We start from the raw sequence: 56,895 nt of genomic DNA, 5'->3' as shown, positions 1-56,895 counted from the left end.
CTGTGGGACAAGGCGGGCGAACGCATCATGGCGGAGGCGGCCGAGCGGGCCGCGCAGCTGCCCGGCGCCCAGCCGATCCACCTCTACAAGAACAACACCGACAACAAGGGCGCCTCGTACGGCACGCACGAGAACTACCTGATGAAGCGGGAGACCCCCTTCTCGGACATCGTGCGCCACCTGACGCCGTTCTTCGTGTCCCGGCAGGTCATCACCGGCGCCGGCCGCGTCGGCATCGGCCAGGACGGCCACGAGCACGGCTTCCAGCTCAGTCAGCGCGCCGACTACTTCGAGGTCGAGGTGGGCCTGGAGACCACCCTCAAGCGGCCCATCATCAACACCCGGGACGAGCCGCACTCCGACGCCGAGAAGTACCGCCGCCTGCACGTCATCATCGGCGACGCGAACCTCTCCGAGATCTCGACGTATCTGAAGCTGGGCACCACGTCCCTGGTCCTCGCCATGATCGAGGACGGCTTCATCGCGGTGGACCTCGCGATCGACCAGCCCGTGCGCACCCTGCACCAGGTCTCGCACGACCCGACGCTCAAGCGCCTGATCACGCTCCGCAGCGGCCGCACACTCACCGCTGTCCAGCTCCAGATGGAGTACTTCGAGCTGGCCCGCAAGTACGTGGAGGAGCGGTACGGCTCCGACGCGGACGAACAGACCAAGGACGTCCTGGCCCGCTGGGAGGACGTACTGGGCCGTCTGGAGAGCGATCCGATGAGCCTCTCCGGAGAGCTCGACTGGGTCGCCAAGCGGGAACTCATGGAGGGCTACCGCCGCCGTGACAGCCTCGACTGGGACGCGGCGCGGCTGCACCTGGTCGACCTCCAGTACGCGGACGTACGGCCCGACAAGGGCCTCTACAACCGTCTGGTGGCACGCGGCAAGATGAAGCGCCTTCTGGAGGAGCCACAGGTCGAGCGCGCCCAGACCAAGCCCCCGGAGGACACGCGCGCGTACTTCCGCGGCCGCTGCCTCGAGCAGTACGCGGACGACGTGGCCGCGGCCTCGTGGGATTCGGTCATCTTCGACCTTCCGGGCCGTGACTCGCTCCAGCGGGTGCCCACACTGGAGCCCCTGCGCGGGACGCGGAACCACGTCAAGGAGCTCCTGGACCGCTGCCGTACGGCGGAGGACCTGGTTCGGGTGCTCTCCGGAGGCTGAAAGACCCGGCGTGTGGGAATCATCGAGGTGGTGCCCGGACGTTGCAGTAACTACGGGGCCGATGTCAGACCTGGCTTATAGGGTCTGATCAAGTGCATCGAACCGAACGAGCGGGGTGAGGTAGATGGCGACCAAGGACACCGGCGGCGGACAGCAGAAGGCGACGCGTTCCACCGAGGAGGTCGAGGAGCAGACAGAGGAAGCGCAGGGCTCCGAAGACCTCAAGGAGCGCCAGGAGAAGTTGAGCGACGACGTGGACTCCGTCCTCGACGAGATCGACGACGTCCTGGAGGAGAACGCGGAGGACTTTGTGCGCTCCTTCGTTCAAAAGGGCGGCGAGTAGTTCCGCCTCTGTTCTCAAGGTTGAAGTGAGGGTTGCTGGGTTGGTCGAAGCCCGGCGGGGGAGAACCCGCCGTGCTTCGGATGACCTGGCGACGCTCTCGATCGGACCCGAACCGATCTCCGTGAACGCTCCAGCCGTTCATGTGGATCACCGCCACGAGGCGGGTAGGGTCCCTGGCGTACGGTGCTTCAACTGCAATTCGGCCGTCGGCAAGTTGGGAGACGATCCCGACACTCCGCGTCGGGCCGTCACTTATCCGGAAGGAAACGCGTGGAAGCCAACACTCGTAGCACCGGGCGTCTGCCGGCTGCCTTCCTGACGCCTGGTTCCTCGTCCTTCATGGACTTTCTGTCCGAGCACCAGCCCGACATCCTGCCGGGCAATCGGCAGCTGCCGCCCACCCAGGGTGTGATCGAGGCGCCGCACGGCACGACGATCGTGGCGACGACGTTCCCCGGTGGCGTGGTGCTCGCCGGTGACCGCCGGGCGACCATGGGCAACGTCATCGCGCAGCGCGACATCGAGAAGGTGTTCCCCGCCGACGAGTACTCGGCCGTGGGCATCGCGGGCACCGCCGGTCTCGCCGTGGAGATGGTCAAGCTCTTCCAGCTGGAGCTCGAGCACTTCGAGAAGGTCGAGGGTGCCACGCTCTCCTTGGAGGGCAAGGCCAATCGCCTGTCGACGATGATCCGGTCGAATCTGGCAATGGCCATGCAGGGCCTCGCCGTTGTCCCGCTCTTCGCGGGGTACGACGTGGACCGCGAGAAGGGCCGCATCTTCTCGTACGACGTCACGGGCGGCCGTTCCGAGGAGCACGGCTTCGCGGCCACCGGCTCGGGTTCGGTCTTCGCGCGCGGCGCGATGAAGAAGCTTTACCGCAACGACCTGTCGGAGCAGGAAGCGACGACGCTCGTCGTGCAGGCGTTGTACGACGCGGCGGACGACGACTCGGCGACAGGTGGTCCGGATGTCGCCCGCAGGATCTACCCGATCGTCACCGTGATCTCCGACGAGGGATTCCGGCGGTTGGGGGACGAGGAGTCTTCCGAGATCGCCCGCTCGATCCTTGAGCGGCGCATGGAGCAGCCCGACGGCCCGCGGGCCTCGCTGCTCTGATCGATCCGTATTCGCCACTGACTGAGTCACTGACAGAAAGGGACGGATAGCCGGTGTCGACGCCGTTCTATGTCTCACCCCAGCAGGCCATGGCCGACCGGGCGGAATACGCCCGCAAGGGCATCGCCCGTGGTCGCAGCCTTGTTGTGCTGCAGTTCGCCGATGGCATCGTGTTCGTCGGCGAGAACCCGTCCCGTGCGCTGCACAAGTTCAGCGAGATCTATGACCGGATCGGCTTCGCGGCCGCCGGCAAGTACAACGAATACGAGAACCTGCGGATCGGTGGCGTGCGCTACGCCGATCTCCGTGGATACACCTACGACCGTGACGATGTGACGGCCCGTGGGCTCGCGAACGTCTACGCCCAGACGCTGGGCACGATCTTCTCGAGCCAGGCGGAGAAGCCGTACGAGGTCGAGCTGGTCGTCGCGGAGGTCGGGGCCACGGCTGACAGCGATCAGATCTACCGGCTGCCGCACGACGGTTCGATCGTGGACGAGCACGGTTCGGTCGCGGTCGGCGGCAATGCCGAGCAGATCAGCACGTATCTCGATCAGCGGCATCGTGACGGGATGACGCTCGCCGAGGCGCTGAAGCTGGCCGTGCAGTCGCTGTCCCGCGACACGAACGGCAGCGAGCGGGAGATCCCCGCGGAGCGGCTCGAAGTGGCGGTCCTCGACCGTACGAGGCCGCAGCAGCGGAAGTTCAAGCGGATCGTCGGACGCCAGCTCGCGCGACTGCTGGAGGGCGGTGCGTCGGCCCCCACGGACGCAGATTCCGACAACGAGGAGCCGGACACGGAGTCCGGTTCCGCCTCCGACCCGGGATCCACCGAGAAGTAGTTCGGTTCGACGTACGCCCCGTGTTCCGGCCACCAGGCCGCAGCACGGGGCGTACATGCGCGTGGCGGCTAAGCCCGACGGGCGGCGGTGGCCGTCGAGCCGCGGATCACCAGCTCGACGGGGAGGGTGTCGGGCCGCGGCGCGTGCCCGTCGAGGACGGCGAGCAGGGACGTCATGCCGCGTTCGCCGAACTGCTCCGCCGGCAGCCGCACGGTGGTGAGTTCGGGTTCCACGGCGGTCGCCAGGGTGAGGTCGTCGAAGCCGGTCACCGAGAGGTCCTCCGGGACGCGCAGACCCAGGCGGCGGGCCGCCTTGCAGGCGCCCGCGGCGAGGATGTCGTCGTCGCAGACGAGCGCCGTGGGGCGGGGCCCCGGCGCGCTGAGGGCGGCCTCGGTGGCCGTACGGGCGTCGTCGACGGTGAGGAGTGCCCGGACGGTGCGTACGGCCGCGCTGGTGCCCCTCAGCGCCGCCGCGAGGGCGTCCGAGCGTACGTCGAAGGTCCAGGACTCGACGTCGGCGGCCAGATGCAGGAAGTCGCGGTGGCCCAGGGCCAGCAGATGCCCGGCCGCCTGGCGCATGCCGTCGCCGATGTCGAGGTTCACGGTGGCCGCGCCGAGGCTGCCCGCCGGGTCGCTGTCGAGCATGACCAGGGGGAGCGCGTCGCCCTGGATGGTGGCGAGGGCGTCGGACGCGATGGAGGAGGCGAGGATGCCGTCGAGGGCGGCGCGGCTGGAGTCGAAGGGGTCGCGGGCGGGGCCCATGCCGTCGGGGGAGGGGTAGAGGACGACTCCGAAGCCGTGTTCGGCGGCGACGCGGGCGGCTCCGGTGTAGACGCGGGCGAAGAACTCGTTGGTGAGGGCGGGCACGACGAGGAGGGCCGTCCTGGTGCGGCCCAGGCGGAGGTTGCGGGCCGCGAGATTCGGCCGGTAGCCCAGGTCGCGTGCCGTGTCGCGGACGCGCTCGGCGGTGCGTTCGGCGACCCGGCCGCGCCACTTCTCGCCGAACACGAGGGAGACGGTGGCCTGGGACACCCCGGCGGCCCGTGCGACGTCGCGGCTCGTGGGGCGCGGCCCTGCGGCCTCCTGCTGTGGCCCGGCCACTTCTGGTACCTCCCAGGTCGGTGCCGCGGGGCTGCGATCGGGTGGACCCGCGGTGAGCGCTCATGGTACGTATGACGCTCGAAGTTATACGTAAAACCTCGGTGCGACGGCACCGCGGAAGGGGCGGGAAGCATGGCTGCCGGATACGCGGAGATCCTCCGGACGAGATACGCCGGGCGGCTGCTCGCCGGCACCCTGGTGGGCCGGCTGCCGAACGCGACCGCCGCGATCGCCATCGTGCTCTTCATCCGCGCCGAGGGCGGCACGTACAGCCTCGCCGGTGGTCTCGCCGCGGTGTATGGCGTGGCCAACGCGGTGGGCCAGCCGCTGCTCGGCCGCCTGGTGGACCTCCACGGGCAGCCGCGCGTCCAGCTCCCCGCGGCGCTCCTCTCCGCCCTCGGCATGGCGGGCTTCGCCTTCACCGGGCCCGACTCGCTCGGCCTCGCGTACGTCGCGGTGGGCGCGGCCGGTCTCTTCACCCCGCCCCTGGAGGGCGGCCTGCGCGCACTGTGGCCGAACGTCCTGGGCAAGGAGGAGCAGGTGCACACGGCGTACGCCATGGACGCCATCGCCCAGGAAGTCATGTTCACCGTCGGACCGTTGCTCGTCACGGGCTGCGTCGCGCTCTGGTCGGAGCAGGCCGCGCTGCTCGTCGTGAACGTCATCGGCGTGCTCGGCGCCCTCTCCGTGGTGATGTCGAAGCCCTCGCGCGCGTGGCGCTCGGCGCCCCGGGAGGCGCACTGGCTGGGCGCGCTGCGCTCACCCGGGCTCATCGCACTGCTCGGCGCCTTCCTCTTCATCGGCATGGCGCTCGGCTCCATCACCGTCGCCGGTGTGTCGTACGCCGACGGGCACGGCGGCGACGCGGTCTACGGCTGGATGCTGGCGGCGCTGGGCCTCGGCGCCCTCGTCGGAGGATCGGTCTACGGGGCGCGGCAGTGGGCCGGCGTACCGGAGAAGCGGCTCACCGTCCTGGTGGCCCTGCTCGCCCTCTGCTACTGGCCGTTGACGCTGACGCCGGACGCCGTCGCCATGACGGTGCTCGCGGCCGTCGCGGGAGTCTTCCTGGCGCCCGCGCTCGCGTGCGCGTTCATCATCGTCGACCGCCACGCCCCGCGCGGCACCGTCACCGAGGCGTTCTCCTGGCTCGTGACGACGTTCACGGTCGGCGCGTCGCTGGGGACGGCCGCGGCGGGTCCTGTCGTCGAGTGGGGCGGGACCCGGTGGGGCTTCGCCGTCCCGGGACTCGCGGGAGTCGCCGCGCTGCTTGTCCTGCTGGCCACGGCACGGGCGCTCGCGCTGCCCGCAGATTCGGCGGTTGTTGCGGGTTCATCGGAAAATGATCGAAACGGTGCCGTCGAACCCGGTTTCAGGGCAGGGCATCAGGCGTAATGTTCAGTCATGGACCGCCGCATTTTCGGGCTGGAGAATGAGTACGGCGTCACGTGCACGTTTAGGGGACAGCGCCGTCTGTCGCCTGACGAGGTGGCGCGCTACCTCTTCCGCCGTGTTGTCTCATGGGGCCGCAGCAGCAACGTCTTTCTGCGGAACGGCGCCCGCCTCTATCTTGACGTCGGGTCACATCCGGAATACGCAACACCGGAATGTGACAACGTGACCGAGCTGGTCACGCACGACAAGGCGGGCGAGCGCATTCTGGAAGGCCTGCTCGTCGACGCCGAACGCCGCCTGCACGAGGAGGGAATCGCGGGCGACGTCTATCTCTTCAAGAACAACACCGACTCGGCGGGAAACTCCTACGGCTGCCACGAGAACTATCTGGTGGCCCGGCACGGGGAGTTCTCGCGGCTCGCGGACATCCTCATTCCCTTCCTCGTCACGCGACAGCTGCTCTGCGGCGCGGGCAAGGTGCTGCAGACTCCGCGCGGCGCCGTGTACTGCGTCTCCCAGCGTGCCGAGCACATCTGGGAAGGGGTCTCCTCCGCGACCACCCGCTCCCGGCCGATCATCAACACCCGCGACGAACCGCACGCGGACGCCGAGCGCTACCGCAGGCTGCACGTCATCGTCGGTGACTCGAACATGTCCGAGACGACCATGCTCCTGAAGGTCGGCGCCACCGACCTCGTCCTGCGCATGATCGAAGCGGGCACGGTGATGCGGGACCTGACCCTGGAGAACCCGATCCGGGCGATCCGCGAGGTCAGTCACGACATCACGGGCCGCCGCAAGGTGCGCCTGGCCAGCGGCCGCGAGGCCTCGGCCCTGGACGTGCAGCGCGAGTACTACGAGAAGGCCGTGGACTTCGTGGACCGCCGCGGCATCCGCACGGGCACGGTCGAGCAGGTCCTGGAGCTGTGGGGCCGCACCCTCGACGCGATCGAGGCCGAGGACCTCGACCGCATCGGCACCGAGATCGACTGGGTCATGAAGTACAAGCTCATCGAGCGGTACCGAGCGAAGAACAACATGACCATGTCGCATCCCCGGGTCGCGCAGATAGACCTCGCGTATCACGACATCCACCGCCGTCGCGGGCTGTACTACCTCCTGGAGAGGAAGGGCCAAGCCGCCCGCATCTGCAACGACTTGAAGATCTTCGAGGGCAAGTCGGTGCCGCCGCAGACCACCCGCGCGCGGCTGCGCGGCGACTTCATCCGCAGGGCCCAGGAGCAGCGCCGCGACTTCACCGTCGACTGGGTGCACCTGAAGCTCAACGACCAGGCACAGCGCACGGTGTTGTGCAAGGACCCCTTCCGGTCGGTGGACGACCGGGTGGAGAAACTGATCGCCGGTATGTAAACCCTGATACAGGAGATGCGTTGCGGGAACGCAACGCGGGGCGCCGTACGTTCCTCGTACGGCGCCCTTCTCCATGCGTAGAGTTGCGCGCACGCCAACCGACAAGATCGACCGATACGAGGCCCCCACCGTGCGCCGACGCTCACTTCTCCTTGCTGTTCCGGCCGGCCTGCTCACGCTGGCCGGGTGTGGTGACGACAAAAAGGCCGACAAGGCCAAGTCAAGCGACACCCCGTCCCCCTCCAACTCGTCCTCGGCCGCGCCGACGGCGAAGATCGTGGACGGGCCGCTGCCCGAGATCACGAAGGGGACGAAGTTCGGCCAGAAGCCGACCGTCGCGAAGGGGTCCGGCAAGCCGTCCTCCGACCTCGCGGTCAAGACGCTCGTCGAGGGCAAGGGCACCGAGGTCAAGAAGGGCGACTACCTCCAGGCCAACTACCTCGGCCAGATCTGGGCCACGGCGAAGGTCTTCGACAACTCGTACGACCGCGGCAACCCCACGGTCTTCCCGATCGGCACCGGACAGGTCATCCCCGGCTGGGACCAGGCCCTGGTCGGCAAGAAGCTCGACAGCCGCGTGCAGCTCGCGATCCCGCCGAAGATGGGTTACGGCACCGAGGGCAACAAGCAGGCGGGCATCAAGGGCAGCGACACGCTGGTCTTCGTCGTCGACCTGGTGGGCACCTTCAGCGCCAAGAGCTCGGCCAACGGCAAGAAGGTCGCACAGTCCAACATCGACCTCCCCAAGGTCGGCACGAACACGGACGGCAAGGCCCCCTCGGTCGACGTCCCGAAGAAGGACGCCCCGACCAAGCTCGTCGCGACCTACGTGCTCGAGGGCGACGGCGAGGAGATCAAGGAGACCGACAGCCTCCTGTGCCAGTACAAGGGCGTGCTGTGGGCCGACGGCAAGGAGTTCGACTCCTCGTACAAGAGCGGTCAGCTCGCCTCGTTCCAGCTCGCGCAGGTCGTCAAGGGCTGGGCGCAGGGCCTGACCGGCAAGAAGGTCGGCAGCCGCGTCCTGATCGTCGTTCCCCCGAAGCTCGGTTACGGCGACCAGCCGCCGCAGGGCAGCACCATCAAGAAGGACTCCACGCTGGTCTTCACCGTGGACATCCTGGCAAAGATGTAACACTGTCCCGGCTGGCCATTCGTATCAAAGCAGGAGCATGTGACGTGAGCATCGAGAAGCCCGAGATCGACTTCCCCGACGGTCCGGCCCCCAGTGAACTCGAGATCGTGGAGATCTGGGAGGGTGACGGCCCGGAGGCCAAGCTGGGCGCCACCGTCAAGGTTCACTACGTGGGCGTGGCCTTCTCCACCGGTGAAGAGTTCGACGCCTCCTGGAACCGCGGCACGCCGCTCCAGTTCCAGCTGGGCGCCGGTCAGGTCATCGCAGGCTGGGACCAGGGCGTCCAGGGCATGAAGGTCGGCGGACGCCGCCGGCTGACCATCCCCGCCCACCTGGCGTACGGCGACCGCGGTGCCGGTGGCGGCGCCATCGAGCCCGGCGAGACGCTGATCTTCGTCTGCGACCTCATGGGCGTCTGAGCGACGACTGGGTCCAGGGTCTGATCAGACCTGCCCACCGAGGGTCCATGCCTGTTCCGGCATGGGCCCTCGGCTTTTCCCACGACACCCCGGGGCGGTACGGTCGGCGGTCGGAAGCACTGTTGAGAAAGGGCGTCGATGGCCATTGCCAAGGCCGAGCGGCTGATGAACCTGGCGCTGTGTCTGCTGGGGACGCGGCGTCCGCTCAGCAAGCGCGAGCTGCGCGAGTCCATCGAGGCCTATCTGGAGGCGGGGTCCGACGACTCCTTCAACCGGATGTTCGAGCGCGACAAGGACGATCTGCGCGAACTCGGCCTGGTCATCGAGACGGTGGAGAACCTCGACGGCGAGGTGGGTTATCTCGCGCGCCGCGACAGCAACCGCCTCCCGCCCATCACCATCGACGCCGAGGAAGCCGCCGCGCTCGGCCTCGCGGCCAAGGTCTGGCAGCAGGCACGCCTCGCCGGAGCCGCCAGCGGCGCCCTGCAGAAGCTGCGCGCCGCGGGCCTGCCGGAGGACCTCGACCCGTACGGCACGCACAGCGCGCTCGAACCGCGCATCCCCGTGCACGAGGCGTCCTTCGAACCGCTGATGCTCGCCTGCCGCGACCGCCGCCCCGTCGTCTTCGACTACCGCAAGGCGACCGCGGCCCGCCCCGAGCAGCGCCACGTCGAGCCGTGGGCGCTGGAGTGCTGGCGCGGCCACTGGTACCTCGCGGGCTGGGACCGCGACCGCGGCGCCGAGCGCGTCTTTCGGCTCTCCCGCATCACCGGGAAGGTCCGTGCCCGCGCCGGCAAGTTCACCGCCGAGATCCCCGATGTGGTCACGGTGCGCGAGACCGTCGCGAGCTGGGCGGGGGAGAGCGCCGACCGCTCCGCGCTGATCAGACTGCGCAAGGGCGCGGGCTACCCGCTGCGCGCCAAGGCCGCCCAGATACGTGAAGTGGGCGAGGGGTGGGACGAGTTGGAGATTCCGTACGGGCACGGGCTCGACGCCTGGCTGGTGGAGTTCGGACCCGATGTGGTGGTCCTGGAGCCCGCGGAGCTGCGGGCCGACGTGGTGGACCGGCTGCGCGCCGTGGCCAAGGGCTGAGGGGACGTACAGACCATGGCCTCGAACGCCATCGACCAGACCCGGCGGATGCTCTCCCTGGTGACGTATCTGCGTGAGCGCCCCGGCGCCCACGTACATGACGTCGCCCGTGCCTTCGGGATCACCGAGGACGAGCTGATCTCCGACCTGGACGTGCTGCCGCTGTGCGGGACCAGCTTCCGCGGCGGCGACCTCCTGGACATCGACACCGACGGCGACCGCATCTGGTGGCACAACCCGGACGACGTGGCGGCCCCCCTGCGGCTCGCCGCCGACGAGGCCACCGCGCTCCTGGTGGCCGCCCGCGCGGTCTCCACGCTGCCGGGGCTGCGCGAGAGCGACCGGCAGGCGCTGGTGCGCGCCACCGCGAAGCTGGAGACGGCAGCTGGGGAGAACGCGGGCGCCAGTGCGCGCCTCTCGGTGACCTTCGAGTCCGAGGGCGGCGTCTTCGCCGACGTCGACCGCGCCATCTCCGAGCGGCGCAGGCTCTGGCTGCGCTACTACTCACCCGCACGCGACGAGCTCACCGAGCGCGAGGTCGACCCGATCAGGCTCTTCGCCGTCGGGCACACGTACATGGAGGGGTGGTGCTACCTCTCCGAGGCGCGCCGCACCTTCCGCCTCGACCGGGTGGCCGAGATCAAGATCCTGGACGAGCCGTCGTCGCCGCCCGAGGTCGAACTGCGCGACCTCTCCGAGGGGCTCGTGCAGCCCGCCGCCGAGGACCCCGAAGTGGTCATCGAGGTCGGCCCCGGCGGCCGCTGGGTCGCCGAGTACTACCCCCACGACAGCGCCGAGGAGCTCCCCGACGGGGGCCTGCGGATCACGCTGCGCACCCCGGACCCCACCTCGCTGCGCAGGCTCGCGCTGCGGCTCGGCGGGGACGGGCACATCGTCTCCCCGGTGGATCTCGCGGACAGCGCACGGCTGGCGGCCCGAGAGGCGCTCGCGGCCTACGACAGAGGCCCCGACGGGTCGTACGACAGGCAGGAGCAAGGGCGTTGAACACCAGCATCATGTCCGAGATTCCCGGAATGTCGAGAATCGCTCCTGTGCTCTTCAAGGCCGCCTGCCCCGACTGCCGCGCCCGCTTCGAACTCTCCGCGGGCTCCCTGCGGCTGGCCATCGGCGCCTCCGCCCGCACCACCTTCTACTCGTTCACCTGCCCCGAGTGCGACACCGCGGTGCGCAAGCCCGCGGGCGAGCGCATCGTCGAACTGCTCACCGGCGGCGGGGTGCGGACGCTGCGTCTGCACTCGACCGTCTAGGCTCGGCGCATGTTCTGGGCGATGCTGGCGATTGCCGCGGGGTTCTGTGGCCTCGCCGTGCTCGGCGTACTGGCGATCAGGGTCTTCATCGAGGCGCAGCGCCTCAGTGTCCAAGTGACGGAGACCACACAGCGGATCAACCGCGCGGCGGAGGATCTCGAAGCGGCGGCGACGGGTGTGGCCCGTGCGGGCCGAGATGTCCTTTAAATCCTGTGAAACCCGCTGGTGCCACGGAGACGCGCATCGACACCGCGGCCTGTCAACTTCCCTTGTCCGGCAGGTACGCTGCTGAAGTGGCCCGGAGTTGCGAGGCGCGGGCCGCAACTGGGAGTACGCACAGGGATTGCCCTGCGTTCACCCCTGAGCGTTACGATCGCTGCCAGCACGGTGGCCGGACAGCAAGTCCGGCCTGTCCGGCAGCCCCGCCCCTGCCGCCTCGGTGAGAAGGTAAAGACCTATGTTCGGAAAGATCGGCGCCCCCGAGATCATTCTCATTCTCGTCGTCATCGTTCTGCTGTTCGGCGCGAAGAAGCTTCCCGACATGGCCCGGTCGCTCGGCAAGTCCGCGCGGATCCTCAAGAGCGAGGCGAAGGCGATGAAGACGGACGGCAAGAAGGACGAAGCCGCCCCGGCCGACCCGCCCGGTGACCCTTCCGCCGCCCAGCCGCGCACGATCCAGGCCGCGCCCGGCGACGTGACGAGCTCCCGCCCGGTCACCGAGCCCACCGACAGCACGACTAAGCGCTGATCCAAGGCCGGCGACGGCCGGCCTGCCGCACGAGATGAGGACGTGGGTTGCTCAAGTCTGCCCGCAAGAAGGAACAGGATCCCGAGGGGCGGATGCCGCTTGCGGAGCACTTGCGCGAGCTCCGCAACCGGCTCGCGAAGGCCGTGCTGGCCATCATCGTCGTCGCGATCGTCGCTGCCTTCTTCTACAAGGACATCATCGAGTTCTTCACGAACCCGATCCTGAGCTCCGTGGGCTGCGATTCCAGCTTCGCCGAGCTGGCGGACAAGGGCGGCGAGGAGACCTGCGCGCGCATTGTGCTGAACGGTCTGATCACGCCGTTCACGCTCGCCCTGAAGATCTCCCTGATGGCCGGTGTGGTGCTCGCGTCGCCGGTCTGGCTCTACCAGCTGTGGGCGTTCGTCGCCCCCGGCCTGCACAAGAGCGAGAAGAAGTACGCCTACGGCTTCGTGGGCGCCGGCTTCCCGCTGTTCCTCGGCGGCGGGTACTTCGCGTACAAGACGCTGCCGACGATGGCGCGCGTGCTGCTCGACTTCTCGCCCGTCGGGGTCGACAACCAGCTGCCGCTCGACGAACTGATCGACCTGGTCACCCGCATGGTGATCGTCTTCGGCCTCTCCTTCGAGCTGCCGCTCCTGCTGGTGATGCTGAACCTCACCGGGGTGCTCACCGGCAAGCGGATGCTCGGCTGGTGGCGCGGGATGATCATGGGCATCACGGTCTTCGCGGCCGTGGCGACGCCCAGCACGGACCCGCTGACCATGATGATGCTCGCCGGACCGATCTGGGTGCTCTACTTCGCGGCCACCGCCTTCTCGCTCGCCAACGACCGGCGCAAGGCCAAGATCGAGGCGAGTGGGCCCGATGACGACGAGGCGTCCGACCTCGACCTCACCCCCGAGGACGTCGGCGAGATCGAGCCCGTGTCCGCGAACCGTGCGCTGCCCGAGCAGGCGAGCGGCGACGGCGCGAACCGAGATCGGGTAAACGGTTTCGACGACGTGACCTGACCTTGTATGGTCCGGCCGTGACCAGCGAGATCACCCTCTTCGTCAATCCCACCGCGGGACGCGGCCGGGGCGCCCACGCGGCGCAGCCGGCCGCTTCCGCGTTGCGGGCCGCAGGATTCTCCGTGCGCACGGTCATCGGCGAGGACTCCGCCGACGCGCTGCGCCGGGCCCGTGACGCCGTCTCCGCCGGTACGCGCGCGCTGATAGCCGTCGGCGGTGACGGCATGGCCAGCCTCGCGCTGCAGGCCGTCGCGCAGACCTCGACGCCCCTGGGGGTGATCGCCGTGGGCACCGGCAACGACTTCGCGCGTGCGCTCGGGCTTCCGGTGCGCGACCCGGCCGCGGCGGGGGCGGTCGTCGCCGACGCGCTCCTCGCGGGGCGCACCCGCGACGTCGACCTGGGACGGGTGGGCAAGACGTGGTTCGGCACCGTGCTCGCCTCCGGCTTCGACTCGCGGGTCAACGACCGGGGCAACCGGATGCGCTGGCCCACCGGGCGCTTCAAGTACGACCTCGCGATGGCCGCCGAGCTGGCCGCCTTCAAGCCCGTCCCGTACCGCATCATGCTGGACGGCGGCCGGGTCCACGAGGTCCGCGCGACGCTCGTCGCCGTCGGGAACGGATCGTCGTACGGCGGTGGCATGAAGATCTGCGCGCGGGCCGACATGAGCGACGGTCTCTTCGACGTCACGGTCGTCGGCGACTGCAGCCGCACCACGCTCCTGAAGGTCTTCCCGCGGGTCTACAAGGGCACGCACCTGGACCACCCCAAGGTCACCGTGTTCCGGGCCGCGAAGGTGGAGCTCGCGGCCCCGGACGTCACCGGGTACGCGGACGGGGAGCAGCTCGGGCTGCTCCCGCTGACGGCGGAGTGTGTGCCGGGGGCCGTGCGGGTACTGGTCCCCGAAGGGCCGCTAGCGCCGTAAGCCCGTAAGCGTCGTAAGGCAGATAATGATCGTCCGTTGTCAGTGGTGGCCGGTAGTCTCGAAAGCACGATGACAGAGGACCTCTCACCGGCCGAGCGGTACGCGGCGGCGCGCGAGCGCGCTGTCGAGCAGGCCACCGCACTCGCTGGCTTCCGCGAGATGTACGAATTCGGCCTCGACCCCTTCCAGATCGAGGCCTGTCAGGCGCTCGAGGCGGGCAAGGGTGTGCTCGTCGCCGCCCCCACGGGCTCGGGCAAGACGATCGTCGGCGAGTTCGCCGTGCACCTGGCCCTGATGCAGGGCAAGAAATGCTTCTACACGACGCCCATCAAGGCGCTCTCCAACCAGAAGTACGCCGACCTCTCCAAGAGATACGGCGCGGACAAGGTCGGTCTGCTGACCGGCGACAACAGCGTCAACTCCGATGCGCCCGTGGTCGTCATGACCACCGAGGTCCTGCGGAACATGCTGTATTCGGGCTCGCAGTCGCTGCTGAACCTCGGCTATGTGGTGATGGACGAGGTGCACTACCTCTCCGACCGCTTCCGTGGCGCCGTCTGGGAAGAGGTGATTATCCACCTCCAGGAGTCGGTGACGCTGGTCTCCCTGTCGGCGACCGTCTCGAACGCCGAGGAGTTCGGCGACTGGCTGGACACCGTGCGCGGCGACACGCAGGTGATCGTCTCGGAGCACCGGCCCGTGCCGCTGTTCCAGCACGTCCTGGCCGGGCGCCGGATGTACGACCTCTTCGAGGAGGGCGAGGGCCAGCGCAAGGCCGTCAACCCCGACCTCACGCGCATGGCGCGGATGGAGGCCAGCCGTTCGTACAACCCGCGCGAGCGCCGCAAGGGCAAGATGGTCCGCGAGGCCGACCGCGAGCGTGAGCGCAGACAGCGGTCGCGGATCTGGACCCCGGGCCGCCCCGAGGTCATCGACCGGCTCGACTCCGAGGGCCTCCTACCCGCGATCACCTTCATCTTCAGCCGCGCGGCCTGCGAGGCCGCCGTGCAGCAGTGCCTGCACGCGGGACTGCGGCTGAACGACGAGGACGCGCGGATGCAGGTGCGCGAGATCGTCGAGGAGCGCACGGCCGCCATCCCGGACGAGGACCTGCACGTCCTTGGCTACTACGAATGGCTGGAAGGCCTGGAGCGTGGCATCGCCGCGCACCACGCGGGCATGCTGCCGACCTTCAAGGAGGTCGTCGAGGAGCTCTTCGTGCGCGGCCTCGTGCGCGCGGTCTTCGCCACCGAGACACTCGCCCTGGGCATCAACATGCCCGCGCGCAGTGTGGTGTTGGAGAAGCTCGTCAAGTGGAACGGCGAGCAGCACGCGGACATCACCCCCGGCGAGTACACGCAGCTGACCGGCCGTGCCGGGCGGCGCGGCATCGACGTCGAGGGCCACGCGGTCGTCCTGTGGCAGCGCGCCATGAGCCCGGAGCACCTCGCGGGACTCGCCGGCACGCGCACCTATCCGCTGCGGTCCAGCTTCAAGCCGTCGTACAACATGGCGGTGAACCTGGTCGACCAGTTCGGGCGCCACCGTTCGCGTGAGCTCCTGGAGACGTCCTTCGCGCAGTTCCAGGCCGACAAGTCGGTCGTCGGGATCTCGCGCCAGGTGCAGAAGAACGAAGAGGGCCTCGAGGGCTACAAAGCCTCGATGACCTGCCACCTGGGCAACTTCGACGAGTACGCGCGCCTGCGCCGCGAGCTGAAGGACCGGGAGACCGAGCTCGCCAAGCAGGGCGCCAGCCAGCGCAGGGTGGCCGCGGCCGCCGCCCTGGAGAAGCTCAAGCCCGGTGACATCATCCACGTGCCGGCCGGGAAGTACGCGGGCCTCGCGCTCGTCCTGGATCCGGGGATTCCCGCGGGACGGGTCAACGGCCACCGGGGCTTCGAGCACCAGGACGGCCCGAGGCCGCTGGTCCTCACCGCCGAGCGGCAGGTCAAGCGGCTGGCCTCGATGGACTTCCCGGTGCCGGTCGAGGCGCTGGAGCGGATGCGCATCCCGAAGTCGTTCAACGCGCGCTCGCCGCAGTCGCGCCGGGACCTGGCGTCCGCGCTGCGCACCAAGGCCGGGCACATCGTTCCGGAGCGGCACCGCAAGGGCCGCGCCGTCGCGGCCGACGACCAGGAGATCGCCCGGCTCCGTACGGAACTGCGGGCGCACCCCTGCCACGGGTGCGACGAGCGCGAGGACCACGCGCGGTGGGCCGAGCGCTACTACCGCCTGCGGCGGGACACCGTGCAGTTGGAGCGGCGGATCGAGGGGCGCACGAACACCATCGCGCGGACCTTCGACCGGATCGTCGCGCTGCTGACCGAGATGGACTATCTGCGGGGCGACGAGGTCACCGAGCACGGCAAGCGGCTGGCCCGGCTCTATGGAGAGCTGGACCTCCTCGCGAGCGAATGCCTGCGCGAAGGCGTGTGGGAGGGGCTCAGCCCCGCCGAACTGGCCGCGTGCGTCTCGGCGTTGGTGTTCGAGGCCCGGATGGCGGACGACGCACTCGCCCCCAAGCTGCCCTCCGGGAAGGTGAAGGCCTCCCTCGGCGAGATGGTGCGGATCTGGGGGCGGCTCGATGCCCTGGAGGAAGAGTTCAAGATCAACCAGGCGGAAGGGGTCGGGCAGCGCGAGCCCGACCTCGGGTTCGCCTGGGCGGCGTACATGTGGGCTTCCGACAAGGGCCTCGACGAGGTGCTCCGCGAGGTCGAGATGCCCGCGGGGGACTTCGTGCGGTGGTGCAAGCAGGTGATCGACGTCCTCGGACAGATCTCGGCCGCCGCTCCGCGTGAGGGGTCGACCGTGGCGAAGAACGCCCGCAAGGCCGTGGACCAGTTGCTGCGGGGTGTGGTGGCGTACAGCTCGGTCGGCTGACGGAAAGTGGGGGGCGGGCCCGGGGGAGAGTCCGACCCCCGGGCCCGCCCTTTTGCCTACGCCGCCGTGCTCGCCCGGGAGGCGTCCCGCTTCGCCACCTCGTCCCGCACGATCGGGATCACGTGCCGCCCGAAGTCGATCGCGTCGTCCAGAAGGTCGTAGCCCCGGGCGGAGAGGATTTCCACGCCCAGGTCGTAGTAGTCGAGGAGGGCCTGGGCGACCGTCTCCGGAGTGCCCACCAGGGCGGTCGAATTGCCCGCGCCGCCGGTCTCCGCGGCCGTCGGGGTCCAGAGCGCGCGGTCGTGGCGCTCACCCGAGGCCGCCGCCGCGAGCAGGCGCCGGGAGCCCGAGTTCTCAGGATTCGTCAGCGGATGGCGGCGGGACAGGGGCGCTCCCGCCTTGCGGGCCTTGATGCGGGCCAGGGTCGCGTGTGCCTTCTCCCAGGCCAGTTCCTCGGTCGGCGCGATGATCGGGCGGAAGGCCACCTGGATCTTCGGGACGTCCGTGCGCCCGGCCGCCTTCGCCGCCGCCCTCACCGACTCGATCTGCTCCGCGGTCTGCGCGAGCGGCTCGCCCCACAGGCAGTAGATGTCCGCCTCGGCGCCCCCGGCCTCGTACGCGGCGGGCGACGAGCCCCCGAACGAGACGCGCGGATGCGGCTGCTGGACCGGGAAGGTGTCGCTGACGAAGTCGTTGAAGCGGTAGTGCGCGCCCTCGTGGTCGAACGGCTCGTGCGAGGTCCACGCCTTCTTGATGATCTGGATGGCTTCGCGGGTGCGCGCGTACCGCTCGTCCTTGGCGTGGAAGTCGCCCTCGCGCTGCTGCTCGTGGTCGTTGCCGCCCGTGATGAAGTGCACCGCCAGGCGGCCGTCACTGATGTGGTCCAGGGTCGCGAAGGTCTTCGCGGCGAAGGTGGGGTACGAGACGTTCGGGCGGTGCGCCACCAGGATCTGGAGCTTGTCCGTGCGGGCCGCTATGTAGGCGGCGGCGGGGGAGGGGTCGGGGGATCCCGATCCGTAGGCGAACAGGACACGGTCCCAGCCGTGGTCCTCGTGGGCACGGGCGAGCCGGAGCGTGTAGTCCTTGTCGAAGGACACGCCCGAGCGCGCGGTGACTTCGGAGCCTTCGTTGGTCGCGGCGATGCCGAGGAACTCGACGGGCATGGCGGGGTCTCATCTCAACTGGTCGTGGTGTGCGCTGACTTGGAAGCAGTCAGAAGCAACACGACGCGGACCACACGCGACCGAAGTCGATGTGGTCGCGCGTGACGAGACGCAGCTGAGGGCGCATGCGCCCAAGGGAACAGCCCTTCATGCAGAGCGTCAACCACGGCTGTGCCGTGCCCATTCCCCGGCTTGTTCCCGAACGTACGACGAGGCGAACGGGGGTCGTCCGGAGCCGTGTTCCCGCCTGTTCGACCCCGTCACTCCACGTGTTCGAATGATCGCCACGCGTGTAAATGGAGCCGAGTGTATGCCTGTCGGCAAGGCGGCTGCAGAGGGTTGCTGAATATGACTCGACGATGATTCCGGCGGACTAAGCTCGCCCGGAGCGCGGCGAGTTGAAACGAGTTGCGATAGATTCGCGCGCTTGTTCCCAATTCTTTCCATAGTTCGCATACGTCTACCGTGCTCAACTCCCCGTAAACTCCCCACATTTCATGGCTTCAACCCCCATTCCTCCCCCAAGACAACTGTTCAGAGGGCATACATGGTGAGTGTTCAATCGCCTCCCGGTGGCCGAGAAATCCCTTACGCACGTGTGCTGTTGCTGCCCGCCATGCTGATGGCCGCGGCGACCGGAGCCGCCGTCGCCGCGGTACCGGAACCCGCCCGCATCGCGGTGGGCTGGTGCGGCGCGATCGCGACCCTCGTGGTCGTCGCGGTCGGCGCCGAAGCAGCGCGCCGCGGCCGGACCATCCGGGAGTTGCACACGCAGTACGCGCGGCGGCTCGCGTTCCTGGAGCAGCGCATCGCGTCCCATGACGACGAGACCGTCCGCCTGGGCAGGGAGATCATCCCCGAGGCCGTCTTCCGGCTGCGGCAGGGCGAAGCCCCCTCGGAAGTGATCCGCAATCTCGTCGACGGCGACGAGTCCTTCTCCCAACTCCCGCAGTCCCAGCGCAAGATGCTCCGCAACGTCCTGGACACCCTGGACACCGGAGAGGCGATGCGCGAGTCCTCGCAGCGCGCCTTCGTCAACATCGCCCGGCGCGTCCAGGTCATCGTCCATCAGCAGTCCGCGGAACTGCGCGAGATGGAGGAGTTCCACGGCCGCAACCCCGAGGTCTTCGACGACCTGCTCCGCATCGACCACGGCACGGCCCTGATCGGCCGCCTCGCCGACTCGATCACCGTGCTCGGCGGCGCCCGACCGGGACGCCAATGGCCCAAGCCCGTACCGCTGTTCAGCGTGCTCCGCGGCGCGATGTCCCGGATCCTGGAGTACCAGCGCGTCGACCTGCACTCGATCGCCAAGGTCGCCATCCGCGGCACGTCCGTGGAACCGCTCATCCACGCCTGCGCCGAGCTGCTCGACAACGCCACGCGCTACTCGCCGCCGCAGACCCGCGTGCACGTCACCGCGGTCGAGGTGCAGACCGGCATCGCCATCGAGATCGAGGACGGCGGCGTCAGCCTCAGCGAGGAGGCGCGGGCACGGGCCGAGCGCATGCTCGCCCAGGCCCAGGCCGGCATCGACCTGAACGACCTCGGTGAGACCCCCCGCCTCGGCATGGCCGTCGTGGGCCGGCTGTCGCAGATGTACAACCTCCAGGTCTCGCTGCGCCAGTCCGCGTACGGCGGCGTCCGCGCGGTCCTCATCGTCCCGCGCGAGATGATCACCACGGGACCCGCACCCGGCCTCGCGCACGGCATCGGCGCGTCCGCGGTGCCCCGGGTCAACTCCGACGGCAGGCCCATCGAGGAGACCCAGGGCATCCGCCGCAAGAAGCCCCGCGTGATGACGGCGGGACCGCCGCTCTCCAAGTCGCTCGCCGCGGCCATGGAGGACGACATCCCCGAGGTCACCGAGTGGACGTCAAACGGACTGCCGCAGCGCCGCAGCCGCGTCCGCACCCCGCTCGCCGAGCGGCTCGCCCAGGAGGCCGCGGACGAGAAGTACGCCAAGCAGCGCGCCCAGTACGCCCCGCAGGGCACCGCACCGGTGGCACCCGAACCGGCGAAGAAGGAGGAGAAGGAGCCGGGCCTCTGGATCGAGGCCTTCATGAAGGGCGTCAACGGCGACGATTCCGTGGACGACGACCCGTTGTTCCCCAAGGGCCACAGCGAGAACGACCACGGCACCCCCGACGGTGCCGACAACGCCGACGAGGGGGGCTGGAAGTGATCCAGCAACGGGCCAATTTCGACTGGATGCTCAAGGAACTCGCCGACGGCGTGCCGCAGACCCGGCAGATCGTGGTGCTCTCCGCGGACGGCCTGCGCATCGCACGCTACGGCGGCGACCCCGACGCCGCCGACCGGATCGCCGCCGCCTGCGCCGGACTCCAGTCCCTGGCCGCCGCGGTCGCCACCGAGATCCCGCACGCCGACGGCGGGATGCGCATGGTGATCATCGAGGTCGGCGGCGGCTACTTCTATCTGATGGCCGCCGGAGCGGGGGCCTACCTCGCCGTGCTCGCCGACGAGACCGTCGACGCGGGTCTCATCGGCAACCGCATGCGGGACCTGGTCGTCCGGATCGGCGCCCACCTGACGAGCCCGCCCCGGCGAGACGGGCAGGCCGTATGAATCCTCCGCACGGCGAGAACCCCTCCCACCGGGACGACCCTCCCCGGGACGACCCACCCCAACGGGAACGGCGCAGCCCGGAGAATCCCGAGCGGCTCTACATCCTGACCGGCGAGGACACGGAGAGGGCGCCGCTCGACCTCGTCACGCTGATCGTCGCGCACGGCGAGGCGGCGCCCACGGCCCAGCCGGAACACTCCGTCGTCCTGCGCCTGTGCACGACGCCGCTGTCCGTCGCCGAGCTGTCCGCCTATCTCGCGCTGCCGTTCAGCGTGGTGACCATCCTGCTGACGAACATGCTCGGCGCGGACCTGGTACAGGCACGCGCGCCGATCGTCCGCTCCACGCTCCCCGATCGTTCCCTTCTCGAAGCGGTGATGCATGGACTTCAAAAACTCTGACACGATCACCGGCCCCAGCAGCGAGGACGTACTGCCGCACACGGCCACGGCCGCCGTGAAGGTCGTGATCGTGGGCGGGTTCGGGGTCGGCAAGACGACGATGGTCGGCTCGGTCAGCGAGATCCGTCCGCTGACCACCGAAGAGACCATGACCCAGGCCGGCATCGGTGTCGACGACAACTACGGCTCCGAGACCAAGACGGCCACCACCGTCGCGATGGACTTCGGCCGGATCAGCATCTCCGAAGAGCTGGTGCTCTATCTGTTCGGCACCCCCGGCCAGGAGCGCTTCTGGTTCCTGTGGAACGGCCTCTTCGAAGGGGCGCTCGGCGCGGTCGTCCTCCTGGACACCCGACGCCTCGAAGTCAGCTTCGACGTGATCGGCCGCCTGGAGGAGCGCGGTGTGCCCTTCGTCGTCGCCGTCAACGACTTCCCCGACGCGCCCCGCCACCCGATGGACGCGCTGCGCCACGCCCTCGACCTGGACGAGGCGGTCCCGATGGTGAAGTGCGACGCCCGGCAGCGCGCATCGAGCCGGGACACCCTGCTGACCCTCATGCGGTACCTGCACTCCCTGTCTGTGGCCCGCGTCTGACACCTCATCTCATCCGCAACCCCGGAGCGACGAACGTGACGACCCCTTCCCACTCCCACCCCGGCATGGACGACCCGGCCATGCCCCCGCCCGGCTGCCCCGCGCACGGTCTCGGCGCCGGCGGTCTGCGCAGGCTGTTCGGGCCCGAGGCGGACACCGACCTCTCGGGCCTCTACGAGAAGCTGCGCGCCGAGCACGGCGCGGTGGCCCCGGCCCTGCTCCACAACGACGTACCCATCTGGGCGGTCCTCGGCCACAGCGAGAACCTCCACATGGTGCGCACCCCCTCGCAGTACACCCGCGACTCGCGCCAGTGGCGGGCCGTCCAGGACGGCACCATGGGCGCCGACCACCCGCTCGCCCCCGTCGTCACCTGGCAGCCCATGGCCAGTTTCGTGGAGGGCGACGAGCACCAGCGGCTTCGTGGCGCGGTCACCGGCGCCATGGCGGGCCTCGACCACCGGGGCATCCGCCGCTACATCAACCGCTACAGCAATCTCCTGCTCAACGACATCTGCCAGAACGGCCGCGCCGACCTGGTGAGCGAGTTCGCCGAGCATCTGCCGATGATGGTGATGTGCCATGTCCTGGGCATGCCCGAGGAGTACAGCGAGCGGATGGTGCAGGCCGCCCGGGACATGCTCCGGGGCACCGAGACCGCCATCGCCAGCAACGAATACATCATGGACGCGCTGATGCGCCTGGTGGCGCGGCGCCGGGTGCAGGCCGAGGAGGACTTCACCAGCAACCTCATCGCGCAGCCGCAGCAGCTGACCGACACCGAGGTCGGCGCGCACCTGCGGCTCGTGCTCATCGCCGCGTACGAGGCGACGGCCAACCTCATCGCGAACGCCCTGCGCATGGTCCTCACCGACCCGCGCTTCCGCGCCCAGCTCAGCGGCGGCCAGATGACGGTCCCCGAGGCGGTCGAGCAGTCCCTGTGGGACGAGCCGCCGTTCAGTGCCATGGTCGGCTACTTCGCCAAGCAGGACACGGAGCTCGGCGGCCAGCAGATCAAGGCGGGCGACGGTCTGATCTTCGGCATCGCGCCGGGCAACGTCGACCCCGTGGTCCGGCCGGATCTCGCCGCCAACATGCAGGGCAACCGCTCCCATCTGGCGTTCGGCGGCGGACCGCACGAGTGCCCGGGGCAGGACATCGGCCGCGCCATCGCCGAGACGGGCGTGGACGCACTGCTCATGCGCTTCCCCGACGTGGAACTCTCCGTCGAGGAGCATGAGTTGAGGTGGACCTCGTCAATTCTCTCCGGGCATCTGGTCGAGCTCCCGGTGCATTTCGCGCCGCGGCCTCCGCAGGACGTGATGGCGCGGCCCATGGCGCGGGTACCGGGCGCACGGGACGACTGGCATGTGTCGTCCCCCAAGCCGCGGCCCGCGTACCCGGCGACGCCCGCGCCGGTGGCGCAGCCCGTGTCGCCGCCGCCCGCGCCGGAGTCCGTGCCCGTGGTGGCTCCCGTGCCGAGGCAGGGGGCGTGGCGCAGGCTGGTGACCTGGTGGCGGGGTTACTGACCGTCCGCTGACGGGCCTGCCCAGCTGTCGTACGAGGCCCAGGCGCCCAACGCGCGTGCGCTGACGAAGCGATGGTCGACGCCCGTGACGGGGTCCGTGAACTCCAGTACGCGGGACAGGAGTTGAAGGGGCCGCCGGAAGTCGTCCGGCGGCACCGGGCCCGTCACGAGCGGATAGACCGGATCGCCGAGGATCGGCAGGCCCAGGGCGTTCATGTGCACGCGCAGCTGGTGGGTGCGGCCGGTGTGCGGGGTCAGCCGGTAGCGCGCCAACGTGCCCTTGTGCGCCGCGAGTTCGATGTGACTCTCGCTGTTGGGCTCGGCGCCCGGGACCTCGTACGCGGCGATGATGCCGCGCTCCTTGACGATGTGGCTGCGCACGGTGCGGGGGAGTTCGACGCCGGGGTCGTGGAGGGCCACGGCCTCGTACTCCTTTTGCACCCGCCGCTCGCCGAACAGCGTCTGGTAGGCGCCGCGTTCCTCGGGCCGCACGGTGAAGAGGATGAGGCCCGCGGTGAGCCGGTCGAGGCGGTGCGCGGCGCCGAGCGCGGGGATGCCGAGATCCCTGCGCAGCCGGGCGAGCGCGGTCTCGGTGACGTGACTGCCGCGGGGGGTGGTCGCCAGGAAGTGGGGCTTGTCGGCGACGACGATGTGCTCGTCGCGGTACACCACCTCGATGCCGTACGGCACCGGGACCTCGTCCGGCAGCTCCCGGTGGAACCACACGAAGGCGCCGGGCACATAGGGGGCGTCCGGCGCCACGGGAAGCCCGTCCACGCCGACGACGAGACCCTCCCGCAGCATCCCGTCGATCACCCCGGGCCCGGCCTTGAGCCGTTCGACGAGATGGTCCCGCACGGTCGCCCACGCTCCGTCGGCCGGCAGCTTGACCCGCATGGGGTCGACGCCGCGGCGCTGCGGCAGGGGTGAGGGCGGGATGCGGGGCTTGCGGGTCACAACCGGCAAGAGTACGGGGCCTGGCGGCGGCCTCCTGCCAGGTCGTCCAGGTCAGGAGCCCGCCGGTTCGTCACCCCGGATGCCCCGGATACGGGCGTGCAGGTGCATGTCGTGCCAGCCGTCCGCGTGCAGCACCGCGCTGCGTTTGGTGCCCTCGGGCGCGAAGCCGGTCTTGAGGGCGACGCGGCAGGAGGCCTCATTGGCGGTGGCGTGGGTGAGTTCGAGGCGGTGCAGGCCGACCTCGTCGAAGGCCCAGTCGCTCAGCGTCGTCAGGGCGCGCGGGGCGATGCCACGGCCGCGGGCCGACGGCATGGTCCAGTAGGCGACTTCGGCCTGTCCGTCGCCGAGCACGATGAGGCGCAGCGAGATCCGGCCCACCACCGCGTCCGTGGCGGCGTCGGCGACGGCCCAGTGCGCGTCGGTCTCCTCGGCCCAGGTCTTGCGCCAGCCGTCGATCCAGTCGCGGGTCTCGTCGACGGAATCGGCCACGCGGGCGTGCCAGCGCTGGATCACCGGGTCCTGGAACGCCTCGTACACGGCGGGGGCGTCGGCCGCCTGCCAGGGGCGGATGAGGAGCCCGCCGGGGACGGGGATGGTCGGCTGCTCCTGGCCGGCGAGGGTGCCTGCCTCAACGACGTCCGAGATCTTGAAGGGCATGCGGGCATGGTGCCAGCGGCTACCGCCGGGGGGAAACCGGTTTTGGCTGCATCTCGGCCGCCGGGCCGGTGGGGGCTTGTCGCGCCGTTCCCCGCGCCCCTGCCGGGGCTGCCCGCAGAGTCACGCGGTGGGCGTCGGCTCCTGTTCCGCCTCCACCTGGGCGTTCCAGTCGCGCTTGGAGGCCTGCCAGCCGTCCTCGTTGTGGCCCAGGCGCCAGTAGCCGGAGATCGAGAGGCGCTCGCGGGGCACCTCGCGCTCCACGCGGAGATAGCGGCGCAGCTCCTTCACGAAACCGGCCTCGCCGTGCACGAACGCCTGCACGTCGCCCGCCGGGAAGTCGAGGGAGCGTACGGCCTCGACGAGTGCCTCGCCCACGGGGCGCTCGCCGCGGTGCAGCCACACGATCTGCGCGGCCGAGCTGATCTTCTGCTCCTCGTCCGCGTCGGCGACCTCCACGAAGGCGTGCGCCTTGGCGCCGTCGGGCAGCGCTTCCAGGGCGGCGGCGATCGCGGGCAGCGCGCTCTCGTCACCGGCGAGCAGGTGCCAGTCGGCCTCGGCGTCCGGGGCGTACCCGCCGCCGGGGCCGAGGAAGTGGATCGTGGCGCCCGGCCGGACGTTCTTGGCCCACGGGCCGGCGAGGCCCTCGTCGCCGTGGACGACGAAGTCCACGGCGAGCTCGCGGGTCTGCGGGTCCCAGGAGCGCACCGTGTACGTGCGCGTCACGGGCCACTGGTCGCGCGGGAACTCCTCGCGGATCCGCTGGATGTCGAACGGCTCCGGATAGGTCACGCCCTCGGCGCCGAAGAGCAGCTTCACGTAGTGATCGGTGGAGTCGCCCGCCGTGAACTCGGCGAGGCCTTCGCCGCCCAGGACGACGCGCTGCATGTGCGGGGTGAGGCGCTCGGTGCTCACCACCTGTGCGAGATGAGTCTTCGGTGCCTTGCGTGCCGGACGTTCCGCCATGGCGGCTGCCTCCCCTGATCAAATGTTGCTTAGGCTTACCTAAGCTAACACCTCAGTCCTGGAGAGTCGTGAGCAGCCGCTTAAGTGCCCCGCCCAGGTTCCACCGCTCGGCGAGGTCGTCCAGAGCCGCCGGATCGCGGGGCTCATCCGGAAGCGCGAGGTCCACATCCGGCAGCGGTACGTCGCCCGCGACGCGGACCACCGTCGGTGCGACGGCCACGTAGGGACGGGATTCGTCGAGCCGCTTGCGCTGCGAGGGGGTCAGCTTGCTCGTCGGGTCGTCGACCGCGGCCATGATTCCGGCCAGATTTCCGTACGCGTCGAGCAGCTTGGCCGCCGTCTTCTCGCCGATGCCGGGCACGCCGGGCAACCCGTCGCTCGGGTCGCCGCGCAGCAGGGCCAGATCCACGTAACCGGAGCCGTCCACTCCGTACTTCTCGCGGAGCCAGGCCTCGTCCGTGAGCTGGAGGGAGCCGACGCCCTTGAGGGGGTACAGGACGCGGATGCCGCGCTCGTCGTCGACCAGCTGATAGAGGTCGCGGTCGCCGGTGACGATGTCGACGGGGCCGGTGGCGCGGCCCGCGTACGTACCGATCACGTCGTCCGCCTCGTACGAGGGGACGCCCACGCGGGCGATGCCGAGGGCGTCCAGGACGTCCTCGATGATCGGGACCTGCGGGGCGAGCGTGTCCGGGGTCTCCTCGGCGTCCGGGCCCTGCTCGACCTCCTCGGCGACGCGATGCGCCTTGTACGAAGGGATCAGCTCGACCCGCCAGTGCGGACGCCAGTCCGCGTCCATGCAGGCGACCAGGTCGTCCGGGCGGTGGTCCTGGACGAGCCGGGCGATGAAGTCCAGCAGGCCGCGCACCGCGTTGACCGGTGTGCCGTCCGGGGCCTTCACGGAATCGGGGACCCCGAAATAGGCCCGGTAGTACAAGGACGCCGTGTCGAGCAGCATGAGCCGTCGCGTTTGCTGAGTCACCTTCGCATCATGCCGCACGGCACTGACAGCGCACCGTCCGCGACCCCGCCGGGCAGGGGCCGGATCGAGCCACCTGCCGGTCGACAGAAGTGAACGGAATGTGAACTGGAACACTCTTGCGTTTGATCTGTGTAAGTGAGGGCAGGCGCCGAGCCGGAGCGCCTCCGGTCGAGGATTCAACTATTTCGCCGGGTAAATAGCGGGCAGAACCCGCGTCGCTCCACGGCCCGCCGGCGGGGGAGGCGGGCCGTCTTGGTTCAACCCGAGAGGTGTATGTGTCCAGGCTGCAAGCCGAACACCTGTACAAGGTATTCGGCAGACGACCCGCTGACGCGGTGGAGAAACTCCGCCACGGAACCGACCGAGAGGAACTGCGCGCCGAGGGCACCACTGCCGCGGTGATCGATGCTTCCTTCACGGTCGAGCCGGGCCAGATCTTCGTCGTCATGGGTCTCTCCGGATCCGGCAAGTCCACGTTGCTGCGCATGCTCAACGGTCTGTCGGAACCAACGGCCGGACAGGTGCTGTTCGAGGGCCAGGACCTGACCGGTCTGAGCGCCCGTGAGCTGCGCGAGGTGCGCTCCAAGAAGATCAGCATGGTCTTCCAGCACTTCGCGCTCTTCCCCCACCGCAGCGTCCTCGAGAACGCCGGTTACGGCCTCGAGGTGCAGGGCGTGCCGCGCGCCGAGCGCGAGGAGCGCGCCACGGTGGCGCTCGAACTCGCCGGGCTCAAGGGCTGGGAGAAGTCCTGGCCCGACGAGCTCTCCGGCGGTATGCAGCAGCGCGTGGGCCTGGCCCGCGCGCTGGCGACCGACGCGGACCTGCTCCTCATGGACGAGTCGTTCAGCGCGCTCGACCCGCTGATCCGCCGCGACATGCAGGACCAGCTCCTCGAGCTCCAGAAGCGGCTGAAGAAGACCATCGTCTTCATCACCCACGACCTGAACGAGGCCATGCGCCTGGGCGACCAGATCGCCGTCATGCGGGACGGCGAGATCGTCCAGATCGGCACCGCCGAGGACATCCTCGTCACCCCGGCCAACGACTACGTCGCCGCGTTCACGCAGGACGTCGACCGCTCCCGTGTCCTCACGGCGGGCGCGATCATGGCCGAGCCCGAGACCGCTTTCGGCACCAGGACGACCGAGGGCAAGGAGCTGAAGACCGCACAGGACGTGCTGTCCGCGGCCCCTGCCACGGTCAGGGCCGAGACGCCGATCATCGAGCTGTTCACGCCGTGCTCCACCAGTGACGTGCCCGTCGCCGTGACCGACGACGAGGGCGCGCTCATCGGTGTCGTACCGAGGGCGCGGCTGCTCGCCGTGCTCGGCGAGCCGATGACCCCCGAGAACGAGCCGCAGGACACCGCCGTCCCGCTCGACAAGACGCGGGACACGACGCAGGACAACGGCGGACAGGCTGTGGGCAAGGTGGTCAGCGGTGCCTAGGATTCCCTTCGGCGAGTGGGTCAACGACGGTGTCGACTGGCTGCTCAGCCACATGGCCTGGCTGTTCGACTTCTTCCAGACCGTCTTCCAGGGCGCGTACGACGGCATATCCGACGTGCTCCAGGCGCCCGAGCCGCTGCTCCTCGCGGGCATCTTCGCGGTCATCGCCTTCTGGCTGCGCGGTGTGGTCGCCGGTGTGCTGACCTTCGCGGGCTTCGCGTTCATCATCTCGCTGGACCTGTGGGACCACGCGATGATGACGCTGGCCCTGGTGCTCGTCTCGACGATCATCGCGCTCGTCATCTCCGTGCCCGTGGGCATCTGGGCGGCGCGGTCCAGCACGGTGAGCGGCATCGTCCGCCCGGTGCTCGACTTCATGCAGACGCTGCCGGCGATGATCTACCTCATCCCCGCCATCCTCTTCTTCGGGATGGGCGCCCCCGCGGGCATCGTCGCCACCCTGATCTTCGCCCTGGCCCCCGGCGTCCGCATGACGGAGCTGGGCATCCGCCAGGTCGACAAGGAACTGGTCGAGGCCGCGGACGCGTTCGGCACCACGCCGCGCAACATCCTGCTCCGCGTCCAGCTGCCCCTCGCGCTCCCCACGATCATGGCCGGTGTCAACCAGGTCATCATGCTGGGCCTGTCCATGGCCGCCATCGCGGGCATGGTCGGCACGGAGGGCCTGGGCGCCGACGTCAACGAGGCCATCGGCCAGCTGAACGTCGGTCTGGGCTCCGAGGCGGGCGTCGCCATCGTCATCCTGGCGATCTACCTGGACCGGATGACCAGCTCGCTGGGCACCCAGGTCTCCCCGCTGGGCCGTCGCGCCATCGCGAAGCTGCGTGCCGCGCAGGGCCTGAACATCTTCACCTACCGTCCGCAGGCCGCGGTCGCGGTCGTCGGTGTGGTCGTCCTCGCGCTCGTCGCGGGCGGCATGGGCGTCTTCGGCGGTTCGGCCTCCGAGGACGTCGCCTCCGGCGGCAAGAACGTCGGCCAGGGCAAGGAAATCAACATCGGCTACATCCCCTGGGACGAGGGCGTGGCCTCCACCTTCCTCTGGAAGGAGATCCTGGAGCAGCGCGGCTTCAAGCCGCAGACCAAGCAGCTCGAGGCGGGCCCGCTCTACACCTCGCTCTCCCAGGGCAGCGTCGACTTCCAGACGGACTCCTGGCTGCCGACGACGCACGCCGCGTACTGGAAGAAGTACGGCGACAAGCTCGAGGACCTGGGTTCGTGGTTCGGCCCGACCTCGCTCGAACTCTCCGTGCCCTCGTACGTGAAGGGCGTCGACTCGCTCGAGGACCTCAAGGGCAAGAGCGGCAAGTTCAAGGGCAAGATCGTCGGCATCGAGCCGAGCGCCGGAATGATGGGGCTGCTCAAGGACAAGGTCCTCAAGCAGTACGGGCTCGACAAGGAGTACAAGGTCGTCGACGGCTCCACGCCGGCGATGCTGGCCGAGCTGAAGCGCGCGTACGCCAAGAAGGAACCGATCGTCACCACGCTCTGGTCGCCGCACTGGGCCTACAGCGACTTCGACCTGAAGAAGCTCAAGGACCCGAAGGGCGCCTGGGGCAAGGGCGACGGCGTGCACTCGCTTGCGCGCAAGGGCTTCTCCAAGGAGAACCCGCAGGTCGCCAAGTGGCTCAAGGACTTCAAGATGAGCGAGAAGCAGCTCACGAGTCTTGAGGCGGAGATCAACAAGGCGGGCAAGGGCAAGCAGCAGGAAGCCGTCCGCGCCTGGCTCAAGAAGAACCCGGGCGTCGTCGACAAGCTGGCCCCGCTGCCGAAGAACTCCACCCCCGCCGAGGCGAAGCGTCCGCTGAACGCCGCGTACTTCGCGTGGGACGAGAACATCGCCGTCACCAATCTCTGGAAGCGTGTCCTGGAGAAGCGCGGCTACAAGATGAAGTTGACGCCCTCCGACGTCGGCCCGGTCTACACCGCCCTCGCGCAGGGCGACCTCGACCTGGATCTCGACGCCTGGCTGCCGACGGCCCAGAAGCAGTACTGGGACAAGAACAAGGCGAACCTCAAGGACCTGGGCTCCTGGTACAGCCCGACGTCCCTGGAGATCGCCGTCCCGTCCTACGTCAAGGGCGTGAAGTCGCTCGAGGACCTCAAGGGCAAGGGCGACAAGTTCAACGGCAAGATCATCGGCATCGAGCCCGGCACGGGCGTGATGACGGCGCTCAAGGACAAGGTGCTCCCCGGCTACGGCCTGGACAAGGAGTACAAGATCGTCTCCGGTTCGACGCCGGCGATGCTGTCCGAGCTGAAGTCGGCGTACGCCAAGAAGGAGCCGGTCGCGGTCCTGCTCTGGTCGCCGCACTGGGCGTACAACGAGTACAAGCTCACCAAGCTGAAGGACCCCAAGGTCGGCTTCGGCAAGGGCGACACGATCCGCACGATCTCCAGCAAGGAGTTCCCCAAGCAGTACCCGCAGCTCACGAAGTGGCTCAAGGACTTCAAGATGAGCGAGAAGGAACTGGCCAGCCTGGAGAACGAGATCAACAAGGCGGGCAAGGGCAGTGAGCCCGAGGCCGTCGACACTTGGCTGAAGAAGAACCCGGGCTTCGAGCAGAAGATGACTCCTCAGTCATAGCTCTTGGCCTGGCTCTTCAGAGCTGACGCACCCCCGAGGGGTGGGCATCGCCTTGTGGCGAAGCCCACCCCTCGGGGCGTTCCCGGGGGCACCCGCGCTCCCTAGGCTGGGCATCCTCCCCGCCGCTCGAACGTAAGTGCCCCTCCGTGACCGTCCGCATGCCCCGCCTGCTGCTCGCCGTGGCCCTCGCCCTCGCGGGCGCGCTCCTGCTCGCGCACCTGGCGAACGCCAGCCCCGCCCCGGCCTCCGCGGGCACCGCGCGGCTCGCCGCCCTGGCCCAGGACGTGACCGCGGCCGACGGCCACCGCTACGACACGCGGGACGACACCGGCCGCACCATGGACGCCGCGCAGATCGCCCAGGACCCCGACGGCACGTACCTCGCCGTCTACCACACCCTGCTGGACGACGGCCGCTTCCATGCCGCCGTCGCCACCTCCACCGACCTGCGGCACTGGCACCGCCGCCACGACTTCGGCCCCGGCACCCACCAGGCGTCGCTCGCCGACGACGGGCACGGCGGGTACGTCCTCGCCTACGAGAGGGACCCGCGCAACCACATCGCCGTGCGCGCGTACGCCGACGAGGCGGCGCTGCTCGAAGGCCGCGCGCAGCAGGCCTACGACGCGCCCCGCACCCTCTCGCGGTGCGCCGAGGGCACGCCCAGCATCACCGCCGTACGCGGGAACACGATCGAGCTGACCGGGCACTACCGCGCGGACTGCGACACCGACCGTCAGCTGCGCGCCACCCTCACCGGGTTCCGCGACTGGCACGCGGAGCCGGACCGGCGGCTCGACCGGGCGCTGCAGGCATGGGGCAACGGCGGAAACCTCGGGGACCGGGCGCCCGTCGAACTGGACGGGCAGCGGATGCTCTTCGTCGAGGGACAGCGGCGCAAGGGTGACTTCGCGAGCTGGCAGACGTACGCGTACGACGCCGTGAGCGGCCGGGCCGACCGGCTGGCCATCTCCACGCACGGCGGAAGCCGTGCCTTCGCCAATCCGTCGGCGACCCTCGTCACCGACCCGCAGGGCAGGCCTGCGCTGCTGGTCAGCCTGTTCATACCGGGGGAAGGGGCGGCTCCCGGGGAGGCCGGTCAGCTTGTCTACTGGCGCAAGCTGTAGATGGCGGTCCTCGCAACGGGGCAAAACCGTTTGGCGAACATGCGTAGGGTGCAGAAAACCCATCAGGGTTGAGAGTGGACCGACGCGCAGAAGGGAGCCGAGGCGATGGACGAGCAGAAGGAAACCCTCCGAGTGGGCTCGGCCGTGCGGCGACGCCGCCGGCACCTGGAGCTCACCCTCGCCGTGGTGGCCGAGCGCAGCGGTCTCTCGGTGCCCTTTCTGAGCCAGGTCGAGAACGAGCGGGCGCGGCCCAGCAGGCGTTCCCTGCAGCGGGTCGCCGACGCCCTCCTGACGACCGACGTCGAACTGCTGGCCGCCGCGGATCCCGCCTGCACGGTCGATCTGATGCGCGCCGACGAGGGCGACGGCGAGGGCTCGTCCCCCGACGCCGACGCCCGCGTACGCAATCTGGTGCGCGGTCACCACCAGCTGCACGCCATGGAGTTCACCGGCGACCACGACGAGGGCCGCGAGTTCCAGCACCGCAACGACGAATTGATGTACGTGGTGGGCGGCGCCGTCGAGGTCGAGGCGGAGGGCAGGGCGTACCGCCTGGGGCGCGGCGACAGCCTGTATCTGACCGGCGGGGTCCGCCACCGGTGGCGGGCGACCGTGCCGGACACCCAGGTGCTCGTCGTGGCCGTCGGCGATCACATCGAAGCCCTGGACGGCTCGCGGCGCTGAGGGCGGGAGGGTTCTGTGGCCGGATCAGCAGTACGGGTCGTCTCGCTGGTGCCCTCGCTGACCGAGGCGGTCGCGGTGAGCGTGCCGGGGGCGCTGGTGGGTGCCACGGAGTGGTGCAGCCATCCGGAGGACCTCGACGACCTCGGCGTGGTCCGGGTCGGCGGCACGAAGAACCCTGACGTGCGCCGGATCGTCGGCCTCGCCCCGGACCTGGTGATCGCCAACGAGGAGGAGAACCGCGCGCCCGACCTCGCCGCGCTACGGGCGGCGGGTGTCGAGGTGCTCGTGACGGAGGTACGCGATCTGCCGGGCGCCTTCCGCGAGCTGGCCCGGGTGCTCGCCGCCTGCGGGGCGGGGCGGCCCGGGTGGCTGGACGAGGCCGAGGCCGCCTGGGGGCGGCTGCCGGAGCCGGAGACCCGGCTGAAGGCGGTGATCCCCATCTGGCGGCGCCCCTGGATGGTCCTCGGGCACGACACGTTCGCGGGGGATCTGCTGCGGCGCCTGGGCGTCGACAACGCGTACGCGACGCACGCCGAGCGCTATCCGCGCGTTCCGATCGAGGAACTGCGGGCGGTGGCCCCGGACGTGGTGGTCCTGCCCGACGAGCCCTACCGCTTCACCCGGAAGGACGGCCCCGAGGAGTTCACGACCCCCTCGGCGCTCGTCAGCGGCCGCCACCTCACGTGGTACGGGCCGTCGCTGACGGAGGCACCGGCGGTGCTTGGCGTGGCGCTGCGAGCAGCTTGCCGTTGAGCAGGCCGCGCAGGGTCTGGGTGAGCGCCACCGCCCAGGCCGTCACCAGCAGGGCGTACAGGGCGATCGCCAGCCAGTCGTACACCGCGAGCCCGGTGTGTTTGCCCAGGCCCTCCGCGCCCGTGACGCACGTACCCACGGGGAACGTGAACGCCCACCAGGTCATCGCGAAGCCCATGCCCTTGCGGCGGGCCCGCACCACCATGGCGCCCGCGAGCGCGAGCCACAGCAGGGCGAAGCCCATCACCGGGACGCCGTAGAGCACGGCGAAGACGGCGAAGCCCTGGTCGTAGGGGGCCGGGACGACGCCGGTCGCCGCGGTGTCGGCGAACTTGTTCACGGCCGTCGTCGACTGGCCGAGGGGGCCGAGCACCAGGAAGAGCGTCGGGGTGAGCGCGAGGGGGAACGGGCCGCCGGTCAGCAGGCGGGCGAAGATCATCGGCAGCATCACCAGGGTGGCGAGCAGGCTCAGGCCGAACATCGCGAAGCAGGCGAAGAGGAGCGTCTCCTGCGCCTGACCTGCCGGGAGGTGGGGCACGAGGAGGGGGCCAAGGGCGGCGGAGACCATGGGGGCCACCAGGGGCAGCAGCCAGACGGGCGACGCCTGGCCCGGTTCCGTGCGGTGCTCCACCACCATCAGGTACGGGATCGCCACGGCCGCCGCCAGGCCGATGGCGGTGCCGGTGACGAAGAGGACGACGTCGAGGGCGACCGCCGCGCTCGTCCCGATCCAGTCCTCGCCCACGAGGAGCGCGCCGCCGCCGACCGCGAGCAGGGCCATGGAGAGACAGCCGTAGAAGGGGGCGACGGACGGGTCCAGGAGGTGGGCGCGGGCCTGGTCGCGGTGGTGGATCCAGTGCAGGGTCCGGGCGGCGACGAGCGCGGCCAGCATGAGGAGGGAGAGCGCCCAGACCGCGGTGCAGGCGGTGCGCAGGCCGGGGACGTGGACCGGCAGGGTCGCGCCCGCGCCGCCGATGATCGCCGTGCCCATGACGGTGGCGTACCAGTTCGGGCCGAGGTGGCGGGTGGCGAGGGTGATGCGGGCGGTGGGGGCGGTGGGGGCTGCGGTGGTGTTCAGGGGTGCCTGCTGGTGGGCGACGGTGACCATGGGTCCACGGTCGCCGTTGTGCGGGCCCCCCACCAGGAGGCATCTTCGTATGAGGGCATAACGTGGGCTTATGGGTACGTCTTCTGGTTCCGGTTCCTCCGGTGTGTCCGATACGTCGTCGGGGGCGCCGCTCGCGCACCGGGTGCCGGACCTCGGGGCGCTCGAACTGCTGCTCGCCGTGGCGCGGCTGGGGAGTCTGGGGCGGGCCGCGAAGGAAATGGGCATCACACAGCCCGCCGCCAGCAGCCGCGTCCGGTCGATGGAGCGGCAGCTGGGGGTCGCGCTGGTCGACCGGTCGCCGCGCGGCTCGCAGCTCACGGACGCGGGGGCTCTGGTCACCGACTGGGCGCGGCGGATCGTGGAGGCGGCGGAGGCGTTCGACGTGGGCGCGCAGGCGCTGCGGGACCGGCGGGACTCGCGGCTGCGGGTCGCCGCGAGCATGACGATCGCCGAGTATCTGCTGCCGGGCTGGCTGATGGCGCTGCGGACGCAGCGGCCGGACACGGCGGTGTCGTTGACGGCGGGCAACTCGACCGCGGTCGCGGAGCGGCTCCTCGCCGGGGAGGCGGACCTCGGCTTCGTCGAGGGGCTCGCGGTGCCCAGCGGGCTCGACGAGGTCGTCATCGCGCACGACAGCCTGATCGTCGTCACGGCGCCGGGTCACGCCTGGGCGCGGCGGCGCAAGCCGCTGGGGGCGGCGGAGCTCGCGGCCACGCCGCTGATTCTCCGGGAGGAGGGTTCGGGGACGCGGCAGGTCCTGGACGCGGCGCTGGGGGGCCTCGCCCGCCCGCTGATCGAGCTGTCGTCCACCACCGCGGTGAAGGCGTCCGCGGTGAACGGGGCGGGGCCCGCGGTGCTCAGTGAGCTCGCGGTGGGGGAGGAGCTGTCGGCTCGGCGCCTGGTGAACATTCCCCTGGAGGGGGTGCGGCTGCGGCGGGCCCTTCGGGCGGTGTGGCCCACGGGGCATCGGCCTACCGGGCCTGCGCGGGACCTGCTGTCGCTTACTCGGGTGGGGGTGGACTAGGCGGCGTCGGGGGCGATGTGCACCCGGGGGCTGGGGCCGCGTGCCTCGCCTTCGGCGTATTGCTTTCCCTCCCACCCACCCGATTACCCCGCGGGGCGCCGGGTGGGTGGGAGGGAAAGGCTCTTCCGGAGGGATGGCCCCGGGGTGCAGGCCCGTCCGCCCGAGCCCTACCGCCCCGCCGCGCGGACCAGCGCCGACATGACCCGGAGGTCGTCCCCCATCTCGGGATGCCACTGCACTCCCAGGGCCCAGTGCGGGGACGGGAGTTCCACCGCCTCCACGGTGCCGTCCACCGCGTGGGCCGAGACGATCAGGTCCTTGCCCAGCCGGTCCACCGCCTGGTGGTGATACGTGGGGACGGGGCACGCGGCCGGCGCGATGGACGCGTACAGCGTGCCCGCCACCGGCTTCACCTCGTGCGTGCCGAAGACGCCCACCGCCTCCACATGCCCCTCCATGTGCTGCACCAGCGTCCCGCCAAGGGCCACGTTCAGGAGCTGCATCCCCCGGCAGATGCCGAGCAGCGGCGTCCCCGACGCCAACGCCGCCCCGATCAGCGCCAGTTCCCACGCGTCCCGCTCCCGCGCCGGAGGGCCCGTGCGCTCCTCACGCTCCGAGCCGTAACGGACGGGATCGACATCGGGCCCGCCCGCGATGACCACGCCGTCCAGCCTGGCGACGACTTCATCGGCGTACGAAGGATCGTCCGGCGGAAGCATCGCGGTGAGACCCCCCGCCGCCCGCACCAGCCGCGGGTAGCCGGCGGGGAGCAGCGCCGCGGGCAGCTCCCACACGCCCCAGCTCGCCTTCGCCTCCAGGTAGGTGCTGACGCCGATCAGTGGCCGGCCGGTGCTCGCGCTCACCCTCGTCTCCTTCATGTCCCTCACGCTCAGTCGCGTTCCAGTTCCGCCTCCGCGGCGGCGAGCGCCGCGAACTCCTCCTCGGGCGCCCGCGCCACCAGCCGCTTGCGGCTGTAGAAGCCGAAGTACGCGATCGCCACCACGTATACCCCGAGCGCGATCAGCGCCGCCGTCACGTCCACCAGGAACGTCGCGACCAGCGCCGAACAGGCGAGGACCAGCGCCACCGACGAGGTCAGCATGCCGCCCGGCGTGCGGTAGGGCCGCTCGAGGCCCGGCTCCCTGCGGCGCAGCACGATGTGCGAGAGCGACATCAGCGCGTACGAGATCGTCGCCCCGAACACCGCCACGTTCAGCATCCGCGCGCCGTCCCCGGTCGCCGCCGCCAGGCCGAAGCCGATCGCCCCGGGGACCAGGAGGCCCAGGTAGGGGGCCTTGCGGCTGCTCGTCAGGGACAGGAAACGCGGCAGGTAGCCCGCCCTCGACAGGGCGAACAGCTGGCGCGAGCCCGCGTAGATGAGGGAGAAGAAGGAGGCCACCAGGCCCGCCAGGCCCGCGTAGTTGACGATGCGGCTGAGCGCGGTCGCCTCGCCGCCCGGCTGCAACGCCTCCACCAGCGGGTTGCCCGCCTCCTGGATCGCGTTGGCGCCGCGCGCACCCGCCGACGCGAAGAACGTGAGGAGCGCGAGCACCACGAGGATGGCCATCGACCAGCGGATCGCGCGCGGCAGCGTGCGGGCGGGGTCCTTGGTCTCCTCCGCCGCGAGCGGGACGCCTTCCACGCCCAGGAAGAACCACATGCCGAACGGGAACGCCGCCCAGATCCCCAACAGGCCCATCGGCAGCCAGGAGTTGGCGCCGAAGGCGTCCGCCTCCACGGGGATGTCGTTCAGCTTCGACGCGTCGAAGTCCATGAACGCGCCGACCGCGAAGATCAGCAGCGCCGCCACCGCGATGCCCGTGACGACGAAGCTGAAGCGCAGCGCCTCGCCGACGCCCCACAGGTGGATGCCGATGAAGACGACGAAGCAGGCCAGATACACCGGCCAGCCGGAGGTGAGGCCGAAGAGGCCGAGGGACTCCACGTAGTCGCCGATGAAGATGGAGATCGCGGCGGGCGCCAGGATGTACTCGATGAGGATCGCCGTGCCGGTGAGGAAGCCGCCCCACGGGCCGAGCGCCCGGCGCGCGAAGCCGTAGCCGCCGCCCGCGGTGGGGAGCACCGACGACAGCTCCGCCAGCGAGAACACCATGCACGCGTACATCACGCCCATGAGCGCCATGGCGATGGCGAGCCCGCCGAATCCGCCCTCCGCCAGGCCGAAGTTCCATCCCGAGAAGTCGCCGGAGACGACGTAGGCGACACCGAGGCCGGTGAGCAGCAGCCAGCCCGCGCTGCCCCTGCGCAGGGTTCTGCGCTCCAGATAGTCGTCCGCCGGTTCGGCGGCGCTGCTCGTCTTGGGTGACTCCACGGTCATGGCACGGCTCCTGGGGACGGGTGACGCGGGGGATCGGGCGACTCGATGGAACGGGCGACTCAATGGAACGGATCCATACCTTTGCCGTCCCGGGTGCGAGAAATCAAGACCTATGCGTTACACCGCCGTTAATCACCGCTCACCCCGCCCCTTATGTCAGAAAGCCCCGCAGCAGAGCGGCCGTACCCGCGCAGTGCTCGCGCATCATCTCCCGCGCCCCGTCCGCGTCCCCGTCGAGCACCGCCTCGACGAGCGCGGTGTGCTGGCGCTGCGAATGCTCCAGGTTCCGTACCAAGAGGGGGATGCAGTCCAGGAGGTCGTTGACGCTCGCGCGCACCGCCGCGTACTGCGCGGTGAGCGAGGGGGAGCCGCACAGCTCGGCGAGGGTCAGGTGCAGGAGCGTGTCCAGGCGGCGGTACTCGGAGAGCGGCGCCTCATGGGTCTGCGCCAGCGCCGTACGCAGCCGCTCGCGCTGCTCCTCGCTCAGGCCGTGGGCGGCGCACAGCCCGGCCGCGCCCACCTCGAGGACCTCGCGGAAGCGCAGCGCGTCCTCGACGTCGATGTCCGCCACGCGCCGGCGCAGCTCGTCCTCGCCCGCCGCCTCGGGGCGCGGGCGCACGAACGTGCCGCCGTACCTGCCCCGCCGCGACTCGACCAGGCCCTGGTCCTGGAGCACCTTGAGCACCTCGCGCAGCGTCACCCGGCTGATGCCGAGGCGGTCGGCCAACTCCCGCTCCGACGGCAGGCGTTCACCGCCGGGCACCAGGCCCAGGCGTACGACCTGGAGGATCTGCTCCAGGGCCTCCTCGAAACCGTTGCCCGCCCGCACGGGACGCAGCACGGGCGTGAGCCGGTCATCGGCGGCGGCAGCCGTCGCGTCGGCATCCGTGTGCGACATCTGGCCGTACCCCCTTCCCAATCAATGGTTCTCGGCAATACCTTATGGCTCTCGGCTGACCCAAGGAGGATTTTCCCGTGGCAGACCGCACACCCCCGCTCGGGATCGAGGAGCTGCGTGCTCTCGTCACGAGCGGCGAGATCGACACTGTCGTCCTGGCCTTCCCCGATATGCAAGGGCGGCTCCAGGGCAAGCGGTTCGCCGCCCCCTTCTTCCTCGACGACGTCCTGCAGAACGGCACGGAGGGCTGCAACTACCTCCTGGCCGTCGACGCGGAGATGAACACCGTCGAGGGATACGCGATGTCCTCCTGGGACCGCGGCTACGGCGACTTCGCCATGCGCCCCGATCTCAGCACCCTGCGCCGCGTCCCCTGGAACGACGGCACCGCGATGCTCATCGCGGACCTCGCCTGGAACGACGCCTCGCCCGTCGTGGCCGCGCCCCGCCAGATCCTGCGCCGCCAGCTGGACCGGCTCGCCGAGCTCGGCTACAGCGCCAACGTCGGCACGGAGCTCGAGTTCATCGTCTTCAAGGACACCTACGAGCAGGCCTGGGACGCGGGCTACAAGGCCCTGACCCCGGCGAACCAGTACAACATCGACTACTCCGTGCTCGGCACCGGACGCATCGAGCCGCTCCTTCGCCGCATCCGCAACGAGATGGCGGCCGCCGGGCTCGTCGTCGAGTCGGCCAAGGGCGAGTGCAACCCGGGCCAGCACGAGATCGTGTTCCGCTACGACGACGCCCTCGTCACCTGCGACCAGCACGCGATCTACAAGACCGGCGCCAAGGAGATCGCGTCCCAGGAGGGTGTCTCGCTCACCTTCATGGCCAAGTACAACGAGCGCGAGGGCAACTCCTGTCACATCCACCTCTCCCTCGCGGACGAGGACGGCACCAACGCCATGGCCGGTGAGGGGCCCGGCGGCATGTCGGCCGTCATGCGGCACTTCCTGGCCGGGCAGCTCGCGGCGCTGCGGGAGTTCTCGCTCCTCTACGCGCCCAACATCAACTCCTACAAGCGGTTCCGGCCGGGATCCTTCGCGCCGACCGCCGCCGCCTGGGGCTACGACAACCGCACCTGCGCCCTGCGCGTCGTCGGCCACGGCCGCTCGATGCGCTTCGAGAACCGGCTGCCGGGCGGCGACGTGAACCCGCACCTCGCGGTCGCCGGACTCGTGGCCGCGGGGCTGCACGGCATAGAGCAGAAGCTCGAACTGCCCGAGGAGTGCACGGGCAACGCCTACACAGGTGACTACGCGCACGTGCCCACCACCCTGCGCGAAGCCGCCGAGCTCTGGGAGAACAGCGCCATCGCCAAGGCGGCCTTCGGCGACGAGGTGGTCGCGCACTACAGCAACATGGCCCGGGTCGAACTGGACGCCTTCGAATCCGCGGTGACCGACTGGGAGCTCCGCCGCTCCTTCGAACGTATGTGAGGAAGCACGTGCTCGAGGTACTGAACCCGGCGACCGAAGAGGTCGTCGCGACCGTCCCCGCCGCCACCGCACAGGACGTCGACGCCGCCGTCGTCCGTGCCGGCGCGGCCCAGGCGAAGTGGTCCGCCCTCGCCCCCGCCGACCGCGCCCGCCTGCTCCGCCGCTTCGCGGTGGCCGTCGACGAACACCTGGAAGAGCTCGCCCGGCTGGAGGTCCGCGAAGCCGGTCACGTCATCGGCAACGCACGCTGGGAGGCGGGCAACGTCCGCGACCTCCTGGACTTCGCGGCCGGGGGAGTGGAGCGGCTGAGCGGCCGTCAGATCCCGGTGGCCGGGGGCCTGAACGTCACGATCCTCGAACCCCTCGGGGTCGTCGGCGTCATCGCTCCCTGGAACTTCCCGATGCCGATCGCCGCCTGGGGCACCGCCCCGGCGCTCGCGGCAGGCAACGCGGTCATCCTCAAGCCCGCCGAGACGACCCCGCTCACCGCGCTGCGCCTGGCCGAACTCGCCCTTCAGGCAGGCCTCCCCGAAGGCCTCTTCCAGGTCCTGCCCGGCGCCGGTGACGTCGCGGGCAACGCCCTGGTCGAGCACCCCGGCGTCGCCAAGATCGTGTTCACCGGATCCACCCGCGTCGGCAAGCAGATCATGGCCAAGTGCGCCGACCGGGTGAAGCGTCTGACCCTCGAACTCGGCGGCAAGAGCCCGAACATCGTCTTCGCCGACGCGGACGTGGAAGCGGCCGCCCTCGCCACCCCCATGTCGTATCTCGACAACTCCGGCCAGGACTGCTGCGCCCGCACCCGCGTCCTCGTCCAGCGATCGGTGTACGACCGCTTCCTGGAGATCGTCGGCCCGGCCGTCGAGTCCGTCGTCGTCGGCGACCCGGCCGACGAGAAGACGCAGATGGGCCCGCTGATCTCCAAGTCCCAGCTGGAGCGCGTGCGTTCGTACGTTCCGGCCGGCGCGGGGATCCACGGAACGGCCCCCGAAGGCTCCGGCTTCTGGTTCCCGCCGACGCTCCTCACCGACGTCGACGCCGCGTCGCCGGTGGCGACGGAGGAGGTCTTCGGCCCGGTCGCCGTCGTCATCCCCTTCGACGACGAGGCCGACGCGATCCGCCTCGCCAACGCGACCGAGTACGGCCTGTCCGGCTCCATCTGGACGCGGGACGTCAGCAGGGCGCTGCGGGTCTCCCAGGCCGTCCAGGCCGGGAACCTGTCCGTCAACTCGCACTCCAGCGTGCGCTATTGGACCCCGTTCGGGGGTTACAAGCAGTCCGGACTCGGCCGTGAGCTCGGCCCGGACGCGCTCGCCGCCTTCACGGAAACCAAGAACGTCTTCATCAGCACGGAGGCCTGAACCCCCATGACAGAGAACATCTGCCGCCGCCTGGTCGGCCGCACCGCCGTCGTCACCGGCGCGGGAAGCGGCATCGGCCTCGCCACCGCGCGCCGCCTCGCGTCCGAGGGCGCGCACGTCGTCTGCGGCGACATCGACGAGACCGCGGGCAAGGCCGCGGCCGACGAGGTGGGCGGGACCTTCGTCAAGGTCGACGTCACCGACGCCGAGCAGGTCGAGGCGCTCTTCAAGACCGCCTACGACACCTACGGCTCGGTCGACATCGCCTTCAACAACGCGGGCATCTCGCCGCCCGACGACGACTCCATCCTGGACACGGGCCTGGAGGCCTGGAAGCGCGTCCAGGAGGTCAACCTCACCTCCGTCTTCCTGTGCTGCAAGGCTGCCATTCCCTACATGCGGCGCCAGGGCAAGGGCTCGATCATCAACACCGCGTCGTTCGTCGCGAGGATGGGCGCGGCGACCTCCCAGATCTCGTACACCGCGTCCAAGGGCGGCGTCCTCGCGATGTCCCGCGAGCTGGGCGTGCAGTTCGCCCGCGAGGGCATCCGCGTGAACGCCCTGTGCCCCGGCCCGGTCAACACCCCGCTCCTCCAGGAGCTCTTCGCCAAGGACCCGGAGCGGGCGGCCCGCCGCCTCGTCCACATCCCCGTGGGCCGCTTCGCAGAGGCCGACGAGCTCGCCGCCGCCGTGGCCTTCCTCGCCAGCGACGACTCCTCCTTCGTGAACGCCACCGACTTCCTGGTCGACGGCGGCATCTCGGGCGCGTACGTCACGCCCGTGTAGCCGACCTCCGTGTAGTTCACCCCGCAGCAACCCTCCCGACAGCCGGGCGTCGCACGACGCCCGGCTGTCCTGCGTAGACACAGGAGTGTGTTCATGAACCTCAAGCGCCGCTGCGCCGCGGCCGCAGCCGTCCTCGCCGTCGCCACCACCGGTCTCATCACCGTCCAGGCGACCGCGGAGGCCACCCAGCCCCCTCGGACGGCCCGCTCCACGGCCGGGAAATGCCCCACGCTCACCGTCTCGCCCGGCTGGTACGGCGACAACCGGGCCAGACTCCAGAAGATGATCGACACGTACGGGCGCTGCGGCGACGGCGGGCACAAGGGCGCGGACAGGGGCGGGGCCAAGCCCGTCGCCACCTTCGACTGGGACAACACCGTCATCAAGAACGACGTCGGTGACGCCACCATGTTCTGGCTCCTGCGCAACAGCAAGATACGTACGCCGAAGAACGCGGACTGGCACACCACGAGCCGCTATCTCACCGACCCGGCGGCCAAGGCCCTCGCCAAGGCCTGCCCCGCCACCGGAGCCACCCTCCCCACGCGCCGCGACACCGGCTGCGCCGACGAGATCGCCGCCGTCTACAGCGAGGGCGCCACCACCGGCGGCAACGCGGCCTTCGCCGGCTACGACCACCGCCGCATGGAACCCCAGTACGCCTGGCTCGCCCAGCTCACCCGCGGCTGGTCCACCCACCAGGTCAAGGACTTCGCCGCCGCGGCCCGCAAGCAGAACCTCGCCGCCCCCGTCGGCACCGAACAGCGCGTCGGCACCGGCGATTTCACCGGCTGGGCCCGCTACTACGACCAGCAGCGCGACCTCATCCGCACGCTGAAGAAGGCCGGATTCGACGTCTACGTGGTCTCCGCGTCGCCCGAGCCGGTCGCCGAGGTGTGGGCGAAGAGCGTCGGCGTCGACGCACGGCACACCATCGGCATCCGCAACGTCACCGCGCACGGCAAGCTGACGGCCCGTCTGGCGGGCTGCGGCTCCGTCAAGGACGGCGACGACTCGATGATCACGTACATCGACGGCAAGCGCTGCTGGATCAACCAGGAGATCTACGGGGTGAAGGGCGCCGCCGCCGAGAAGGTCCAGCCGGCACACAGGCGCCAGGTGTTCGCGGCCGGTGACTCCGACACCGACATCAGCTTCCTGCGCGATGCCACGGCCCTGCGGCTCGTCCTGAACCGCAACAAGAACGAGCTGATGTGCCGCGCGTACGACAACGGTGACGGCCGCTGGCTGGTGAACCCCATGTTCATCGAGCCCAAGGGCAAGCTGGCGAAGCCGTACCCGTGCGCCAGCACCGGTTACACCGAACGGGACGGCGAAGCAGGCCCCGTGCGCCGCGCCGACGGGTCCGTGATCCCCGACCAGAAGGACACGGTGCACGGGTCCTGACCCGGCCCCGAGATTGATGTACGGTCCATGCGCATGCGTAACAGACATGCCTTGGCGTTGACGCTGGCCACGGTCGCCACTCTGGCGGCCGTGCCTGCGACGCTCCCCGCGGCCGCCGCCACGCCCGCGAACTCCCCCGCTGCGAAGGCCCACTGCCCGCAGCTGTCCAAGAAACTGACCTGGTACGGCGACAACCGTGACCGGCTCCAGCAGATGATCGACGACCGCGGACGCTGCGGCTCCCACCGCGGCCACGACCAGAAGCGTCCCGTCGCCGCCTTCGACTGGGACAACACCGTCGTCAAGAACGACATCACCGACGCGACGATCGCCTGGTCCCTGCACCACGACAAGATCCTGCGCCCCGCCACCTGGAAGTCCACCAGCAAGTGGATGACGGACGCGGCCGACAAGGCGCTCACCAAGGCCTGCGGCACGAAGGTGCCGGTCGGCAAGCCGCTGCCCACCTCCACCGACACCGACTGCGCCGACGAGATCTTCGAGGTCCGCGAGGACGGCAAGACGATGAGCGGCGCCGCCGCCTTCGCGGGTCAGTGGGACCATCGGCACACCGTCCCGCAGTACGCCTGGGTGCCCCAGCTCTTCGCCGGGCACACCGTGCCCGAACTGGAGTCGTACGCGGCCAAGGCCCGGAGGCAGGTGCTCGCCGCCCCCGTCGGCGCCACCCAGACCGTCGGCACGCACGAGATCCCCGGCTACGCGCGCTACTACGACCAGCAGCGCGACCTCATCCGCACGCTCAAGAAGGCCGGGTTCGACGTCTACATCGTCTCGGCGGGCTCGGAACCGGTGACCGAGGTCTGGTCCAAGGGCGTCGGCATCGACCGCAAGCACACCATCGCCATCCGCTCCGTCCTGGACCGCAAGGGCCGGATCACCACCTGGAACCAGGGCTGTGGCAACGTCCCCGTGAACAAGGGCGAGGCCATCCCGTACATCGACGGCAAGCGCTGCTGGATCAACCAGGAGATCTACGGCGTCAAGGGCAAGTCGGCCTGGGACAAGCAGGACCCGTCCCACCGCATCGCGCTGGGCGGCGGTGACGCCGACACGGACGTGACGTTCGTCGGCGACGCCACGGGCGCGCACCTCGTCCTGAACCGGAACAAGAACGAGGTCATGTGCCGCGGCTACGACAACGCGGACGGCCGCTGGGTCGTGAACCCCATGTTCATCGAGCCCATGAAGCAGAAGCCGGACCTCTACCCGTGCTCGACGTCCGCCTACAACGAACCGGACGGCAGCAAGGGACCCGTCCTGCGCGAGGACGGCTCGGTGGTGCCGGATCAGGCGGACTCTGTGTTCTGACAGTTCTGACAGTTCTGACAGTTCTGACAGTTCTGACTGCTCTGAGGATTCTGACTGCTCTGACGGCTCTGACTGTTCCGATCTTCGGAGCACGTCCTAGAGTGCCGGGATGAGCATGTCGCCCCCTCCCGGCTGGTACCCGGACCCGTCGGCCCGGCCCGCCCAGCCCACAGAGCGCTGGTGGGACGGGTCGGCGTGGACCGAGCACCGCCGTGCGCCGGAGGTCCCTCAGGTGGGCCCGGCGCAGCCCGGGTTCGGCCCGCCGCTGGCGCAGACCCAGGTCCAGCCGCTGCCCGGGGCGTCCGGGGGAAGCGGAAGCCGGGCCAAGGTGGTGGCGCTGGCCACCGCCGGGGTCGTCCTGGTCGCTTCGATCGTCACGGGCGTGGTGCTCCTCGGCGAGGACGACACCGACCCGCAGGCGGGCCCGCCCGCGCCGACCACGTCGGAGCCGGTGGACAGCCCCACGCCGACCTCGCCGGAGCCCACCACGTCGGCGCCGGACCCCGACCCCTCCACCCTCGTCGACCCGCTCAACGGCATCACCATCCCCGTCGTCGACGGCTGGGAGAAGGCCGGGAACAGCGTCGGCAGCGACCCGACCGTCGAGACCCCGGACACCTACGACTGCCCCGGCGAGGGCAGCTTCTGCCGCTACGGCACGGTGTACTCGCGCACGGCGACGGCGACCGACGAACGCTCGCCCAAGGTGCTGGCCCTGGGGGACATCAAGGAGGCGGCGGACCGGGCGTACGACGAGGACGCGATCGGCAGGCAGCCCTTCGACGGCATCGCGAGCCACCAGAAGATCAAGGAGGGGTCCGTGGCGGTGGCGGGCCGCTCCGGCTACCTCGTGCGCTGGCGGGTCCACACGAAGACCGGCCCCGGCGGGTACGTCCAGTCGCTCGTGTTCCCCTCGAGCCAGGGCTCCGAGGCCATGGTCATCGTCCGCTTCGCGATCGACGCGCGGACCGGCGAGGGCGTGCCGCCCCTCTCCGACATGGACAAGATCACCAAGGGGATCCGTCCGGTCCGAGGGGGCGGCGGGACGAGCGGCGGCGTGGGCAACAGCGTGGGCGCGACGCCCTGACGGTTTCTCACGCGACGCCCTGACGGTTTCTCAGAGGAAGGTGTGGCCTTCTCCCCGGTACGTGGGGACGGTGGCCGTCACGCGGTCGCCCTCGACGAGCCGGAGCGCGTCGAACCGCTCGCACATCTCGCCGGCCTTGGCGTGCCGGAACCACACCTTGTCGCCGATCAGCAGATCGTCGGCGGGCGCGCCGAGCAGCGGCGTCTGCACCTCGCCCGCGCCTTCCTGCGGGTCGTAGCGCAGCCCCTCGGGGAGGTAGGGCACGGGGGAGCGGTCGGCTCCCGCGGCGCCCGACGCGGGGTAGCCGCCGCCGAGCACGGTCACGGTGCCGACACCGGGGCGGCGCACGACGGGCTGGGCGAAGAGTGCGGCCGGACGCCCGCTGAACGACGTGTAGTTGTCGAAGAGGCGCGGTACGTAGAGACCCGACCCGGCGGCGATCTCGGTCACGGCCCGCTCGGCCGCGGTGTGCTGCACGCTGCCGGTGCCGCCGCCGTTGACGAACTCCAGGTCCGGGGCGACCGCCCGCACCGCGCGGATGGTCTCCGCCCGCCGGGCGGCGAGCTCCTTGCGGGCGGCGCTCTGCATGAGCCGAATGGCCCGGGAGCGCGCGGGACGCCCCTCGACCGCGTCACCGACCCCCGCCACGTGCCCTTCGTACGCCATCACGCCCACGAGCCGGAATCCGGGACGCCGGGTCACGGCGCGGGCGAGCGCGGCGACTTGGACGGGGGAGTGCAGGGGCGAGCGCAACGCCCCGATCCGCACCCGTCCCCCGAGGACCTTGTAGGCGGTGTCCAACTCCAGGCAGACCCGCACCTCTTCGCGCCCGCCGTCCCTGGCCTCGTCGATGAGGCGCAGCTGCGCGGGGTCGTCGATCATCACGGTCACCGACGACGCGAGCTTCGGGTCGGCGGTCAGCTCGGCGAAGGCGGAGCGGTCCGCGGAGGGGTAGGCGAGCAGGATGTCGTCGAAGCCGGAGCGCGCGAGCCACAGGGACTCGGCGAGCGTGTAGGACATGATCCCGGCGAAGCCGTCGCGCGCCAGGACGCGTTCGAGCAGCGCGCGGCAGCGTACGGACTTGCTCGCGACCCGGATCGGCTTACCGCCGGCCCGGCGCACGAGGTCGTCGGCGTTGGCGTCGAAAGCCTCCAGATCGACGATCGCGACGGGGGCGTCGAGGTGTGCGGTGGCCCGGTCGTAGCGGGCCCGGTCTGCTGCACGGGAGGTCATGGCCGAAGCCTGCCAGACGGGATTACCCGAGGGTAGGGGGATGATCCGGGCAGATCGCCCGGGGGTGCGGACTGGTTCCCTCGCGACCGGAATCTGCCCTTAGAGTTACGCGCAGAAGAGCGAGGAAACGGGGGGTGCATGAGCACGGAAGCGCGACGGGCTCCCGTCCCGCCACGTCCCACGGCTCCACCTCCGCCCCCGGGCCCGCCCACAAACTTCCCGGACGCCGTCGCTGCGTCCGAGGCCGCTGACCCCGTGACCCCGGCCAGCACCCCACTGGCCGCGCTGCGGCGCACCGCGGCCCACTCGCCCCCGGCGGGCGACGAGCACTTCCCGCCCCCACCGACGGCCGACCCCGCGCCCCAGGCCCCCGGCCCCGTGGCCCCGGAGTACTCGACCGGCAGCCCGCTGGCCGCGCTGCGGCGGACTGCGGCTCATTCGGATCCGGCGGGTGGCGAAGACTTCCCGCCTCCACCGACGGGCGACCCCGCGCCCCAGGCCCCTGACCCCGTGGCCCCGGAGCACTCGACCGGCAGCCCGCTGGCCGCGCTGCGGCGGACTGCCGCTCACTCGGCCCCGGCGGGCGGCGAGCACTTCCCGCCTCCACCGGCGGGCGACTCCGCGCCCCAGGCCCCTGGCCCCGATGCCCCGGCGTATCCGACCGGCAGCCCGCTCACCGCGCTGCGGCGGACCGCGGCTCACCCCAATCCGGGGGATGGCGCGCAGCTCTCGTCGCCGTCATCGGAGGCCGACCCCGCGCCCCAGGACTCCGTGCTCGGGGACCTGTTGGCGCCGTTCGACCGGGTGCGGTTGCCGCGGCCCGCGGTGTCCTTGGACGATGATGCCGACGCTTCGCAGTCTCCGCCGCCGCCACCCGCTTCGGCGCGATTTCCCGATACGCCGCCGCCGGTGGCCGATCCGGGCCCCTCTACGGCAGCGCCGTCTAGGGGCGATGTGCCGGACGTGGAGAGCGCGCCGGGCGGAGCGGAGTTTCGGCTGCTTCCCCCGATGCCCGTGACGCCGCCGCCCCCGGGCCCGGCAGCCGCGACCGAGGCGGACCCGGCGCCGCTTCCCGGGCTCGCGCCGCCGCCTTGGTCCGCGTCCGCATCCACGTCTGCGTCCGCCCCCGCCGAACCCACGGACAAGGTCATACCCAAGCCCACCGCCTCACCCCGGACCACCGCCGCCCGCCGCGCGGTCGGCGCCGTCGACCTGACGCCGGGGCCCGGAGCCGGGCGGCCCTTCGTGGCGTTCGCGCGGCCCGCGCTCTACGACGACAGCACCACGCGGCTGCGGCCCGTCCGCACCTGGGCGCAGCCCCGCGTGACCGCCGCCGCGGCCTGTGTCGTGCTCGGCCTCGGGCTCATCGGGGGCGCGGCCACCGGGAGTTTGCTGACCGGGGGCACCGAAGGGGTGAGCGCCACGCGCAACGCGTACGCCGTGGCGGGCGAGCTCTGGCACAGCGTGCCCGTCGACCAGCTCTTCCCGGCCACGATCAAGGGGGAGGGCGCCGGACCCGGCGGCGCCGACCGCGCCTGGACCCGCGTCGCCGTCGCCCCCGACAGCACCTGCAAGGACGCCTTCGACCCCCTCCTGCGCAAGGCACTCGCCCCGGCGGGCTGCCTGCGGCTGCTCCGCGCCACGTACACGGACGCGACCCGCAGCCATGTCACCACCGTGGGCCTGCTGTTCACCAAGGCCGACGCCGAGGCGATGCGCTCCCTGCGCACCCGCTTCACCGAGGAAGGCCTCGACCGGCGCCCCGACCTGATGCCACGCCCGTACGCGGCCAAGGGCACCCCGGCCGCCGACTTCGGCGACGCCCAGCGGGCCTCCTGGACCGTGTCCGTACTGCCGGACGCCCCCGTGGTCGCCTTCGCCGTCTCCGGTTTCGCCGACGGCCGCGCGGTCACCGAACCGGAGCCCGCCGACGAGGCCATGAAGTCGTCCGACACCACCGCCCCCGCCCAGGCGGGCCTCGGCAACGAGGCGAAGGGCATCGCCGACCGCGTCGAGCGGCGCCTGCGCAAAACCCTCGCGGCCACGGAGAAGTCCTCATGAGAATCCGCCGGACGGCCGCCGCCGCCCTCGCCGCCTCGCTCGCCCTGCTGCCCGCCACCGCGCACGCCGACGACGGCATACGCGCACAGCAGTGGGCCCTGGACGCCATGCACACCGGCCAGGCCTGGCAGACCACCAAGGGCAAGGGCATCACCGTCGCCGTCCTGGACACCGGCATAGACCGCGACCACCCCGACCTGACCGGCAGCGTCCTCGGCGGCAAGGACATGGTCGGCTTCGGGGCGAAGAAGGGCGACCGCCCCTGGGCCCGGCACGGCACCGCCATGGCCGGCATCATCGCGGGCCACGGACACGGCGCGGGCAACGGCGACGGCGTCATCGGCATCGCCCCGGAGGCGAAGATCCTGCCGATCCGCGTGATCCTGGAGGACGGCGACCCGGACCGCGCGAAGGCCCGCAACACCCGGGGCAACGCGCTCGCGGACGGCATCCGCTGGGCCGCCGACCACGGCGCCGACGTCATCAACCTCTCCCTCGGCGACGACTCCAAGTCCGCCCACCCCGAACCCGCCGAGGACGCCGCCGTCCAGTACGCCCTGAAGAAGGGCTCCGTCGTCGTCGCGTCGGCGGGCAACGGCGGCGAGCGCGGCGACCACATCTCGTACCCCGCGGCCTACCCCGGAGTCATCGCCGCCACCGCCGTCGACAAGTACGGCGACCGCGCCTCCTTCTCCACCCGCCGCTGGTACGCCACCGTCAGCGCCCCCGGCAAGAAGATCGTCATCGCCGACCCCGACCGCGAGTACTACGAAGGCTGGGGCACCAGCGCGGCCTCCGCGTTCGTCTCCGGCGCCGTCGCCCTGATCCGCGCCGCTCACCCCGGCCTGACCCCGGTCCAGATCAAGCAGCTCCTGGAGGACACCGCCCGTGACGTCCCCAGCGGGGGCCGCGACGACTCGCACGGCTTCGGCTTCATCGACCCGGCGGCAGCGATCGCCGAGGGCGGCAAGAAGAAGCCGCAGGAGCTGAGCTCCACGGCGTACGGGAAGAAGTACTTCGGCCCGGGGCCCGACGAGGACGCGGGCGACGGCGGCCCCGCCGGGTGGGTGGGCCCGGTCGCGGGCGGCCTCGGCGTGGCCCTCCTGGCAGCGGCGGTCCACCTCTGGCGCGGCCGGCGTGGAGCCCGCCCCGGCACCGCCCGCCAGGTCCCGGACCCCGGTCGATAGGGTCGGAGCCGTGGCGAACAAGAACATCCCGGACCCCGGCTTCTCCGACGACGACGGGTCCGCCGACCCCAGGCTCACCGCGGCCCTGACGGCCTGGTCCGCCGACCGCACGGCCCACGGCCCCGTCCTGGAAGCGCTCACCGGCGCCCGGCTGCTCGTCCCCGTGGTCGCCGTACTCGGCGAGGTGGAGGAGGACGAGAACGGGCTTCGCCGCGAGAAGACCAGCGACATGGCCGTGCCCACCCTCAAGGCGGGCGACCGCAAGGCACTGCCCGCGTTCACCTCGACCCGGGCCCTCGCCCTGTGGGACCCCGAGGCCCGGCCCGTCGCCGTCCCCCTGCACCAGGCGCTCCAGGCCGCGGCCCACGAGCAGGCCGACACGATCGTGCTCGACCTCGCGGGACCCGTTGCCTACGAGATCAACCGCCCCGCCCTGATCGCCCTCTCCGAAGGCCGCCACACCAGGGACCCGCTCGCCGACCCCGCCGTCACGGCCGCCGTGCGCGCGGCAGTCGCCGCCGAGCCCGCCGTCCTGCGCGCCTACCTGGGCGCGGGCACCGCGGACGGCACCCTCGCGCTCGTCCTCGCCCCCGGGGCGGACCCGGCCGAAGCCGCCCAGCGCGTCGCCGGGCACATCGCGGCCGACGAAACACTGAGGGCCCGCCTGGTGAGCGGCCTCGACCTGGCACTGCTGCCTGCCGAGGCGACGCCACCGGGCGAGCCCCTGTACGTACGAGAAGGCTGATCCCTCAGCCCCGTACGGGAAGGAATCAGCCGAAGACCGGGCCCGTGTACTTCTCGCCCGGACCCTGACCCGGCTCGTCCGGCACGGTGGACGCCTCGCGGAAGGCCAGCTGGAGCGACTTCAGGCCGTCGCGCAGCGGTGCCGCGTGGAACGAGGAGATCTCCGTGGCGCTCGCGTCCATCAGACCGGCGAGCGAGTGGATCAGCTTGCGGGCCTCGTCGAGGTCCTTGTGGCCCTCGCCGCCCTCGGCGAGGCCGAGGTTCACGGCCGCGGCGCTCATCAGGTGGACGGCGACCGTGGTGATCACCTCGACCGCGGGGACGTCCGCGATGTCACGGGTCAGGGTGTCGAAATCGGGGGAGTCACCGGTGGCGGACTCGGGGGTGGGGGTCGCGTCGCTCATGTCCACACGATAAGCGGAGCCCCGGACGGAGTAAGCCGCGGGCGTCCGTGCGCGGCCACGGACGCCGTTGGGTTAGCCCCACCCCCGTGGAGCTGCTAACCTTGTGTAACGACCGGCCGGACGCTCGCGTGCCACGCAGAGATCCGGCCCACAAGTGGAGGCTCCGCTTCCCACCTAGTCGCTCCTTGGAGCGACGGGTCACCGGTCAGGCAGCCGAAGTCTTCGAGACTACGGCAGGCCCGAGCTGCGCCCCGCGATCACCGCGGAGGTGCTCCGGTAGTAATGGAGCCCCTTCCTGTGATCGGTTGGGGCATTTTTTATGTTCTCACTCGGTTGGTCGCTACAACAGACGTAACGCGGCTGTCCGCCAGACCGCCGCGTGGTGCTACCGAGGAGGATCCATCAGCGCCGAGCCCCGCATCAACGACCGGATTCGCGTTCCCGAGGTGCGACTTGTCGGCCCGAGCGGCGAGCAGGTCGGGATTGTTCCGCTTGCCAAGGCCCTGGAGCTTGCACAGGAGTACGACCTCGACCTGGTCGAGGTGGCGGCGACAGCCCGTCCGCCCGTGTGCAAGCTCATGGACTACGGGAAGTTCAAGTACGAGTCGGCCATGAAGGCCCGTGAGGCGCGCAAGAACCAGGCGCACACGGTCATCAAGGAGATGAAGCTCCGGCCGAAGATCGACCCGCACGACTATGACACCAAGAAGGGTCACGTCGTCCGGTTCCTCAAGCAGGGCGACAAGGTCAAGATCACGATCATGTTCCGTGGTCGCGAGCAGTCCAGGCCGGAGCTCGGCTACCGACTGCTTCAGCGTCTCGCGAACGACGTCGAAGACCTCGGGTTCATCGAGTCGAACCCGAAGCAGGACGGCCGAAACATGATCATGGTCCTCGGTCCGCACAAGAAGAAGACCGAAGCCATGGCCGAGGCCCGCGAGGCCCAGGCAGTCCGCAAGGCGGACGCGAAGGCCAACCCGGGCCGCTCGCAGAACGCCGTCGCGGACGACGAGGAGCTCGACGAGGCTCCTGCCGAGTCGGTCGCCGAAGCTCCCGCCGAGGCCCCGGCCGAGGCTCCTGCCGAGGCCTGATCTCGGGACGAAAGTCCGGGGATCGCCAACTGATACGTACGGTTCCCGGATGCCCGGTTTCACGACCGGGCATCCGAGTGCCACTGACGAGGAGAGAACGGCGCTATGCCGAAGAACAAGACGCACAGCGGTGCCAGCAAGCGCTTCAAGATCACCGGCTCCGGCAAGGTGCTCCGTGAGCGCGCCGGCAAGCGCCACCTGCTCGAGCACAAGTCGTCCCGTCTGACGCGTCGCCTCAGTGGCAACGCCGAGATGGCCCCGGGCGACGCCAAGAAGATCAAGAAGCTTCTCGGCAAGTGAGTTCAGGCGCCCACCGCGCCTGAGCTTTGACCGGGACCCAATCGAAACCGGGTCGTGTGAGTCCAACCACGGCCCCGCTACAAGGAGTTAACAAGTGGCACGCGTCAAGCGGGCAGTCAATGCCCACAAGAAGCGTCGGGCGATCCTCGAGGCTGCCAAGGGTTACCGCGGCCAGCGCTCGCGCCTGTACCGCAAGGCCAAGGAGCAGGTCACCCACTCCCTGGTCTACAACTACAACGACCGCAAGAAGCGCAAGGGCGACTTCCGTCGGCTGTGGATCCAGCGCATCAACGCCGCTGCCCGCGAGAACGGCATGACGTACAACCGCCTCATCCAGGGTCTGAACGCCGCCAACATCGAGGTGGACCGCAAGATCCTCGCGGAGCTGGCCGTCAACGACCCGAACGCGTTCGCCGCGCTCGTCGAGGTCGCGCAGAAGGCTCTGCCGAGCGACGTCAACGCCCCCAAGGCTGCCTGACGCTGCGCTGCACTTAGCGTGACATGTGGACCCGCAGGCCTTCTGGCCTGCGGGTTCGCGTGCGTCCGGCCCCGCATCTGCCTTCGCCCGCGGGTTGTACTCGGCTGATCGCGCAGTTCCCCGCGCCCCTTACGGGGCGCTCTTCCCGAGGTGAGTTTCATGGTTGCCAGCCCCGAGTTGATCTCCCCCAAGTCGTCCCGCGTCAGTGCCGCCCGGCGCCTGGGCAAGCGGAACTTCCGGGGGAAGGAGCGGCTGTTCCTGGCCGAGGGGCCGCAGGCCGTGCGGGAGGCGGCCGCGGCCGCCACGGACAAGGCCACGCTCGTCGAGCTGTTCGCCACCGTCGAGGCCGCCGACCGCTACGCCGACATCGTCGGCGAGGCCCGTGCCGCGGGCGCCCGGCTTCACCTGGCGGACGAGGACGTCATCGCCGACATCTCGACGACCGTGACACCGCAGGGGCTCGTCGGCGTCTGCCGGTTCATCGACACCTCCTTCGACGGCATCCTCGCCGCCAAACCCAAGCTGGTCGCCGTGCTCGCGCACGTCCGTGACCCCGGGAACGCGGGCACCGTGCTGCGCTGCGCCGACGCGGCGGGGGCCGACGCCGTCGTCCTGACGGACGCCTCCGTGGATCTCTACAACCCCAAGTGCGTGCGCGCATCGGTCGGTTCGCTGTTCCATCTGCCCGTCGCCGTCGGCGTACCCGTCGAGCGGGCCGTCCAGGGGCTGAAGGACGCGGGCGTGCGCATCCTCGCGGCCGACGGAGCGGGCGAGGACGACCTCGACGACGAGCTCGACAAGGGCACCATGGGCACCCCTTCCGCCTGGGTCTTCGGCAACGAGGCCTGGGGGCTCCCGGAGGAGACCCGCGCACTCGCCGACGCCGTGGTGCGCGTTCCGATCCACGGCAGAGCCGAAAGCCTCAACCTCGCGACGGCGGCGGCCGTGTGCCTCTATGCCTCCGCCCGTGCACAGCGTGCGGCTGGAGGGTGCCGTTCCGTGACTCCCAGCTAGTAGGGTGGCGGGCTCGGAGGCCTCCTGCGCCGGTCCGAGAGGTGGGGTAGGGGAATGAGCATCGGCACGAGCGGATCACCGGGAGTACAGGACATCCTGTCCAGTCGCGCGGACGACGGCGCCCTCGGTGACCTCGGCGGGCTCGGTGTCGACCCGGACGACCTTCCCGACGGACTCGTCGTCGCGGACGAGACGGGCCACGTCATCTGCTTCAACACCGCGGCCGTACGCATCACCGCGGTGGCCGCGTCCGACGCCCTGGGCGCGCCGCTGGAACGCGCCCTTCCGTTAGAGGACCTCGAAGGCCGCCGCTGGTGGCAGCTGACCGATCCGTACGGCGGCCTCGCCACCCGCTTCGCCCAGCCCGAGCGCAATCTGCTGCTCCCCGGCGGGCGAGAGGTCCTGGTCTGCGCGCGCTATGTGCGCACCGCGCCCACCGGACCCGTCCGCCGCGTCGTCATCTCCATCCGCGACACCGAGGCCCGCCGCCGCACCGAGCGCAGCCACGCCGAGCTGATCGCCACCGTCGCCCACGAGCTCCGCTCGCCCCTCACCTCCGTGAAGGGCTTCACGGCGACGCTGCTCGCCAAGTGGGAGCGCTTCACCGACGACCAGAAGAAACTGATGCTGGAGACGGTGGACGCCGACGCCAACCGCGTCACGCGGCTCATCGCCGAGCTCCTGGACATCTCACGGATCGACTCGGGCCGCCTCGAACTGCGCCGCCAGCCCGTCGACGTAGGTGCCGCCGTCGGCCGCCACATCCAGGCGCACGTCGCCTCCGGCCAGGACGCGGACCGCTTCCTCGTCCGGATCGAGCAGCCGCTGCCCGACTGCTGGGCCGACCCCGACAAGATCGACCAGGTGCTCAGCAACCTGCTGGAAAATGCCGTGCGGCACGGCGAAGGAACCGTCACCATCGACGTGGCACCCTCCTCGTCCCCGCGTGAGCAGGGCGGGGCCGAGACGGCCGTGACCGTCAGCGACGAGGGGTCCGGCATTCCGGAAGAATCGATGGGCCGCGTCTTCACCCGCTTCTGGCGGGGCAGCAAGCGCGGCGGGACGGGACTCGGCTTGTACATCGTGAAGGGCATCGTGGAGGCGCACGGCGGGACGATCACCGTCGGCCGCGCGCCCGGCGGCGGCGCCCAGTTCCGATTTACGTTGCCCGTGAGCACTCCGGCGTATCTCCTCTGATCCGCCCGAGCACCGCCCGCGGGCTCATTCACCTGCGCCACCCCCGTTAGACTCGATCCTTGGCACGTTTGCGTCCCCCTATGTGGACGATTCGTCTCCGAGTCGTAGACGGGGACCATCACCAGCCAACCGGAAGCACGGGAAGAGATGTCGGCACCGAACAAGTCGTACGACCCTGTTGAGGTCGAGGCACTGAAACCTGAAGAGATCGAGCGCATGCGGGACGAGGCGCTCGCCGCCTTCGCCGCCGCGGGCGACCTCGAACAGCTTCAGGAGGCCAAGGTCGCGCACACCGGCGGCACCTCGCCGCTGGCCCTGGCCAACCGCGAGATCGGCGCGCTGCCCCCGCAGGCCAAGGCCGAGGCGGGCAAGCGCGTCGGCATGGCGCGCGGCGCGGTCAGCAAGGCGCTCGCCGCCCGGCAGAGCGAGCTCGAGGCCGAGCGCGACACCCGGGTGCTGGTCGAGGAGGCAGTGGACGTCACGCTGCCGTACGACCGCGTCCCGGCCGGAGCCCGGCACCCGCTGACCACGTTTATGGAGCGCGTCGCGGACGTCTTCGTCGCCATGGGCTACGAGATCGCGGAGGGCCCCGAGGTCGAGGCGGAGTGGTTCAACTTCGACGCCCTGAACTTCACCCCGGACCACCCGGCCCGGCAGATGCAGGACACGTTCTTCGTCCAGGGCCCGAACGGCGCCAAGGACGCGGCCGGGGACGAGTCCGGTGTCGTGCTGCGCACGCACACCTCGCCCGTGCAGGCCCGCGCGATGCTCGACCGCGAGCCGCCCGTCTACATCGTCTGCCCCGGCCGTGTGTACCGCACGGACGAGCTCGACGCGACGCACACCCCGGTCTTCCACCAGATCGAGCTGCTCGCCGTGGACGAGGGCCTGACCATGGCCGACCTCAAGGGCACCCTTGACCACATGGTCCAGTCGCTCTTCGGCGCGGACATGAAGACGCGCCTGCGGCCGAACTACTTCCCGTTCACCGAGCCGTCCGCCGAGATGGACATGGTCTGCTACGTCTGCCGTGGCGAGTCCGTGGGCAACCCCGACCGCCCCTGCCGCACCTGCGGCAGCGAGGGCTGGATCGAGCTGGGCGGCTGCGGCATGGTCAACCCGAAGGTGCTCACCGCCTGCGG

The 56,895-nt window shown here is 70.5% G+C and carries 55 protein-coding genes (2 of these 55 cut by a window edge); 43 read left to right on the top strand and 12 right to left on the bottom strand.

What is annotated here, in order from left to right:
• The 5 genes from dop to prcA form a co-directional block, all read left to right on the top strand.
• Positions 1-1,173 carry the 3' portion of a depupylase/deamidase Dop gene (gene dop / locus ACFUPX_RS17330; protein WP_383322385.1) on the top strand. 339 nt of this gene lie to the left of the window's left edge, so 1,173 of the gene's 1,512 nt are visible here — the last part of the coding sequence; its start codon lies beyond the left edge, outside the window; its stop codon occupies positions 1,171-1,173.
• 124 nt (positions 1,174-1,297) lie between these two features.
• Positions 1,298-1,516: a ubiquitin-like protein Pup gene (locus ACFUPX_RS17325; protein ID WP_160503981.1), complete on the top strand. Its 219-nt coding sequence runs from the start codon at positions 1,298-1,300 to the stop codon at positions 1,514-1,516.
• A 25-nt stretch (positions 1,517-1,541) separates the two neighbouring features.
• The gene (locus ACFUPX_RS17320) at positions 1,542-1,835 is read left to right on the top strand and encodes an endonuclease domain-containing protein (RefSeq protein WP_383322382.1); all 294 of its coding nucleotides are present in this window, start codon (positions 1,542-1,544) and stop codon (positions 1,833-1,835) included.
• Positions 1,787-2,632, top strand: coding sequence for a proteasome subunit beta (gene prcB, locus ACFUPX_RS17315; protein ID WP_383322379.1), 846 nt, complete (start codon positions 1,787-1,789; stop codon positions 2,630-2,632). Before ACFUPX_RS17320 ends, prcB begins: the two co-directional genes overlap by 49 nt.
• 53 nt (positions 2,633-2,685) lie before the next feature.
• Complete coding sequence (prcA, locus tag ACFUPX_RS17310) at positions 2,686-3,474, top strand: proteasome subunit alpha (protein WP_383322376.1); 789 nt, start codon at positions 2,686-2,688, stop codon at positions 3,472-3,474.
• A gap of 68 nt (positions 3,475-3,542) precedes the next feature.
• Here the strand turns inward: prcA and ACFUPX_RS17305 are convergent, their stop codons facing one another.
• A complete protein-coding gene (locus ACFUPX_RS17305) occupies positions 3,543-4,574 on the bottom strand; it encodes a LacI family DNA-binding transcriptional regulator (RefSeq protein WP_383322373.1) in 1,032 nt (343 codons plus the stop codon).
• A 132-nt stretch (positions 4,575-4,706) separates the two neighbouring features.
• On the opposite strand from ACFUPX_RS17305, the gene ACFUPX_RS17300 reads away from it, so the two are divergent.
• From ACFUPX_RS17300 to ACFUPX_RS17245, 12 genes are all read left to right on the top strand, one after another.
• Positions 4,707-5,966 (top strand): MFS transporter, encoded by a 1,260-nt coding sequence (locus tag ACFUPX_RS17300; protein WP_383322370.1) that lies wholly within the window; start codon positions 4,707-4,709, stop codon positions 5,964-5,966.
• Positions 5,967-5,975: 9 nt separating this feature from the next.
• A complete protein-coding gene (gene pafA / locus ACFUPX_RS17295; RefSeq protein ID WP_383285455.1) occupies positions 5,976-7,337 on the top strand; it encodes a Pup--protein ligase in 1,362 nt (453 codons plus the stop codon).
• Between the two features lie 130 nt (positions 7,338-7,467).
• Positions 7,468-8,469 carry an FKBP-type peptidyl-prolyl cis-trans isomerase gene (locus tag ACFUPX_RS17290; RefSeq protein ID WP_383322405.1) on the top strand — a complete coding sequence of 334 codons (1,002 nt, stop codon included), beginning with the start codon at positions 7,468-7,470 and terminating at the stop codon, positions 8,467-8,469.
• Between the two features lie 44 nt (positions 8,470-8,513).
• Positions 8,514-8,888, top strand: coding sequence for an FKBP-type peptidyl-prolyl cis-trans isomerase (locus ACFUPX_RS17285; protein WP_383322366.1), 375 nt, complete (start codon positions 8,514-8,516; stop codon positions 8,886-8,888).
• A gap of 138 nt (positions 8,889-9,026) precedes the next feature.
• On the top strand, positions 9,027-9,980 hold the full coding sequence (locus ACFUPX_RS17280; protein WP_383322363.1) for a helix-turn-helix transcriptional regulator: 954 nt from the start codon (positions 9,027-9,029) through the stop codon (positions 9,978-9,980).
• A 15-nt stretch (positions 9,981-9,995) separates the two neighbouring features.
• Positions 9,996-10,985, top strand: coding sequence for a helix-turn-helix transcriptional regulator (locus ACFUPX_RS17275; protein WP_383322360.1), 990 nt, complete (start codon positions 9,996-9,998; stop codon positions 10,983-10,985).
• Positions 10,986-10,996: 11 nt separating this feature from the next.
• Entirely contained in the window at positions 10,997-11,248 is a 252-nt protein-coding gene (locus tag ACFUPX_RS17270) for a hypothetical protein (protein ID WP_383322403.1), read from the top strand.
• Positions 11,249-11,257: 9 nt separating this feature from the next.
• Positions 11,258-11,455 carry a hypothetical protein gene (locus ACFUPX_RS17265; protein WP_383322357.1) on the top strand — a complete coding sequence of 66 codons (198 nt, stop codon included), beginning with the start codon at positions 11,258-11,260 and terminating at the stop codon, positions 11,453-11,455.
• A gap of 250 nt (positions 11,456-11,705) precedes the next feature.
• Positions 11,706-11,996, top strand: a complete 291-nt coding sequence (tatA, locus tag ACFUPX_RS17260) for a Sec-independent protein translocase subunit TatA (protein WP_361057089.1) — start codon at positions 11,706-11,708, stop codon at positions 11,994-11,996.
• A 47-nt stretch (positions 11,997-12,043) separates the two neighbouring features.
• Positions 12,044-13,006 carry a twin-arginine translocase subunit TatC gene (gene tatC / locus ACFUPX_RS17255; protein WP_383322353.1) on the top strand — a complete coding sequence of 321 codons (963 nt, stop codon included), beginning with the start codon at positions 12,044-12,046 and terminating at the stop codon, positions 13,004-13,006.
• Between the two features lie 17 nt (positions 13,007-13,023).
• Entirely contained in the window at positions 13,024-13,932 is a 909-nt protein-coding gene (locus ACFUPX_RS17250) for a diacylglycerol kinase (RefSeq protein WP_383322350.1), read from the top strand.
• Between the two features lie 69 nt (positions 13,933-14,001).
• The gene (locus ACFUPX_RS17245; RefSeq protein WP_383322347.1) at positions 14,002-16,812 is read left to right on the top strand and encodes a DEAD/DEAH box helicase; all 2,811 of its coding nucleotides are present in this window, start codon (positions 14,002-14,004) and stop codon (positions 16,810-16,812) included.
• A gap of 56 nt (positions 16,813-16,868) precedes the next feature.
• Here ACFUPX_RS17245 and ACFUPX_RS17240 read toward each other — a convergent pair whose 3' ends face one another.
• Positions 16,869-17,975, bottom strand: a complete 1,107-nt coding sequence (locus ACFUPX_RS17240; protein WP_383322344.1) for an LLM class flavin-dependent oxidoreductase — start codon at positions 17,973-17,975, stop codon at positions 16,869-16,871.
• A 547-nt stretch (positions 17,976-18,522) separates the two neighbouring features.
• Between ACFUPX_RS17240 and ACFUPX_RS17235 the strand changes: the two genes are divergently transcribed.
• From ACFUPX_RS17235 to ACFUPX_RS17215, 5 genes are all read left to right on the top strand, one after another.
• Entirely contained in the window at positions 18,523-20,160 is a 1,638-nt protein-coding gene (locus ACFUPX_RS17235; protein ID WP_383322341.1) for an ATP-binding protein, read from the top strand.
• On the top strand, positions 20,157-20,564 hold the full coding sequence (locus ACFUPX_RS17230) for a roadblock/LC7 domain-containing protein (protein WP_363210896.1): 408 nt from the start codon (positions 20,157-20,159) through the stop codon (positions 20,562-20,564). Before ACFUPX_RS17235 ends, ACFUPX_RS17230 begins: the two co-directional genes overlap by 4 nt.
• Positions 20,561-20,965, top strand: a complete 405-nt coding sequence (locus ACFUPX_RS17225) for a DUF742 domain-containing protein (protein ID WP_383322337.1) — start codon at positions 20,561-20,563, stop codon at positions 20,963-20,965. The genes ACFUPX_RS17230 and ACFUPX_RS17225 overlap by 4 nt, the downstream gene beginning before the upstream one ends.
• Positions 20,946-21,560, top strand: a complete 615-nt coding sequence (locus ACFUPX_RS17220; RefSeq protein WP_383322334.1) for an ATP/GTP-binding protein — start codon at positions 20,946-20,948, stop codon at positions 21,558-21,560. Before ACFUPX_RS17225 ends, ACFUPX_RS17220 begins: the two co-directional genes overlap by 20 nt.
• Positions 21,561-21,625: 65 nt before the next feature.
• Complete coding sequence (locus tag ACFUPX_RS17215) at positions 21,626-23,089, top strand: cytochrome P450 (RefSeq protein WP_383322401.1); 1,464 nt, start codon at positions 21,626-21,628, stop codon at positions 23,087-23,089.
• On the opposite strand, the gene ACFUPX_RS17210 is transcribed toward ACFUPX_RS17215, so the two are convergent.
• The 4 genes from ACFUPX_RS17210 to ACFUPX_RS17195 form a co-directional block, all read right to left on the bottom strand.
• Complete coding sequence (locus ACFUPX_RS17210) at positions 23,083-24,045, bottom strand: RluA family pseudouridine synthase (RefSeq protein WP_383322331.1); 963 nt, start codon at positions 24,043-24,045, stop codon at positions 23,083-23,085. The two genes, ACFUPX_RS17215 and ACFUPX_RS17210, sit on opposite strands and share 7 nt — an antisense overlap.
• 51 nt (positions 24,046-24,096) lie before the next feature.
• Positions 24,097-24,702: a GNAT family N-acetyltransferase gene (locus ACFUPX_RS17205; protein WP_383322328.1), complete on the bottom strand. Its 606-nt coding sequence runs from the start codon at positions 24,700-24,702 to the stop codon at positions 24,097-24,099.
• Positions 24,703-24,822: 120 nt separating this feature from the next.
• Complete coding sequence (locus ACFUPX_RS17200) at positions 24,823-25,665, bottom strand: siderophore-interacting protein (RefSeq protein WP_383322325.1); 843 nt, start codon at positions 25,663-25,665, stop codon at positions 24,823-24,825.
• Positions 25,666-25,717: 52 nt separating this feature from the next.
• On the bottom strand, positions 25,718-26,623 hold the full coding sequence (locus ACFUPX_RS17195) for a 5'-3' exonuclease H3TH domain-containing protein (RefSeq protein ID WP_383322398.1): 906 nt from the start codon (positions 26,621-26,623) through the stop codon (positions 25,718-25,720).
• 299 nt (positions 26,624-26,922) lie between these two features.
• On the opposite strand from ACFUPX_RS17195, the gene ACFUPX_RS17190 reads away from it, so the two are divergent.
• The 5 genes from ACFUPX_RS17190 (at position 26,923) to ACFUPX_RS17170 (ending at position 33,264) form a co-directional block, all read left to right on the top strand.
• Positions 26,923-28,095 carry a glycine betaine/L-proline ABC transporter ATP-binding protein gene (locus tag ACFUPX_RS17190; RefSeq protein ID WP_383322322.1) on the top strand — a complete coding sequence of 391 codons (1,173 nt, stop codon included), beginning with the start codon at positions 26,923-26,925 and terminating at the stop codon, positions 28,093-28,095.
• A complete protein-coding gene (locus ACFUPX_RS17185) occupies positions 28,088-30,700 on the top strand; it encodes an ABC transporter permease/substrate binding protein (RefSeq protein ID WP_383322319.1) in 2,613 nt (870 codons plus the stop codon). The genes ACFUPX_RS17190 and ACFUPX_RS17185 overlap by 8 nt, the downstream gene beginning before the upstream one ends.
• Before the next feature lie 146 nt (positions 30,701-30,846).
• Positions 30,847-31,827, top strand: coding sequence for a hypothetical protein (locus ACFUPX_RS17180; protein WP_383322316.1), 981 nt, complete (start codon positions 30,847-30,849; stop codon positions 31,825-31,827).
• Positions 31,828-31,932: 105 nt separating this feature from the next.
• Entirely contained in the window at positions 31,933-32,511 is a 579-nt protein-coding gene (locus ACFUPX_RS17175) for a helix-turn-helix domain-containing protein (protein WP_383322314.1), read from the top strand.
• A gap of 15 nt (positions 32,512-32,526) precedes the next feature.
• Positions 32,527-33,264, top strand: a complete 738-nt coding sequence (locus ACFUPX_RS17170; RefSeq protein WP_383322311.1) for a helical backbone metal receptor — start codon at positions 32,527-32,529, stop codon at positions 33,262-33,264.
• Here the strand turns inward: ACFUPX_RS17170 and ACFUPX_RS17165 are convergent.
• The gene (locus tag ACFUPX_RS17165) at positions 33,191-34,372 is read right to left on the bottom strand and encodes a TDT family transporter (RefSeq protein WP_383322308.1); all 1,182 of its coding nucleotides are present in this window, start codon (positions 34,370-34,372) and stop codon (positions 33,191-33,193) included. The genes ACFUPX_RS17170 and ACFUPX_RS17165 overlap by 74 nt on opposite strands.
• Positions 34,373-34,442: 70 nt before the next feature.
• Between ACFUPX_RS17165 and ACFUPX_RS17160 the strand changes: the two genes are divergently transcribed.
• Entirely contained in the window at positions 34,443-35,396 is a 954-nt protein-coding gene (locus ACFUPX_RS17160) for a LysR family transcriptional regulator (protein ID WP_383322305.1), read from the top strand.
• 167 nt (positions 35,397-35,563) lie between these two features.
• On the opposite strand, the gene ACFUPX_RS17155 is transcribed toward ACFUPX_RS17160, so the two are convergent.
• The 3 genes from ACFUPX_RS17155 to ACFUPX_RS17145 form a co-directional block, all read right to left on the bottom strand.
• Positions 35,564-36,259 carry a gamma-glutamyl-gamma-aminobutyrate hydrolase family protein gene (locus ACFUPX_RS17155; protein WP_383322302.1) on the bottom strand — a complete coding sequence of 232 codons (696 nt, stop codon included), beginning with the start codon at positions 36,257-36,259 and terminating at the stop codon, positions 35,564-35,566.
• A gap of 26 nt (positions 36,260-36,285) precedes the next feature.
• Positions 36,286-37,734 carry an ethanolamine permease gene (eat, locus tag ACFUPX_RS17150; protein ID WP_383322299.1) on the bottom strand — a complete coding sequence of 483 codons (1,449 nt, stop codon included), beginning with the start codon at positions 37,732-37,734 and terminating at the stop codon, positions 36,286-36,288.
• A gap of 151 nt (positions 37,735-37,885) precedes the next feature.
• Complete coding sequence (locus ACFUPX_RS17145) at positions 37,886-38,632, bottom strand: FadR/GntR family transcriptional regulator (protein ID WP_383322296.1); 747 nt, start codon at positions 38,630-38,632, stop codon at positions 37,886-37,888.
• 77 nt (positions 38,633-38,709) lie between these two features.
• Between ACFUPX_RS17145 and ACFUPX_RS17140 the strand changes: the two genes are divergently transcribed.
• The 6 genes from ACFUPX_RS17140 to ACFUPX_RS17115 all read left to right on the top strand — a co-directional run bounded on the left by ACFUPX_RS17140 (position 38,710) and on the right by ACFUPX_RS17115 (position 46,044).
• Positions 38,710-40,074, top strand: coding sequence for a glutamine synthetase family protein (locus ACFUPX_RS17140; protein WP_383322293.1), 1,365 nt, complete (start codon positions 38,710-38,712; stop codon positions 40,072-40,074).
• An 8-nt stretch (positions 40,075-40,082) separates the two neighbouring features.
• Complete coding sequence (locus tag ACFUPX_RS17135) at positions 40,083-41,435, top strand: aldehyde dehydrogenase family protein (RefSeq protein WP_383322290.1); 1,353 nt, start codon at positions 40,083-40,085, stop codon at positions 41,433-41,435.
• 6 nt (positions 41,436-41,441) lie between these two features.
• Complete coding sequence (locus ACFUPX_RS17130) at positions 41,442-42,221, top strand: 3-oxoacyl-ACP reductase (protein WP_383322287.1); 780 nt, start codon at positions 41,442-41,444, stop codon at positions 42,219-42,221.
• Between the two features lie 93 nt (positions 42,222-42,314).
• A complete protein-coding gene (locus tag ACFUPX_RS17125; RefSeq protein WP_383322284.1) occupies positions 42,315-43,628 on the top strand; it encodes an HAD family hydrolase in 1,314 nt (437 codons plus the stop codon).
• 33 nt (positions 43,629-43,661) lie between these two features.
• Complete coding sequence (locus ACFUPX_RS17120) at positions 43,662-44,957, top strand: haloacid dehalogenase-like hydrolase (protein ID WP_383322281.1); 1,296 nt, start codon at positions 43,662-43,664, stop codon at positions 44,955-44,957.
• Between the two features lie 109 nt (positions 44,958-45,066).
• Positions 45,067-46,044 (top strand): DUF2510 domain-containing protein, encoded by a 978-nt coding sequence (locus ACFUPX_RS17115; RefSeq protein ID WP_383322278.1) that lies wholly within the window; start codon positions 45,067-45,069, stop codon positions 46,042-46,044.
• Positions 46,045-46,074: 30 nt separating this feature from the next.
• On the opposite strand, the gene ACFUPX_RS17110 is transcribed toward ACFUPX_RS17115, so the two are convergent.
• Complete coding sequence (locus ACFUPX_RS17110) at positions 46,075-47,277, bottom strand: amino acid deaminase/aldolase (protein ID WP_383322275.1); 1,203 nt, start codon at positions 47,275-47,277, stop codon at positions 46,075-46,077.
• A gap of 255 nt (positions 47,278-47,532) precedes the next feature.
• Here ACFUPX_RS17110 and ACFUPX_RS17105 point away from each other — a divergent pair, with 255 nt between their 5' ends.
• The 3 genes from ACFUPX_RS17105 to ACFUPX_RS17095 are packed head-to-tail and all read left to right on the top strand — an operon-like array spanning position 47,533 to position 51,270.
• On the top strand, positions 47,533-49,338 hold the full coding sequence (locus tag ACFUPX_RS17105) for a hypothetical protein (protein ID WP_383322272.1): 1,806 nt from the start codon (positions 47,533-47,535) through the stop codon (positions 49,336-49,338).
• Positions 49,335-50,525, top strand: coding sequence for a type VII secretion-associated serine protease mycosin (mycP, locus tag ACFUPX_RS17100; RefSeq protein ID WP_383322269.1), 1,191 nt, complete (start codon positions 49,335-49,337; stop codon positions 50,523-50,525). The genes ACFUPX_RS17105 and mycP overlap by 4 nt, the downstream gene beginning before the upstream one ends.
• Positions 50,526-50,535: 10 nt before the next feature.
• Positions 50,536-51,270 (top strand): SseB family protein, encoded by a 735-nt coding sequence (locus ACFUPX_RS17095; RefSeq protein ID WP_383322266.1) that lies wholly within the window; start codon positions 50,536-50,538, stop codon positions 51,268-51,270.
• 25 nt (positions 51,271-51,295) lie between these two features.
• Here the strand turns inward: ACFUPX_RS17095 and ACFUPX_RS17090 are convergent, their stop codons facing one another.
• Entirely contained in the window at positions 51,296-51,673 is a 378-nt protein-coding gene (locus tag ACFUPX_RS17090; RefSeq protein WP_383322263.1) for a DUF1844 domain-containing protein, read from the bottom strand.
• Positions 51,674-52,074: 401 nt separating this feature from the next.
• Between ACFUPX_RS17090 and infC the strand changes: the two genes are divergently transcribed.
• The 6 genes from infC to pheS form a co-directional block, all read left to right on the top strand.
• Complete coding sequence (gene infC, locus ACFUPX_RS17085) at positions 52,075-52,764, top strand: translation initiation factor IF-3 (protein ID WP_383322395.1); 690 nt, start codon at positions 52,075-52,077, stop codon at positions 52,762-52,764.
• Positions 52,765-52,869: 105 nt separating this feature from the next.
• Positions 52,870-53,064 (top strand): 50S ribosomal protein L35, encoded by a 195-nt coding sequence (rpmI, locus tag ACFUPX_RS17080; protein ID WP_135330421.1) that lies wholly within the window; start codon positions 52,870-52,872, stop codon positions 53,062-53,064.
• Positions 53,065-53,158: 94 nt separating this feature from the next.
• A complete protein-coding gene (gene rplT / locus ACFUPX_RS17075) occupies positions 53,159-53,542 on the top strand; it encodes a 50S ribosomal protein L20 (protein ID WP_383281281.1) in 384 nt (127 codons plus the stop codon).
• Between the two features lie 159 nt (positions 53,543-53,701).
• Complete coding sequence (locus ACFUPX_RS17070; RefSeq protein WP_383322258.1) at positions 53,702-54,556, top strand: TrmH family RNA methyltransferase; 855 nt, start codon at positions 53,702-53,704, stop codon at positions 54,554-54,556.
• A 54-nt stretch (positions 54,557-54,610) separates the two neighbouring features.
• Positions 54,611-55,753 (top strand): ATP-binding protein, encoded by a 1,143-nt coding sequence (locus ACFUPX_RS17065; RefSeq protein ID WP_383322255.1) that lies wholly within the window; start codon positions 54,611-54,613, stop codon positions 55,751-55,753.
• Between the two features lie 147 nt (positions 55,754-55,900).
• A protein-coding gene (gene pheS / locus ACFUPX_RS17060) for a phenylalanine--tRNA ligase subunit alpha (protein WP_383322252.1) crosses the window boundary here: on the top strand, positions 55,901-56,895 show its 5' portion. It continues 142 nt past the right edge of the window; the window shows 995 of its 1,137 coding nt (coding positions 1-995); the start codon lies at positions 55,901-55,903; its stop codon lies off the right edge, out of view.

The sequence above is a fragment of the Streptomyces sp. NPDC057302 genome, from assembly GCF_042667685.1.
Taxonomy (GTDB): Bacteria; Actinomycetota; Actinomycetes; order Streptomycetales; family Streptomycetaceae; genus Streptomyces.
The sequence above is the reverse complement of the archived record's forward strand: the minus strand, read 5'-3'. Positions and strand labels throughout refer to the sequence as shown.

Coding starts and splice junctions, on each gene's coding strand:
- ACFUPX_RS17235 (WP_383322341.1), top strand. CDS start 18,523: ATGGTGAGTGTTCAATCGCCTCCCGGTGGCCGAGAAATCCCTTACGCA.
- mycP (WP_383322269.1), top strand. CDS start 49,335: ATGAGAATCCGCCGGACGGCCGCCGCCGCCCTCGCCGCCTCGCTCGCC.
- ACFUPX_RS17165 (WP_383322308.1), bottom strand. CDS start 34,372: ATGGTCACCGTCGCCCACCAGCAGGCACCCCTGAACACCACCGCAGCC.
- ACFUPX_RS17110 (WP_383322275.1), bottom strand. CDS start 47,277: ATGACCTCCCGTGCAGCAGACCGGGCCCGCTACGACCGGGCCACCGCA.
- ACFUPX_RS17270 (WP_383322403.1), top strand. CDS start 10,997: ATGTCCGAGATTCCCGGAATGTCGAGAATCGCTCCTGTGCTCTTCAAG.
- ACFUPX_RS17195 (WP_383322398.1), bottom strand. CDS start 26,623: ATGCTGCTCGACACGGCGTCCTTGTACTACCGGGCCTATTTCGGGGTC.
- ACFUPX_RS17120 (WP_383322281.1), top strand. CDS start 43,662: ATGCGTAACAGACATGCCTTGGCGTTGACGCTGGCCACGGTCGCCACT.
- ACFUPX_RS17325 (WP_160503981.1), top strand. CDS start 1,298: ATGGCGACCAAGGACACCGGCGGCGGACAGCAGAAGGCGACGCGTTCC.
- ACFUPX_RS17200 (WP_383322325.1), bottom strand. CDS start 25,665: ATGGCGGAACGTCCGGCACGCAAGGCACCGAAGACTCATCTCGCACAG.
- ACFUPX_RS17265 (WP_383322357.1), top strand. CDS start 11,258: ATGTTCTGGGCGATGCTGGCGATTGCCGCGGGGTTCTGTGGCCTCGCC.
- ACFUPX_RS17280 (WP_383322363.1), top strand. CDS start 9,027: ATGGCCATTGCCAAGGCCGAGCGGCTGATGAACCTGGCGCTGTGTCTG.
- ACFUPX_RS17225 (WP_383322337.1), top strand. CDS start 20,561: ATGAATCCTCCGCACGGCGAGAACCCCTCCCACCGGGACGACCCTCCC.
- ACFUPX_RS17070 (WP_383322258.1), top strand. CDS start 53,702: ATGGTTGCCAGCCCCGAGTTGATCTCCCCCAAGTCGTCCCGCGTCAGT.
- ACFUPX_RS17205 (WP_383322328.1), bottom strand. CDS start 24,702: ATGCCCTTCAAGATCTCGGACGTCGTTGAGGCAGGCACCCTCGCCGGC.
- ACFUPX_RS17145 (WP_383322296.1), bottom strand. CDS start 38,632: ATGTCGCACACGGATGCCGACGCGACGGCTGCCGCCGCCGATGACCGG.
- ACFUPX_RS17175 (WP_383322314.1), top strand. CDS start 31,933: ATGGACGAGCAGAAGGAAACCCTCCGAGTGGGCTCGGCCGTGCGGCGA.
- ACFUPX_RS17215 (WP_383322401.1), top strand. CDS start 21,626: ATGGACGACCCGGCCATGCCCCCGCCCGGCTGCCCCGCGCACGGTCTC.
- rpmI (WP_135330421.1), top strand. CDS start 52,870: ATGCCGAAGAACAAGACGCACAGCGGTGCCAGCAAGCGCTTCAAGATC.
- ACFUPX_RS17240 (WP_383322344.1), bottom strand. CDS start 17,975: ATGCCCGTCGAGTTCCTCGGCATCGCCGCGACCAACGAAGGCTCCGAA.
- ACFUPX_RS17065 (WP_383322255.1), top strand. CDS start 54,611: ATGAGCATCGGCACGAGCGGATCACCGGGAGTACAGGACATCCTGTCC.
- tatA (WP_361057089.1), top strand. CDS start 11,706: ATGTTCGGAAAGATCGGCGCCCCCGAGATCATTCTCATTCTCGTCGTC.
- ACFUPX_RS17245 (WP_383322347.1), top strand. CDS start 14,002: ATGACAGAGGACCTCTCACCGGCCGAGCGGTACGCGGCGGCGCGCGAG.
- ACFUPX_RS17125 (WP_383322284.1), top strand. CDS start 42,315: ATGAACCTCAAGCGCCGCTGCGCCGCGGCCGCAGCCGTCCTCGCCGTC.
- ACFUPX_RS17160 (WP_383322305.1), top strand. CDS start 34,443: ATGGGTACGTCTTCTGGTTCCGGTTCCTCCGGTGTGTCCGATACGTCG.
- eat (WP_383322299.1), bottom strand. CDS start 37,734: ATGACCGTGGAGTCACCCAAGACGAGCAGCGCCGCCGAACCGGCGGAC.
- ACFUPX_RS17130 (WP_383322287.1), top strand. CDS start 41,442: ATGACAGAGAACATCTGCCGCCGCCTGGTCGGCCGCACCGCCGTCGTC.
- ACFUPX_RS17275 (WP_383322360.1), top strand. CDS start 9,996: ATGGCCTCGAACGCCATCGACCAGACCCGGCGGATGCTCTCCCTGGTG.
- ACFUPX_RS17220 (WP_383322334.1), top strand. CDS start 20,946: ATGGACTTCAAAAACTCTGACACGATCACCGGCCCCAGCAGCGAGGAC.
- ACFUPX_RS17300 (WP_383322370.1), top strand. CDS start 4,707: ATGGCTGCCGGATACGCGGAGATCCTCCGGACGAGATACGCCGGGCGG.
- ACFUPX_RS17115 (WP_383322278.1), top strand. CDS start 45,067: ATGAGCATGTCGCCCCCTCCCGGCTGGTACCCGGACCCGTCGGCCCGG.
- ACFUPX_RS17090 (WP_383322263.1), bottom strand. CDS start 51,673: ATGAGCGACGCGACCCCCACCCCCGAGTCCGCCACCGGTGACTCCCCC.
- pafA (WP_383285455.1), top strand. CDS start 5,976: ATGGACCGCCGCATTTTCGGGCTGGAGAATGAGTACGGCGTCACGTGC.